Annotated in this window: 52 protein-coding genes and 4 tRNA genes (1 of these 56 only partly in view); 33 read left to right on the top strand and 23 right to left on the bottom strand. The window is 60.0% G+C overall.

Annotated features, from left to right (window positions below; all coding sequences use genetic code 11):
• The 4 genes from WBR25_RS00280 to WBR25_RS00265 form a co-directional block, all read left to right on the top strand.
• Positions 1–29, top strand: the 3' portion of a protein-coding gene (locus WBR25_RS00280; RefSeq protein ID WP_040069609.1) for a sodium-dependent bicarbonate transport family permease. Its footprint begins 898 nt before the window's first position; only the last 29 of its 927 coding nucleotides appear in the window; its start codon lies off the left edge, out of view; its stop codon occupies positions 27–29.
• A gap of 4 nt (positions 30–33) precedes the next feature.
• A complete protein-coding gene (locus tag WBR25_RS00275; protein ID WP_005321666.1) occupies positions 34–336 on the top strand; it encodes a P-II family nitrogen regulator in 303 nt (100 codons plus the stop codon).
• 63 nt (positions 337–399) lie between these two features.
• Entirely contained in the window at positions 400–909 is a 510-nt protein-coding gene (gene purE, locus WBR25_RS00270; protein WP_139394789.1) for a 5-(carboxyamino)imidazole ribonucleotide mutase, read from the top strand.
• Positions 906–2,030 (top strand): 5-(carboxyamino)imidazole ribonucleotide synthase, encoded by a 1,125-nt coding sequence (locus WBR25_RS00265; RefSeq protein ID WP_429133828.1) that lies wholly within the window; start codon positions 906–908, stop codon positions 2,028–2,030. The genes purE and WBR25_RS00265 overlap by 4 nt, the downstream gene beginning before the upstream one ends.
• A 73-nt stretch (positions 2,031–2,103) precedes the next feature.
• Here WBR25_RS00265 and WBR25_RS00260 read toward each other — a convergent pair whose 3' ends face one another.
• From WBR25_RS00260 to fabV, 6 genes are all read right to left on the bottom strand, one after another.
• A complete protein-coding gene (locus WBR25_RS00260) occupies positions 2,104–3,294 on the bottom strand; it encodes an L-lactate MFS transporter (protein ID WP_371167783.1) in 1,191 nt (396 codons plus the stop codon).
• A 109-nt stretch (positions 3,295–3,403) separates the two neighbouring features.
• The gene (locus WBR25_RS00255; protein WP_257691509.1) at positions 3,404–4,147 is read right to left on the bottom strand and encodes a LytR/AlgR family response regulator transcription factor; all 744 of its coding nucleotides are present in this window, start codon (positions 4,145–4,147) and stop codon (positions 3,404–3,406) included.
• A gap of 129 nt (positions 4,148–4,276) precedes the next feature.
• A complete protein-coding gene (locus tag WBR25_RS00250; RefSeq protein ID WP_257691510.1) occupies positions 4,277–5,950 on the bottom strand; it encodes a sensor histidine kinase in 1,674 nt (557 codons plus the stop codon).
• Between the two features lie 81 nt (positions 5,951–6,031).
• Positions 6,032–7,216, bottom strand: a complete 1,185-nt coding sequence (locus WBR25_RS00245) for a BaiN/RdsA family NAD(P)/FAD-dependent oxidoreductase (RefSeq protein WP_201909251.1) — start codon at positions 7,214–7,216, stop codon at positions 6,032–6,034.
• A gap of 150 nt (positions 7,217–7,366) precedes the next feature.
• Positions 7,367–7,891: a non-heme ferritin gene (gene ftnA / locus WBR25_RS00240; protein ID WP_005339225.1), complete on the bottom strand. Its 525-nt coding sequence runs from the start codon at positions 7,889–7,891 to the stop codon at positions 7,367–7,369.
• Positions 7,892–7,983: 92 nt separating this feature from the next.
• Positions 7,984–9,171 (bottom strand): enoyl-ACP reductase FabV, encoded by a 1,188-nt coding sequence (gene fabV / locus WBR25_RS00235; RefSeq protein WP_479749214.1) that lies wholly within the window; start codon positions 9,169–9,171, stop codon positions 7,984–7,986.
• 401 nt (positions 9,172–9,572) lie between these two features.
• Here fabV and WBR25_RS00230 point away from each other — a divergent pair, with 401 nt between their 5' ends.
• Together WBR25_RS00230 and trpS are read left to right on the top strand one after the other, a co-directional pair.
• Positions 9,573–10,010 (top strand): universal stress protein, encoded by a 438-nt coding sequence (locus WBR25_RS00230; RefSeq protein ID WP_005339229.1) that lies wholly within the window; start codon positions 9,573–9,575, stop codon positions 10,008–10,010.
• Positions 10,011–10,202: 192 nt separating this feature from the next.
• Complete coding sequence (trpS, locus tag WBR25_RS00225; protein WP_257691512.1) at positions 10,203–11,216, top strand: tryptophan--tRNA ligase; 1,014 nt, start codon at positions 10,203–10,205, stop codon at positions 11,214–11,216.
• Here the strand turns inward: trpS and WBR25_RS00220 are convergent.
• Entirely contained in the window at positions 11,195–12,154 is a 960-nt protein-coding gene (locus WBR25_RS00220; protein WP_479749211.1) for a LysR family transcriptional regulator, read from the bottom strand. The two genes, trpS and WBR25_RS00220, sit on opposite strands and share 22 nt — an antisense overlap.
• Before the next feature lie 91 nt (positions 12,155–12,245).
• Here WBR25_RS00220 and WBR25_RS00215 point away from each other — a divergent pair, with 91 nt between their 5' ends.
• The gene (locus WBR25_RS00215) at positions 12,246–13,145 is read left to right on the top strand and encodes a DMT family transporter (protein ID WP_219265247.1); all 900 of its coding nucleotides are present in this window, start codon (positions 12,246–12,248) and stop codon (positions 13,143–13,145) included.
• Positions 13,130–13,291, top strand: a complete 162-nt coding sequence (locus WBR25_RS00210) for a hypothetical protein (RefSeq protein WP_005339236.1) — start codon at positions 13,130–13,132, stop codon at positions 13,289–13,291. Before WBR25_RS00215 ends, WBR25_RS00210 begins: the two co-directional genes overlap by 16 nt.
• 124 nt (positions 13,292–13,415) lie before the next feature.
• Here WBR25_RS00210 and WBR25_RS00205 read toward each other — a convergent pair whose 3' ends face one another.
• Positions 13,416–13,877 carry a DUF6314 family protein gene (locus tag WBR25_RS00205; protein ID WP_082182184.1) on the bottom strand — a complete coding sequence of 154 codons (462 nt, stop codon included), beginning with the start codon at positions 13,875–13,877 and terminating at the stop codon, positions 13,416–13,418.
• Positions 13,878–13,916: 39 nt separating this feature from the next.
• Between WBR25_RS00205 and WBR25_RS00200 the strand changes: the two genes are divergently transcribed.
• Positions 13,917–14,771, top strand: coding sequence for a carboxylate/amino acid/amine transporter (locus WBR25_RS00200; RefSeq protein WP_257691514.1), 855 nt, complete (start codon positions 13,917–13,919; stop codon positions 14,769–14,771).
• A 6-nt stretch (positions 14,772–14,777) separates the two neighbouring features.
• Here the strand turns inward: WBR25_RS00200 and WBR25_RS00195 are convergent, their stop codons facing one another.
• Positions 14,778–15,641 carry a GGDEF domain-containing protein gene (locus tag WBR25_RS00195; protein WP_040069586.1) on the bottom strand — a complete coding sequence of 288 codons (864 nt, stop codon included), beginning with the start codon at positions 15,639–15,641 and terminating at the stop codon, positions 14,778–14,780.
• A gap of 70 nt (positions 15,642–15,711) precedes the next feature.
• Positions 15,712–16,425 carry a 3-deoxy-D-manno-octulosonic acid kinase gene (locus tag WBR25_RS00190; protein WP_201948108.1) on the bottom strand — a complete coding sequence of 238 codons (714 nt, stop codon included), beginning with the start codon at positions 16,423–16,425 and terminating at the stop codon, positions 15,712–15,714.
• A gap of 222 nt (positions 16,426–16,647) precedes the next feature.
• On the opposite strand from WBR25_RS00190, the gene WBR25_RS00185 reads away from it, so the two are divergent.
• The 8 genes from WBR25_RS00185 (at position 16,648) to WBR25_RS00150 (ending at position 24,614) form a co-directional block, all read left to right on the top strand.
• A complete protein-coding gene (locus tag WBR25_RS00185; protein WP_479749207.1) occupies positions 16,648–17,700 on the top strand; it encodes a glycosyltransferase family 9 protein in 1,053 nt (350 codons plus the stop codon).
• Between the two features lie 303 nt (positions 17,701–18,003).
• A complete protein-coding gene (gmk, locus tag WBR25_RS00180; RefSeq protein WP_005357125.1) occupies positions 18,004–18,630 on the top strand; it encodes a guanylate kinase in 627 nt (208 codons plus the stop codon).
• Between the two features lie 79 nt (positions 18,631–18,709).
• On the top strand, positions 18,710–18,985 hold the full coding sequence (rpoZ, locus tag WBR25_RS00175; RefSeq protein WP_005307060.1) for a DNA-directed RNA polymerase subunit omega: 276 nt from the start codon (positions 18,710–18,712) through the stop codon (positions 18,983–18,985).
• 131 nt (positions 18,986–19,116) lie between these two features.
• Positions 19,117–21,234, top strand: a complete 2,118-nt coding sequence (gene spoT / locus WBR25_RS00170; protein WP_005339255.1) for a bifunctional GTP diphosphokinase/guanosine-3',5'-bis pyrophosphate 3'-pyrophosphohydrolase — start codon at positions 19,117–19,119, stop codon at positions 21,232–21,234.
• A 44-nt stretch (positions 21,235–21,278) separates the two neighbouring features.
• The gene (gene trmH, locus WBR25_RS00165) at positions 21,279–22,010 is read left to right on the top strand and encodes a tRNA (guanosine(18)-2'-O)-methyltransferase TrmH (protein WP_047439846.1); all 732 of its coding nucleotides are present in this window, start codon (positions 21,279–21,281) and stop codon (positions 22,008–22,010) included.
• On the top strand, positions 22,010–22,669 hold the full coding sequence (locus WBR25_RS00160) for a CatB-related O-acetyltransferase (RefSeq protein ID WP_323918677.1): 660 nt from the start codon (positions 22,010–22,012) through the stop codon (positions 22,667–22,669). The genes trmH and WBR25_RS00160 overlap by 1 nt, the downstream gene beginning before the upstream one ends.
• The gene (locus WBR25_RS00155; protein WP_323918678.1) at positions 22,669–23,709 is read left to right on the top strand and encodes an alpha/beta fold hydrolase; all 1,041 of its coding nucleotides are present in this window, start codon (positions 22,669–22,671) and stop codon (positions 23,707–23,709) included. The genes WBR25_RS00160 and WBR25_RS00155 overlap by 1 nt, the downstream gene beginning before the upstream one ends.
• Before the next feature lie 89 nt (positions 23,710–23,798).
• Positions 23,799–24,614: a Cof-type HAD-IIB family hydrolase gene (locus tag WBR25_RS00150; RefSeq protein WP_323918709.1), complete on the top strand. Its 816-nt coding sequence runs from the start codon at positions 23,799–23,801 to the stop codon at positions 24,612–24,614.
• A 34-nt stretch (positions 24,615–24,648) separates the two neighbouring features.
• Here the strand turns inward: WBR25_RS00150 and WBR25_RS00145 are convergent, their stop codons facing one another.
• The 5 genes from WBR25_RS00145 to WBR25_RS00125 form a co-directional block, all read right to left on the bottom strand.
• Positions 24,649–25,164, bottom strand: a complete 516-nt coding sequence (locus tag WBR25_RS00145; RefSeq protein ID WP_115522699.1) for a ricin-type beta-trefoil lectin domain protein — start codon at positions 25,162–25,164, stop codon at positions 24,649–24,651.
• A 178-nt stretch (positions 25,165–25,342) separates the two neighbouring features.
• A tRNA-Pro gene (locus tag WBR25_RS00140) sits at positions 25,343–25,419 on the bottom strand.
• A gap of 76 nt (positions 25,420–25,495) precedes the next feature.
• A tRNA-Leu gene (locus WBR25_RS00135) sits at positions 25,496–25,581 on the bottom strand.
• Positions 25,582–25,601: 20 nt separating this feature from the next.
• A tRNA-His gene (locus WBR25_RS00130) sits at positions 25,602–25,677 on the bottom strand.
• Between the two features lie 51 nt (positions 25,678–25,728).
• Positions 25,729–25,805: transfer RNA gene (locus WBR25_RS00125), tRNA-Arg, on the bottom strand.
• 232 nt (positions 25,806–26,037) lie between these two features.
• Between WBR25_RS00125 and WBR25_RS00120 the strand changes: the two genes are divergently transcribed.
• The 10 genes from WBR25_RS00120 (at position 26,038) to WBR25_RS00075 (ending at position 42,702) form a co-directional block, all read left to right on the top strand.
• Positions 26,038–26,634 carry a TetR/AcrR family transcriptional regulator gene (locus WBR25_RS00120; protein WP_005339267.1) on the top strand — a complete coding sequence of 199 codons (597 nt, stop codon included), beginning with the start codon at positions 26,038–26,040 and terminating at the stop codon, positions 26,632–26,634.
• Positions 26,631–27,764, top strand: coding sequence for an efflux RND transporter periplasmic adaptor subunit (locus tag WBR25_RS00115; protein ID WP_005339268.1), 1,134 nt, complete (start codon positions 26,631–26,633; stop codon positions 27,762–27,764). Before WBR25_RS00120 ends, WBR25_RS00115 begins: the two co-directional genes overlap by 4 nt.
• Before the next feature lie 15 nt (positions 27,765–27,779).
• Complete coding sequence (locus tag WBR25_RS00110) at positions 27,780–30,860, top strand: multidrug efflux RND transporter permease subunit (RefSeq protein WP_005355755.1); 3,081 nt, start codon at positions 27,780–27,782, stop codon at positions 30,858–30,860.
• A gap of 118 nt (positions 30,861–30,978) precedes the next feature.
• The gene (locus WBR25_RS00105) at positions 30,979–32,946 is read left to right on the top strand and encodes an ATP-binding protein (protein ID WP_319889843.1); all 1,968 of its coding nucleotides are present in this window, start codon (positions 30,979–30,981) and stop codon (positions 32,944–32,946) included.
• Positions 32,947–33,022: 76 nt separating this feature from the next.
• On the top strand, positions 33,023–34,372 hold the full coding sequence (gorA, locus tag WBR25_RS00100; protein WP_307895900.1) for a glutathione-disulfide reductase: 1,350 nt from the start codon (positions 33,023–33,025) through the stop codon (positions 34,370–34,372).
• A gap of 463 nt (positions 34,373–34,835) precedes the next feature.
• Complete coding sequence (kdpA, locus tag WBR25_RS00095; protein ID WP_151286421.1) at positions 34,836–36,530, top strand: potassium-transporting ATPase subunit KdpA; 1,695 nt, start codon at positions 34,836–34,838, stop codon at positions 36,528–36,530.
• A 67-nt stretch (positions 36,531–36,597) separates the two neighbouring features.
• Entirely contained in the window at positions 36,598–38,655 is a 2,058-nt protein-coding gene (gene kdpB / locus WBR25_RS00090; protein WP_005355771.1) for a potassium-transporting ATPase subunit KdpB, read from the top strand.
• A gap of 62 nt (positions 38,656–38,717) precedes the next feature.
• Positions 38,718–39,245: a potassium-transporting ATPase subunit C gene (locus WBR25_RS00085; RefSeq protein ID WP_005355772.1), complete on the top strand. Its 528-nt coding sequence runs from the start codon at positions 38,718–38,720 to the stop codon at positions 39,243–39,245.
• Positions 39,246–39,371: 126 nt separating this feature from the next.
• Positions 39,372–41,960, top strand: a complete 2,589-nt coding sequence (locus tag WBR25_RS00080) for an ATP-binding protein (RefSeq protein ID WP_479749199.1) — start codon at positions 39,372–39,374, stop codon at positions 41,958–41,960.
• 58 nt (positions 41,961–42,018) lie between these two features.
• Positions 42,019–42,702, top strand: coding sequence for a response regulator (locus tag WBR25_RS00075; RefSeq protein WP_429214152.1), 684 nt, complete (start codon positions 42,019–42,021; stop codon positions 42,700–42,702).
• Positions 42,703–42,706: 4 nt separating this feature from the next.
• On the opposite strand, the gene WBR25_RS00070 is transcribed toward WBR25_RS00075, so the two are convergent.
• Positions 42,707–43,834: a multidrug effflux MFS transporter gene (locus WBR25_RS00070; RefSeq protein ID WP_479749197.1), complete on the bottom strand. Its 1,128-nt coding sequence runs from the start codon at positions 43,832–43,834 to the stop codon at positions 42,707–42,709.
• Between the two features lie 92 nt (positions 43,835–43,926).
• Here WBR25_RS00070 and WBR25_RS00065 point away from each other — a divergent pair, with 92 nt between their 5' ends.
• The gene (locus WBR25_RS00065) at positions 43,927–44,751 is read left to right on the top strand and encodes an AraC family transcriptional regulator (RefSeq protein ID WP_257696893.1); all 825 of its coding nucleotides are present in this window, start codon (positions 43,927–43,929) and stop codon (positions 44,749–44,751) included.
• Here the strand turns inward: WBR25_RS00065 and WBR25_RS00060 are convergent.
• Positions 44,681–44,914: a hypothetical protein gene (locus WBR25_RS00060; protein WP_100652158.1), complete on the bottom strand. Its 234-nt coding sequence runs from the start codon at positions 44,912–44,914 to the stop codon at positions 44,681–44,683. The genes WBR25_RS00065 and WBR25_RS00060 overlap by 71 nt on opposite strands.
• Before the next feature lie 293 nt (positions 44,915–45,207).
• On the opposite strand from WBR25_RS00060, the gene WBR25_RS00055 reads away from it, so the two are divergent.
• Positions 45,208–46,458 carry a valine--pyruvate transaminase gene (locus WBR25_RS00055; RefSeq protein WP_479749194.1) on the top strand — a complete coding sequence of 417 codons (1,251 nt, stop codon included), beginning with the start codon at positions 45,208–45,210 and terminating at the stop codon, positions 46,456–46,458.
• Between the two features lie 72 nt (positions 46,459–46,530).
• Here WBR25_RS00055 and WBR25_RS00050 read toward each other — a convergent pair whose 3' ends face one another.
• Positions 46,531–46,971 carry an Hsp20 family protein gene (locus WBR25_RS00050; protein WP_479749192.1) on the bottom strand — a complete coding sequence of 147 codons (441 nt, stop codon included), beginning with the start codon at positions 46,969–46,971 and terminating at the stop codon, positions 46,531–46,533.
• A gap of 92 nt (positions 46,972–47,063) precedes the next feature.
• Positions 47,064–47,477: an Hsp20 family protein gene (locus tag WBR25_RS00045; RefSeq protein WP_005339298.1), complete on the bottom strand. Its 414-nt coding sequence runs from the start codon at positions 47,475–47,477 to the stop codon at positions 47,064–47,066.
• Positions 47,478–47,757: 280 nt separating this feature from the next.
• On the opposite strand from WBR25_RS00045, the gene WBR25_RS00040 reads away from it, so the two are divergent.
• The 4 genes from WBR25_RS00040 to WBR25_RS00025 all read left to right on the top strand — a co-directional run bounded on the left by WBR25_RS00040 (position 47,758) and on the right by WBR25_RS00025 (position 50,793).
• Positions 47,758–48,528, top strand: coding sequence for an MBL fold metallo-hydrolase (locus tag WBR25_RS00040; protein ID WP_479749190.1), 771 nt, complete (start codon positions 47,758–47,760; stop codon positions 48,526–48,528).
• A 91-nt stretch (positions 48,529–48,619) separates the two neighbouring features.
• Complete coding sequence (locus WBR25_RS00035) at positions 48,620–49,579, top strand: helix-turn-helix domain-containing protein (RefSeq protein ID WP_479749188.1); 960 nt, start codon at positions 48,620–48,622, stop codon at positions 49,577–49,579.
• A 65-nt stretch (positions 49,580–49,644) separates the two neighbouring features.
• Positions 49,645–50,349, top strand: a complete 705-nt coding sequence (locus tag WBR25_RS00030; RefSeq protein WP_479749186.1) for a helix-turn-helix transcriptional regulator — start codon at positions 49,645–49,647, stop codon at positions 50,347–50,349.
• A gap of 66 nt (positions 50,350–50,415) precedes the next feature.
• A complete protein-coding gene (locus WBR25_RS00025) occupies positions 50,416–50,793 on the top strand; it encodes a VOC family protein (RefSeq protein ID WP_479749184.1) in 378 nt (125 codons plus the stop codon).
• A gap of 114 nt (positions 50,794–50,907) precedes the next feature.
• Here the strand turns inward: WBR25_RS00025 and gyrB are convergent, their stop codons facing one another.
• The 4 genes from gyrB to dnaA form a co-directional block, all read right to left on the bottom strand.
• Positions 50,908–53,319, bottom strand: coding sequence for a DNA topoisomerase (ATP-hydrolyzing) subunit B (gyrB, locus tag WBR25_RS00020; protein WP_005357188.1), 2,412 nt, complete (start codon positions 53,317–53,319; stop codon positions 50,908–50,910).
• Positions 53,316–54,419, bottom strand: a complete 1,104-nt coding sequence (recF, locus tag WBR25_RS00015) for a DNA replication/repair protein RecF (RefSeq protein WP_236399347.1) — start codon at positions 54,417–54,419, stop codon at positions 53,316–53,318. The genes gyrB and recF overlap by 4 nt, the downstream gene beginning before the upstream one ends.
• Positions 54,420–54,421: 2 nt before the next feature.
• Positions 54,422–55,525, bottom strand: coding sequence for a DNA polymerase III subunit beta (gene dnaN, locus WBR25_RS00010; protein ID WP_005339306.1), 1,104 nt, complete (start codon positions 55,523–55,525; stop codon positions 54,422–54,424).
• An 83-nt stretch (positions 55,526–55,608) separates the two neighbouring features.
• Positions 55,609–56,979 carry a chromosomal replication initiator protein DnaA gene (gene dnaA, locus WBR25_RS00005; protein ID WP_005339307.1) on the bottom strand — a complete coding sequence of 457 codons (1,371 nt, stop codon included), beginning with the start codon at positions 56,977–56,979 and terminating at the stop codon, positions 55,609–55,611.

The raw sequence follows: 56,979 nt of genomic DNA, 5'->3' as shown, positions 1-56,979 counted from the left end.
ACAGCTGGGCCCGCCACTTCACGGAGTAGCCACATGCAGACCGAGACCCGCACCCTACTGACCGTCATTACGGAAGCCAATCTGGAGCCGACCCTGCTGCGCACCCTCACCCGCGAGGGGCTGCGCGGCTACACCATCACAGATGCCCGCGGCCGAGGGGATCATGGCGAGCGCAACGCCAGCTGGAGCGAGAGCGGCAACATCCGGCTGGAGGCGATCTGCAGCCGGGAGCAGGCGGAGCGGCTGCTGGCCCACCTGCAGAGTCGTTACTACCCCGATTACGCCATGATCGCCTTTCTGCAACCGGTCGAAATCGTGCGACCCGAGAAATTCTGAGCCGGCTTGCCGGCTCTTTTTGTCCACCAAAAGCAAACGTTTAACATCAAGGATTCAGAGAAAATGAACACCCCTCCCCTGATCGGCCTGGTAATGGGCTCCGACTCCGACTGGCCCGTGCTGCAGGCCGCCGCCCGCATCCTCAAGGAGCACGGCGTGCCCTACGAGGCGCAGGTAGTCTCGGCCCATCGCACCCCGGATCTGCTGTTCGAGTATGCCGCCACTGCCCGCGAGCGCGGACTGCGGGCCATCATCGCCGGGGCCGGTGGCGCTGCCCATCTGCCGGGCATGGTCGCCGCCAAGACCACTCTTCCGGTGCTGGGGGTGCCCATCCCATCACGCCATCTCAAGGGAATGGACTCCCTGCTCTCCATCGTGCAGATGCCCAAAGGGGTGCCAGTCGCCACCTTCGCCATCGGTGAAGCGGGGGCCGCCAACGCCGCCCTGTTTGCCGTATCTCTACTCTCCGTTGCACAAGACGGCGACGCCCCCCGCTACCGGCAGCAGCTCGACGACTTCCGCACCCACGAGCGAGATCGGGTGCTGGCACTGCAACTGGAGGAGCCGACATGATCCTGCCTCCCGCCACCCTCGGTATGCTCGGTGGCGGTCAGCTTGGCCGCTACTTTGTGATGGCCGCCCACCGCCTTGGCTACAAGGTGGTGGTGCTGGATCCCGACCCGGCCAGCATCGCCGGTGCCGCCGCCGATCACCATATTGTCGCCCCCTATGACGACCAGACCGCCCTGCACCAACTGGCACTCCGCTGCGATGCCATTACCTGCGAGTTCGAGAACGTGCCCGCCGCCACCCTCGCCCTGCTCGAACAACAAAAGCCGGTACGCCCGGGCGCCAGCGCGGTGCGCATCTGTCAGGATCGCCGTGAAGAGAAAGCCTTTCTGCGCGGAGCTGACATCACGGTCGCCACCTATCTGGCGCTACTGCCGGAAGAGCCCATCCCCGCACAGGCCAGCGAACTCTTGCCCGCCATTCTCAAGACGGCCCGCGAAGGGTACGACGGCAAGGGACAGTGGCAGGTGAGTAATCTGGATGAGCTGGCGACGGCGCTGGCAGCCAGTGGCGTGCCCTGCGTGCTGGAAAAACGGCTGGCACTGGAGGGGGAGTTTGCCCTGACCCTGGCCCGCAGCCCGAGTGGCGCCATCAGCGCCCTGCCGCTGGTGCAGAACTGGCACAGCGGCGGCATCCTCGATCAGACTCGCTCCCCGGCCAATGTGCCGGTGCTGGAGAGCGAAGCCAAAGGAATCGCTGAGCGACTGATCGCGGCCCTCGATTACGTCGGGGTGCTGACGGTGGAATTCTTTCTGGTGGAAGGCCGATTGCTGGTCAACGAGCTGGCACCACGCCCCCACAACTCGGGCCATCCCAGCCTCGACAACGCCGCATGCAGCCAGTTCGAGTTGCAGGTACGGGCCCTGTGCGATCTGCCGCTGCCGGAGCAGATCACCGTGCGCCCCGCCCTGTTAATCAACCTGCTGGGGGATCTCTGGCAGAACGGCACGCCCGACTGGGCCGCCCTGCTGGCGTTGCCCGGCCTGCATCTGCACCTCTACGGCAAGGGCGAACCCCGCCCCGGCCGCAAGATGGGCCATATCACGGTAACCGGTGACGACTGGCCAACAGTGGAGGAGAGCTGCCGTCAGGCCCGCCAGCTGCTGGGACTGGCGCCGCGCTGATCGAGCATCGGAAATGCAAAGACCCGGGCATGGCCCGGGTCTATGTTTTTGCTTGCTGTGGCAGGGAACCTTATCAGGCCCGCTCCACCGCTACCGGTGCCGGCAGGCGAATGGTGAGGGAGAGCACCAGCGCCACCACTAGCAACACCAGGATCAGGTGGAAGGTCGCCATAAAGCCGCCAAACAGGGAGGCAACAATGGAACCGATGATGCTGCCCAGACCAAAGCCCAGATAGATGACGCCGTAGTTCTTGGTCAGGTTGTTGAGGCCGAAGAAGTCGCTCACCAGCGAGGGGTAGACGGTGATGGTGCCACCGAAGCTGAACGCCACACAGGCGACCGCTACGAAGAACAGATTGGCATTGAGCGGCACGAACAGCAGCAGCGCCATGCCCGCCAGGGTAATCAGCTGGGCAATGGTGATGACCCGGATGCGGGACATCTTGTCGGAGAGGATACCCAGCACCAGACGGCCACCCAGGTTGGCCATAGCGATGATGGCGACGGCATTGGCGGCGACCACGGCAGGCAGACCCACCATCTTCTCGCCGATATCCTTGGCCACGCCGATAACGTAGAGGCCGCTCATGCAGGCGGTGAGGAACATCAGCGCCAGCATCCAGTACTGCGGCTTGCGCATCGCCTCGGCCAGAGTGAAGTCACGGCTCTCGCTCTGCTGCACGGAAGCGGCCTGCTTGGGCGCATCCTTCATCAGCATGCCGCCCACCAGCACCATGGACATGGCGATCAGCCCCCACAGCTGGAAGGTGGTCTCAAGGCCGGAGCTGGAGAGCAGCAGCAGGTTGATGTATTTGAAACCGAGACTGCCGAGACCATAAGCCCCGATGGAGCAGGCGGAGATGAGCCCCTTGCGCTCCGGGAACCACTTCACGCAGTTGGAGAGGGTCATCAGGTAGCCGGTACCGTCGGCAAAACCGACCAGAATGCCCGCGCAGAGGTAGAGCATCGCCAGATTGCTGGCATGGGCAGTGAGGAAGAAACCGATGCCGAGCAGCACGCCAGCCCCCAGGGTCACGTTGCGCACCCCGAACCGCTCCTGCAGCTTGCCCGCCATGGAGGAGGCGACTGCCAGCGACAGGCTGAGCAGGCCGAAAGCGAAAGCGACCTGACTCACCGGCTCGTCCAGCTTGTCGGAGAGCTGGGCGTTGAACAGGCTCCAGGTGTAGACAGAACCCAGTGCGAACTGGGTGATGATGGTACCGATCAGTGTCAGGTACCGGGTGCGGTTCATCTCTGTGGTCATGATGCGTCTCGGTCGATGGCCTTAAGGAAATTGAGGCCACTATAGGCAAGACGCAGTTCGCGCCGATCGATTAAGGCATGAAATGCAGATCGGCGGGAATGAATGACAATCAGAGCCGCATCAGCTGACGGAACGCCTTGATGTTGCTGCGACTGACCGGCACCTCGAACGGCAGATCATGGAGCCGGATGAGGTAGGTGCTGTTAAACCAGGGGACTATTTCGCGGATCTTGTTGATATTGACGCAGTAGGAGCGGTGGCAGCGAAAGAACCCCTCGGCAGGCAGGCGGCTGACAAACTCGCTGATGGTCATGGTCATCACGTAACGATCGTCGCGGGTATAGACATAGGTGAGCTTCTCGTCCGCCTCGGCGTAGTAAATCTGCTCGCAGGGGGTGACGATGATGCGCTCCCCCTTCACCAGATTGACGGTGCGATTCTGCGGGCTGATCACTTCGCCGCTCGCCTCCACCGTGGTGGCTGGCTGCGACTTGCCCGCATGCTCGAGCTTTTGCAGCAGATTGATGATGCGCGGCTCGTTGTAGGGCTTGAGGATGTAGTCGAACGCCTCCAGCTCGAACGCCTCCACCGCAAACTCCTTGTAGGCGGTAACGAAGACAATGTGGGGCGGATGGCTCGACTTGTGCAGGTTCTTGGCCAGCAGCAGGCCATCGATGGAGGGGATCTGGATATCCAGAAACACCACATCCACCTCGTGATCCTGCAGGTATTTGAACGCCTCCAGCCCATCCTCAAAACTCGCCACTATCTCGATGGTGCTGTGCTGATTCACCAGATAGATCAGCTCCTCGCGAGCCAGATACTCGTCTTCCACAATGATCGCTTTCAACATGACATTGCCCCCTGAAGGAGCACAGGAGAGGCAAGCTCCTCACGAATCAAACATTCGTCTTCCACAATGATCGCTTTCAGCATGACAACACCTCTCGCGGCACACACTTATCCTCAACCATGATGGCTCTCAGCATGGCATCGACTCCTGATCCGGCAGATAGAAACTCACTTCGGTACCTGGCTCCAGCCGCTTGAGGTGCAGGCCGTCGCCATAGAGCAGCTTGACCCGCTGATGCACGTTCATCAGACCGATGCTACGGCTCTCCACCCGACCGGCAGCCACCCCGTCGATCACCGCCTGACTGATGCCGTAACCGGTGTCCCGCACCGCCACCCGGATGCCGCCCGCCAGCTGCTTCACCTCGATAGTGACCCGACCCGGCGCGCTGCGGGGCTGGATGCCGTGCAGGATGGCGTTTTCCACCAGCGGCTGCAACAGCAGGCTCGGTACCTCGATATGCACGTCATCCACATCGAACACCACCTCCAGCTTGTCGCCGAAGCGGGCCTGCTCGATGGCCACGTAGTCGCGCACCTGCTGCAGCTCCTCCTGAATGTCGATGAGCTCATCCCCCTTGTTGAGGTTGTAGCGCAGATAATCCGCCAGATTGGCAATGAGCTGGCGCGCCTGCTGGGGCCGGATGCGGATCAGCGACGAGATGGCGTTGAGGGCATTGAACAGGAAGTGCGGGTTGATCTTGCTCTGCAGCGCGGTGAACTCCGCCTTGCGGGTCATCTCTTTCAACTGCTCGATGCGCGACACCTCCATCTGGGTGGAGATGAGCTGGGAGAGGCCGACCGCCATCTCCCGCAGCGAACTGGTGATGCTGTGGGTGCGGCGGTAGTAGATCTTGAGGGTGCCGCTGACGGCGCCGTTCTCCCGCAGCGGAATAATGATGACCGAGTGGAAATCGGAGAGGTGATACTGGCGCAGATCGTTGTTGATGATGATCTGGTCGAGCAGCACCGCCTGCTGGGTCATGCCGCTGATGGCGTGGTGCTCGTCCAGCTCGTAGTAATCCTTGCCCACCCCGACATAGGCCAGCACGTCATGGGTATCTGTGATGGCCACCGCATCGGCGCTGATGTCGCGCCGGATCACATCGCACACCTGACTGAGGGAGTGGCGATCGATGTTCTGGAAGAAAGGCAGCGTCTTGTTGGCGATATCGAGCGCCAGCTTGGCCTGCTTGGCGGCAATCAGCTCCTTCTCGTCATCCAGATCCTGCACCAGCTTGATGATGAGGCCGATGCAGAGCGCCCCGGCGATCATCGGATAGGCGATATGGTTAACGATCTCCACCCCGACTTCGTGGGGCTCGGTCAGCAGCCAGATCAGCAGCATGGTCAGCCCTTCGCACAGCATCCCCGCCAGAATGCCGTAGAGCCAGAGTCGCGACTTGCGACAGCGCAGGTGCAGCCAGGTGGCGAGCAGACCGGCGATAATACTGGCGATAAGGCAAGGGATCGAGGTGTGACCATCCATATCGATGAGATAGCGGTGCAGACCGGAGATGACCCCGGCCGGAATGCCGACCCAGGGGCCAAACAAAATGCCGCCGGAGATGATGGCGATGATCCGCACGTTGATCAGCGCCCCCTCTACCGGAATGCCGGTGTAGGTACTGAACACCGCAAACAGGCCGAAGATGGAGGCCACCAGCACCAGCTCCGCCGGGGTGTGATCCCGCTTCTGGAACAGCCGCTGGAACGGCCGGGTGCGGGTCAGGAAGAAGAGGGTCATCAGCATCAGCGCTGCCCGCTCGAACACCGCCAACAACATCATCTGATTCTCAAGCATCTGCGCCCCCTTGCGGCAACCCGACCGATCACCCTAACCCTGACCAATAAATCGGGGCCGGATAAACCAGCCCCAACGACATCAACAGTACTGACCGGCCACCCAGCCGGAGGACCAGGCCCACTGGAAGTTGTAGCCACCGAGCCAGCCGGTCACGTCCACCACTTCGCCGATGAAGTAGAGGCCGGGCACCTTGCGTGCCTCCATGGTCTTGGAGGAGAGCTCATTGGTATCGACGCCGCCCAGGGTCACTTCGGCGGTGCGATACCCCTCGGTGCCGTTGGGCAGGATCTGCCAGTCACCCAGCAAATTGGCCACCGCTTCAAGCTCCCGCTCGTTGTATTGGCGTATTGGCTTGCTGACCAGCTGACCCAGCTCCACCAGCTTGTCGACGAAGCGCTTTGGCAGCTCGCGCCCCAGCACGGTTTTCAGCTCCTGCGCCGGGTGCGCCTGCGCCCATTCACGCAGGGCAGCCGGAATATCCAGCTCCGGCAGCAAGTTAATGTGGATCTTCTCGCCGGCGTGCCAGTAGGAGGAGATCTGCAGGATGACTGGGCCGGAGAGGCCGCGGTGGGTGAACAGCATCGCCTCCTTGAAGCGAGTGCCATCCTCGGCGGTCACCGCTACCGGCAGGCTGATGCCCGCCAGATCGGCAAACGCCTCTTTCTCCGCCTGATGGAGGGTGAAGGGCACCAGACCGGCGCGGGTCGGCAGCACCTTGAGGCCGAACTGCTCCGCCAGCTTGAAGCCATAAGGGGTAGCACCCAGCTTGGGCATGGAGAGACCGCCGGTCGCCACCACCAGCGAGTGGCAGCCGATCTCACCCTTGCTGGTGGTCAGCACAAAGCCTTCGTCCTGCTTGCTGACGGTGAGGATCTCGGTCTGGAACTGCAGGGTCACCCCGGCCCAGTCACACTCGGTGAGCAGCACATCGACGATATCCTTGGCGCTCTCGAGACAGAACAGCTGCCCCAAAGTGCGCTCGTGATAGTTGACCCCGTGGCGATCCACCAGATCGATAAAGTCCTGCTGGGTGTAGCGGGCCAGCGCCGACTTGCTGAAGTGGGGATTCTCCGACAGGTAGGCGTGAGCGCCTGCCTGATGGTTCGTGAAGTTGCAGCGGCCACCGCCACTGATGAGGATCTTGCGGCCCGGCTTCTTGGCATTGTCGAGCACCAGCACGGAGCGGCCCCGATAGCCCGCCTGCGCCGCACACATCAATCCGGCCGCACCGGCCCCGATCACCACCACATCGACCTGCTTCATCATCACTCACTTATCAAAATAGAAACGGCACCTGGCCTGAACCGTGATTGCCTCTGGCGGAACAGAACCATAGTGACTGCCCACCAGAATAAACAACGGCCCTTAAAAGGGCCGTTATTGTACTGGCTGAACACTAAGTGTCCACGACTATCAGGCGTTGCTGTCCATGATGCTGGCAGGGGCGCCCTTGGCCAGTTCGGCCAGCTCCTTGTCGATGAAGTAGAGGCCTTTGCCATCTTCACCCACCAGACCCAGACGGTCGACGATGCTCTTGAACAGCTTCTCCTCTTCATGCTGCTCGGCCACATACCACTGCAGGAAGTTGAAGGTGGAGTAGTCCTGGGTGGTGAAGGCTACGTGGGCCAAACCATTGATGCACTTGGTGATGTGGTACTCGTGCTCCAGGGTGGTACGGAACACGTCGCCCAGCGACTTGAACTCGTGGGGAGGGGCATCGATGGCGCCCAGCTTGGGCATGGCGCCAGTCTCGCTCACATAGGTGAACAGACGCTCCATGTGCTGGCGCTCCTCGACTGCGTGCTGGCGCAGGAAGGTCGCCGCCCCTTCAAAGCCCTTGTCTTCGCACCAGGCGCTCATCTGCAGATAGAGATTGGAGGAGTAGAACTCCAGGTTAATCTGCTCGTTCAACTTCTCGATCATGGCTTGGGCCAGCATCTTGTTTCTCCTCAGTGATTTGGTATCGATTGTCGCCACACTCCCGCCGCGAATCAACCCGCCAACGAGAGGGAGATCCCGTTTCTTTCAGCTCAGGGGGTCAGCTCCCTAAGGGAGGCGACATCCACCGGCGCAGCATAATCGACGCCCGGCAGCTCGAAGCCGTTGAGCTGCATGAAGTCCTGCCGCAGCCCTGCAAAGTCCCCCAGCCCGTGGAAATTGTTCGGCGTCACCTTGGGCCAGAGCGCCGAAACGGCGGCCTGAATGGCCGGGTCGAGCTCGTGGTCATCCATCCGGATCAGCCGGTTGCCATCAGCCACCACCCCATTGGGCCCGTACATCTTGGCGGTAAACAGTCGCTGCATCTGCTCGATGCAGCCTTCGTGCACACCGCGCTCCTTCATTACCCCCATCAGCAAGCCCAGATAGACCGGCAGCACCGGAATGTAGGCGCTCGCCTTGGTCACCAGCGCCTTGCAGACCGATACCCAGGCGTGGCCGCCAATTTCGGCCAGTTGCAGGTTGATGGTCTCGGCGGTGGCGTGCAGATGCTCCTTGGCATAACCGATGGTGCCATCCCGATAGAGGGGATAGGTGGATTCGGGGCCGATATAGGAGTAAGCGACGGTTTGCGCGCCGGGTGCGAGACAACCGGCCTGCTGCAACGCCTGCATCCAGAGCTGCCAATCCTCGCCCCCCATCACAGTGACGGTATCGCGGATCTCCTCCGGCGTGGCAGGTGCCAGCGACTGCTGCACCAGAGTATCGCGCTCCAGATCCAGCCCCCAACCGCTGAATGGCTGGCCGGTGGTCTTGAGCACCGAGCGCACCTGCGTGCCGTCGGGCAGCACTCGGATGCCGCTCGCCATCGAATAGATCACCAGATCCACCTGCCCAAGCTGCTGGCGGATGGTATCGATGGCCTGCTGGCGCATCCCGTCGGAGAAGGCATCGCCAATCAGGTTGATGGCGATACGCCCCTCCTGCTCCGCCTCCTTGCGAAACCAGATGTTGTTGTACCAACCGGCGCTGCCGAGCCCTTTGTCGGAAGGGCCGCGCTCGAAGGAGATACCGATGGTGTCGGCACCGGCACCAAAGGCGAGTGCAATGCGCGACGCCAGTCCAAACCCGGAGGAGGCACCCAGCACCAGCACCCGCTTGGGGCCGTTGAACGGGCCAGCGGCCTTGATACGTTCGATCTGCTGCTGCACGGCGGCGCGACAGCCGATGGGGTGACAGTTGCGGGCAACACAACCTTGAATCTGGGGATGAATGATCATGGGAAGGCCTCCAAAGAAATTGGCTACAGCATAACCAAATCGAAAGAGATTAACTTGATGCCGGATCGCTATCAGTCAGAAAAGCCGCGGGAATTGAGGCAGAAAAACAAAAGGGAGCACGTGGCTCCCCAAAGCGGTATTCAGATGCTTTTTGTTGTTTTGTGTTCATTGCGAAGCACGGGCCCATCCTATGCCTCTCCCCCCTGATCGGCAAGCCGAGGGGTGTGACCGGCGTCAAACTCTTGTTTGATTTATAGGCAAATAGTGGTTAATAACTGAGTGGCTGACCCTGTGTCACACGTCATTAAACTCATTTAAATCCCAAAACTGTGCCTGAGGCACCATTTTAGTTTCAGCAGAGATTGGTATAGTGGGCTGAAGGATCGGTAAGGAGAACCCCCATGAGTGGAACAACCTATTACAAGCATATTCTGGCCGCGATCGACCTCTCTGAAGACAACCGCAAGGTGATCGACAAGGCAGTGGACAGAGCCCGCTCCAACGGCGCCAAGCTGTCGGTTATCCATGTCGATGTGGACCTCAAGGATCTCTACACCGAGATGATCGATATCGATATCGACAACGTGCAGGATCAGGTGATCGCCGAAGCGAAAGAGAAGCTGGAGGCATTTCTCGCCTCGGTGGACTATCCCATCGAGAAGAAGCTGGTGATCTGCGGCGATCTGAGCGAGCGGGTCAATCAGGCGGTCAAGGAGTACGAGATCGACCTGCTGGTGTGCGGCCATCGCCAGAGCTTCTGGAGCCTGCTCACCTCCAGCGCCCGTCAGTTGATGAATACCGTGCCCTGCGATCTGCTGGTCGTCCCCTTGCAGAAGTAATGAAACCGGCGTAGTGTGATTTGCTATGAACATGACCGCATTCAATCACAACTACTGGTGGTGCTGCTCCTAAACAGGCGGCACCGCGTTTCTATTGTAAATTTCCCAAAGAAAACACCGTGACCGCCGAGAGGCGGTCAACTGTTTTTATCCCTTTGTCGCCTCCCGGCTCACCCAACTGGAGAGAGTGACATGCACAACCCCGTTATCCTGACTGGCGATCGTCCCACCGGCAAACTGCACATCGGCCACTATGTCGGTTCCCTGCGCCAGCGCGTCGAAGCCCAGCACCACTACCGTCAATTCGTGATGATCGCCGATCTGCAGGCGCTGACCGACAACGGCCACAATCCGGCCAAGGTGACCGACAACGTGCTGGAAGTGATGGCCGACTATCTGGCGGTCGGTCTCGACCCGGCCAAGACCACCTTCTGCCTGCAGAGCGCCCTGCCTGCCCTCGCCGAGCTCACCTGTTACTACCTCAATCTGGTCAGCGTTGCCCGGCTGGAGCGCAATCCCACCGTCAAGGCGGAGATCCAGCAAAAAGGGTTCGAACGCACGCTGCCAGCCGGTTTTCTGGTCTATCCGGTGAGTCAGGCCGCCGACATCACCGCCTTTCGCGCCAGCCATGTGCCGGTCGGGGAAGATCAGCTGCCGATGCTGGAGCAGACCAACGAGATCGTCCGCCGCTTCAACTCTCTGGTAGGCAAAGAGGTGCTGACCGAATGCCAACCGATCCTGAGCGACACTGGCCGCCTGCCCGGCATCGACGGCAAGGCCAAGATGTCCAAGTCTCTCGGCAACACCATAGAGCTCGGCATGCCGACGGAAGAGGTCAAACAGGCGGTGTTCGCCATGTATACCGACCCCAACCACCTCAAGGTGAGCGATCCGGGTCAGGTGGAGGGAAATACGGTGTTCGCCTATCTCGATGCTTTCCACCCCGACAAGGCGCTGGTCGCCGAGATGAAGGCCCACTACCGGCGCGGCGGACTGGGGGACATGCGCTGCAAGCAGGTGCTGAACGACTGCCTGCAGACCCTGCTCGCTCCGATGCGGGAGCGCCGGACCGCGGCCATCGCCGACAAGAAGATGCTGCTGGAACTGCTCTATCAGGGCACCGAGCAGGCTCGCATCATCACCGATGAGGTATTGGCGGAGGTGAAAAGCGCCATGGGGCTCGACTACTTCGCCAGCATCCGCTGAGCGGGAGTCCCGAGCGCATCGTCGCCGTAGAGGTCGAACACCAGCTGGTGCAGCATGCTCTTGAACCAGCCGATCGCCTCGTCGTGGGCGGTGAGTGGGTGCCCCGCCATCAGGTAGACGATGGGGATGGCGGGGTCGAGCTGGTGCATCCGCAGCGGGTAGTAGCGGCAGAAGTGGCGCCCGATCATCTCGGGCACCACCACCAGATAGCGACCGGTCGCCATCAGCGGCGGCACTGCCATAAAGCTCGGCAACCGCACGCCCAACTCCCGCTCCACCCCGAAGCGAGCCAGCCAAAGCTCCACCATCGCCTGACTGTGACCCCAGCTGGAGGTGTGGATGTGGGGACGGCTCACCAGCTCGACCGGTGTCAGCACATCGGGCAATTCGCTGCCAAGGGGCGACAGGCAGACCAGCGGGTTGTTGAACCACTCCTCCCGCCACAAACGGGGTGAGAGATGATTCGCCCCGGCGAAACCGATCACCAGATCCAGCTCACCTTTTTCCAACTCCCGCTCGTAGTCGCTGTCCGCCAGCTCGCACACCTCCAGCCGACAGTGAGGGGCCTGCCGATGGAGCCTCTCCACCAGCACCGGCACCAGTCCGTGCTCCACCGAGCCCGGGGTGGCGATGCGGAAAATTCGCCGTGCGGTAGCGGGATCAAACCCTTTGGCCTGCCGCAATCCCTGCTCCAGCATCGCCAGCGCCTGGCGCACCGGCCCGGCCAGCGCCTTGGCCCGCTCGGTCGGCATCATCTCGCGCCGACTCATCACGAACAGCGGGTCATCCAGCGCCACCCGCAGCCGCCCCAAGGCGTGACTAACGGTGGATTGGGAGAGATGCAGCCGTTCGGCGGCACGGGTGACATTGCGCTCCTGCATCAGCATGTCGAATACAGCGAGCAGGTTGAGGTCGAGACGGGCGAGCGAGCTATCCATCGATATTAGCCATAGTTAAATGCCAACAATTCATTTTTACCATAGTAACAGATTGCCTAGAATGCGCTGGCTTAATACATCGGAGATTCAAATGCGTAGCTATCTGTTATTGCTGGCCATTGGCCTGCTGTGGGGTTCCCAATTCATTTTCATGCACCAGGCCGTTGCCGAGTTGCCCCCCATTCTGGTGGCTGCCGGTCGTGCCCTGTGCGGCAGCCTGACCCTGGGTCTGCTCTGCCTGTTCATGCGGCTCAAGAGTGAGCACACCCCGTGGCGCACCTATATGCTGATCGCCCTGCTGGATGCCACCATCCCCTTCATCATGGTCGCCTGGGGCCAACAGTACGTGGATAGCGCCATCGCCGCCGTGGTCATGGGTTGTATCCCGTTTGTGACCATTCTGGCTGCACCGCTGTTTATTTCTGGTGAAAGAATCACCAAAGCCGGTCTGCTTTCCGTGATCATCGGCTTTGCCGGTGTGCTCACCCTGTTCTGGCCGAAACTCTCCCAGGGCATGAACGCCGGTCTGCTCGGTGCCATGGCCATCCTGCTGGGTGCCAGCTGCTTCGCCATCGGCCTGCTGATGATCAAGCGCTTCGCCAAGGACCATCCGGTCGTGGTCGCCCGCAATATCCTGATCTCCTCGGCAATCCAGTTGCTGCTGGTCGCCCCCTTCATGGTTGACCTCAGCAGCCTGGCCCTGCCGAGCACCCAGGCCCTGAGCGCGATTACCGTGCTGGGTACCCTCTGTACCGGTCTGGTCTACTTCCTCTACATGGCGCTGATCCAGAAGGCCGGCCCGACGTTCGCCTCCTTCAGCAACTATCTGGTGCCGCTGTTCGGCGTGATGCTGGGTGCCCTGTTCCTCGGCGAGCAGATCCACCCCACCACAGGTGTTGCTCTGGCCCTGATCCTCGGCTCGGTCGCCATGAACCAGTGGGCGCAACAGCGTCGTATGCAGCGCGAGGTCTCCCTATGTCAGGCATCCTGACCACACTGTGCGGTGGTCTGGTACTGATTGCCGGCTGGCAGTATCGCCAGCGGCTGGCCGGGATCCTGGGCCTGCTGATGGTACTGCTGCCCTGGTTCTTCGATAGCAAGCTGCAAGCCATGCTGAGCTATGCCCTGAATGCCTGAAGTCCATCTCTGAATGTGTGACGAGAGTCTATCTCTCCTGTTTTTGGGACTGTTTTAAAAAACCTCCGATTTGTCCCCCGCTACCGGCGCTCTGCGCCGGTTTTTTTATGCCTGCCAGCCGGCGTCAGATCAGATAGCGATAGCTGAGTCGCTCGTTCTTGCGCGGCCCGGTGATCTGCCAGCTCAGCAGAAAACCACCGTCGATCTCGGTCAACTCGGCGCTGTAGTGATCCGCCCCGCACAGATGGGGCTCGGCGGTCAGCCAGCGGCCATCCCCCTGCGGCAGCAGCTCGAACAGTTCAACCGGCGCTTCATAACGCAGGTGAGAAAGGCGGATCCCCCGCTCGCTGCGTTGCCACCAGAAGCGGTTGTGCATGGCGAGTTCCCTGCCATGAGGCGTGATGTAACGGCCCTGCTCGTTAAACAGCCAGCCACCCTGATGATCGGTCACCTGCACACGCCCCTCGCCCCGACCATTCCAGTCGGTCGCCGACCCCTCGCCATTGCTGGCGGTAAAGGAAAATGCTCCGACCTGTGGTAATCGCGCCCATAAACGCTGGATTGCCGCTTCCATCTCGGCCATCATAGCCCCCTTAAAATTGACAACTGACGATAAATCAAACACATGAACTACTTGATAGGGGTCACCCTGCTCTGGTCATTCTCCTTCAGCCTGATCGGGGTCTACCTCGCCGGTCAGGTGGATGCCTACTTCTCGGTGCTGACCCGCATCGCCCTCGCCAGTCTGGTGTTTCTGCCCTTCCTGCGCCGCCGCTGGCTGCGCCCCGATCTGGCGGCCAAGCTGATGGCGCTGGGCGCCATCCAGCTCGGCATCATGTATCTCTTCTACTACCACTCCTTTCTGCTGCTGACGGTGCCGGAAGTGCTGGTCTTTACCATCTTCACCCCCATCTACGTCACCCTGCTCCACGACCTGCTGGAAGGGCGCTTCAAGCCCACCTATCTGTGGGGCGCCCTGCTGGCGGTGATCGGGGCTGCCGTCATCCGTTTCGATGGCCTGACCGAAAGCTATGTGCTGGGATTTATGGTGGTGCAGGGGGCCAACCTCTGTTTCGCCCTGGGTCAGGTGGGCTACAAGGTACTGCTGGCACGGGAGGCGGAGCAACCGCCGCAACTGGCGGTGTTCGGCTGCTTCTATCTGGGAGCGCTGGTGATCGCATTGCCCGCCTGGTGGCTGCTGGGCAAGCCGCAATACCCAACATCAGGGTTGCAGTGGGGCATTCTGCTCTGGCTGGGGGTGGGTGCCTCCGGCCTTGGCTACTTCCTCTGGAACAAGGGGGCGACGCTGGTCACCAGCGGGGGGCTGGCCATCATGAACAATGCGCTCATTCCGGCCGGCTTGCTGGTCAATCTGCTGCTCTGGGGCAAGGATACCGACCTGACCCGGCTGACCATCGGCGGCCTGCTGATGCTGGCATCGCTCTGGATCTGCCAGCGTGACAAGCGCGGCCAACCCTGACCACACTCAGCCGACGACGGTGTTGTGCTCCCGTCTGGCCTGACTGTGACAGCTAGCCAGCCGGGCCAGCAGATGATCGAGCTGCTCGCCAGCCTGACTCTGCACCAGCCCGATGCTGACGGTGACCGGCCGCTGTGACAGCAGGCTGGCATCGGCAATCTCGAGGCGCAGCCGCTCGGCGATCTCCAGCGCACTCATCCGCTCGGTCTGGGAGAGCATCAGGATAAAACCGTCCTCATCCCAGCGGGCGAAGGGATCTTCCCGCCGCAGCTCGTGGCGCACGATACGCGCCAGCTTGGCCAGCATAGCGTCGCAAGCCGCTTCACCAAACAACTGCTGGATTTTGGCCATGTGATCGACCGAAAACTGCAGCAGACTGAAAGTGCCGCTCTCGGTCGCCAGCCGCTCTTCAAGCAGTTGCTCGAAACGGCCACGGCTCTCCAGACCGGTCAGCGGATCGGTGCCATGTCGCTCCTCCACCAGCACGGCAGCGGGATCGAGGTGACGGACGACCCCCAGCAGATAACCCCGCTCATCACGACGCATCCGCTCTTCCAGCCGGATGTAGTGACCGTGATGATGCAGAATGCGGTATTCGAGGCGCAGACCGCTGCTGCGGCCGCTCTGGCAGGCGAGCAGGGCATCTTCCAGCCGGGCAACATCGTCGGGATGCACCCGATCCAGCCAGCCGAGATCATCCGGCCAGCACTCTCCCAATCCCAACAGGCGCAGGCAGGAGGGATCACGCTGCAGTCCATGTTGGGCTGACCAGCTCCAGATCCCCGCCTCCAGCAGTGCCATGGCATCAGACAGCAGACCCGGATCAAGCCGGGCAGTCACATCGACCAAAGGTGTCTTGAGCATTTCCATGGGGCGCCTCGAAACAGGATCTGAATACCTGCTCAATAAGTAACATTGGCGTTCACGCCGAGCAACAGGGTCAGAGCGCTTTTCCCTGATACCCGTTCATCAAGGTCTGCCAGTTCTCCGGTACGAAGTGGAAACTGGTATGCAGTTGAGACTCTTTATTGAATGAACGGAGCAAGCGTTCCAGATTGGCCTTCTGCCATTCGCCGTGGGAGCGGATCGCACCCTTGTCAAAATCGATCACCCACACCTTGCCCTCTTTATCGAGCAGCAGGTTGTGGCTATTGAGATCGGCGTGATAGACCCCGGCATCGTGCAGCTGGCGCACCGTCTGGCCTATCTTGTGCCATACCTCGGTCGCCACCGGCCCCTGCTTGAGCAGCGCCACCATATCCTTGGCACCGCGAATTCGCTCAATCAGGATATCGGCACGATAGAATGGGCCCTGTTTGACCATGCGGGCACCAAACGGACGCGGCACCGGCAGCCCCTGCTCGCACAGCTTGGCCAGCAGGGTGTATTCGGCCATGGCACGGCTCGACTCGACCCCTTCGAACCAGAAGCGATCCCGCACCACCTTGCCCACCATGCCGCCACGATAGTAGTGGCGCAGCACCAGATGGCGGGACTCATCCTTGACGAACCAGGTCACCCCCCGCCCGATGGAGGTTCCCACCACCTGACGGTTGTTCTGCCACCAGGCAGGATCGAATAACTGGGGAGAGGGGTCGCGAAAGGCCCCTTCGGCATACCAGCAGATCTGGTTGTGTTCGGTCTGTACTCGCATCGTGGAGATCCCGCTCGGTGGGTCATGGATCGCAATTTTTCAATTGGCGATGAGGCTGCCGCTCTGGCATGCCCGCAATAGTTGCCTTTAATCAACGACGTGCAGAAACAGGTCATGGCGCAGGGCCCGGCCTATCCTGGCTGACGATTGTGCGCAATTTTACAATCCAGAGGGGAGTTTGCATAATGCCATCCACCCTTTTTGCCAGCCGTGCGCCACAACATGCCGCTATTTCAAACGCCCCCCTCCTCCATCTGCATCCTGCGGCTCTCCGCCATCGGGGATTGCTGCCACGCACTGGCGCTGGTGCGCGTCATCCAGCGGGAGTGGCCACAGACCCGCATCACCTGGATCACCGGAAAAATCGAGGCAACCCTGTTTGCCGATCTGCCCGGGGTCGAGGTGATCCCCTTCGACAAGAGCAAGGGGTGGCGCGGCTATCGCGATCTCTGGCAGACCCTCAAGGGGCGCAAATTCGATGTCCTGCTCCACTTGCAGGCGGCGATGCGGGCCAGCATCGCTACCCTCGGCATCAAGGCCAAGGTCAAACTCGGGTTTGATCGGGAGCGGGCCAACGACGGCCAGTGGCTGTTCACCAACCACAAGGTGCCCTCCCCCGCCTCCCCCCATGTGCTGGACGGTTTCCTCGCTTTCGCCAAAGAGCTCGGCATCAAGGATCTGACCCCGGACTGGCAACTGTCCATCAGCGCCGAACATCAGGCGTGGGCAAGGGAGAAGATTGGCGGCAAACCGACCTTGCTTATCTGCGCTGCCGCCAGCAAGGCCTTCAAGAACTGGACTGCCGCAGGCTATGCCGCGCTGGCGGATCACGCCGCCAACAAGGGCTTTCAGGTTTATCTCTGTGGCGGGCCGGCCAAGCTGGAGCGGGATCTGGCCGCCGAGATCCGGCAACTCAGCCAGAGCAAGCCGGTCGATCTGGTGGGGCAGACCAACCTCAAGCAGCTGCTGGCGCTGATTGGCGAGGCGAGTCTGGTATTGGCCCCCGATACCGGCCCCACCCATATGGCCACCATAGTGGGCACGCCGGTGCTCGGTCTCTATGCCCACCACAATCCGGCCCGCACCGGCCCATATCTGTGCCGCGACTACGTGGTCAGCGTCTATCAGGAGCTGGTCGAGCAGGAGACCGGCAAGCCGCTGGCCGAATTGAGCTGGCGCACCCGTCTCAAAGACCCGGAGGCCATGCGAAAAATCACCAGCGAGCAGGTGACCGCCGCGTTCGATCGGCTCTGTGCAGATCGTCAACTGCCGTAGTGACAGGGCACCTCGGGAATTCCGAGCCATCAGGCAGGGATAACCTGATAGCCTCTGCCCCCAGCCAAAGGCACAATGCAGGCTGATGTGGGTTACGCTCCCGCAGCAAGCTACGAATACTTTGATCGGCTGGAATATGATTCCGGCCGTTTTTTTATTCGCCGCATTCTGGTAAAATTCGCCGCCTTTACATCCTCCTGACTCAAGAATTTTCCGCGTTTTGCGTTTGGCTGTCTCCCTTTCGGGCACAAGACGGCGGTCTCTGCTACAACCAAAACAGCGGTTTCGATTAAAGGTAATAATATGGCGCAACAAGGCACTCTCTATATCATCTCCTCTCCGAGCGGCGCGGGTAAATCCAGTCTGCTCAATGCCTTGCTGACCCAACATAACGCTGCGGGCAAGATGCAGCTGTCGGTTTCCCACACCACTCGCGCCACCCGTCCTGGCGAAGAGCACGGCGTACACTACCACTTCGTTCAGGTGGAAGAGTTCAAGGCACTGATCGAACGCGGTGATTTTCTGGAGTGGGCCGAAGTGTTCGGCAACTACTACGGCACCTCACGCGCCGCCATCGAAGCCTGTCTGGCCAAGGGGATCGACGTATTCCTCGACATCGACTGGCAAGGTGCCCGCCAGATCCGCGAGCAGATGCCGACCAAATCCATTTTCATCCTGCCCCCCAGCCGCGAAGAGCTGGAGCGCCGCCTGATTGGGCGCGGTCAGGACAGCGCCGAAGTGATTGCCGGCCGGATGGCGAAAGCCATTGCCGAAATGGTGCACTACGACGAGTATGACTATGTCATTATCAATGAAGACTTCGAGCAGGCGCTGTTCCAGCTCAGGTCCATTATTGAGTGCCAACGGCTGGAGATGCGTCACCAGCAACAGGCTCAAAAAAACTTGCTGCAACAGCTACTGGCAGAGTAAGCCAAAAACAAGTAAACTTTTGCGTCATTTTTAAACACTGCTTTTCTAAATACAGAAAGCCCAAACACTGGAGTCCTGCATGGCACGCGTTACTGTAGAAGATGCTGTAAAACAGGTAGGTAACCGTTTTGACCTGGTGCTGGTCGCCGCGCGCCGCGCTCGTCAAATCGCGGTACAAGGCAAAGATCCCCTGGTCGACGAAGAGAACGACAAGCCGACTGTGATCGCCCTGCGTGAGATCGAGCTGGGTCTGGTGAACAATCAAGTGATGGACACCCAGGACCGCTACGAACAGCAAGAGCAGGAAGCCGCCGAGCTGGCTGCCGTTGCTGCCATCGCCGAAGGCCGCGGTTAAGTTATTCCTCCGGTTGGCACCCGCCCGGGTGCCGACTGTTCATCCCCATTTACAACCGCTCGAAAACCTCGCAAACTCAGGGCTATACCCTCAATTCCACGAATTGCCGTTTCACCGCTGCGGGGACTGTCTTGTATTTATTTGAAAACCTTAAAGAAATAGCCAGTTCCTACCTGCCGCCAGAGCAGGTTGAGAAGCTCAAGCAAGCCTATGTGGTGGCCCGTGATGCCCACCAGGGTCAGATGCGTTCTAGTGGCGAACCCTATATCACCCACCCTGTTGCCGTTGCCCGGATTCTGGGTGACATGCGCCTCGATCATGAAACCCTGATGGCCGCCGTGCTGCACGACGTCATTGAAGACACCTCGGTCACCAAGGCCGATCTGGCCGAACAGTTTGGCAATGCGGTTGCAGAACTGGTGGCCGGGGTCTCCAAGCTCGACAAGCTGAAATTTCGCGATCGCAAAGAGGCGCAGGCCGAGAACTTCCGCAAGATGGTGATGGCAATGACTCAGGATATCCGAGTCATTCTGATCAAGCTGGCCGACCGCACCCACAACATGCGCACCCTGGGCTCCCTGCGCCCTGACAAGCGCCGCCGCATCGCCCGGGAAACCCTCGAAATCTTCGCCCCCATCGCCAACCGCCTCGGTATTCACACCATGAAGAACGAGCTGGAAGAGCTGGGTTTCGAGGCGCTCTATCCCATGCGATCCCGCGTGTTGCGCGAATCGGTGCGCCGCGCCCGTGGCAATCGCCGCGAGATCATCGACTCTATCCAGAGCGAAATCAGCGGTCGCCTGAAGGAGGCGGGGATCGAACATCAGGTCAGTGGCCGCGAGAAGAATCTCTTCTCCATCTACAACAAGATGGAGAAAAAAGAGCTGCAATTTCATGAGGTAATGGATATCTACGCCTTTCGTGTCAAGGTGAAGGACATAGATACCTGTTACCGGGTGCTGGGGCAGATGCACAGCCTCTACAAGCCGCGCCCCGGCCGCTTCAAAGATTACATCGCCATCCCCAAGACCAACGGCTACCAGTCGCTGCACACCTCGCTGGTGGGGCCGCACGGTGTACCGGTGGAGGTGCAAATTCGCACCGAGTTCATGGATCAGATGGCCGACAAAGGGGTTGCCGCCCACTGGGCCTACAAGCAGGATGGCGACAGCTCGGGCACCACTGCCCAGATCCGCGCCCAGCGCTGGATGCAGAGCCTGCTGGAATTGCAGCAGAGCGCCGGCAGCTCGTTTGAATTCATCGAAGGGGTCAAAACCGACCTCTTCCCCGACGAGATCTACGTGTTCACGCCGGAAGGACGCATCATGGAGCTGCCCGCTGGCGCCACGCCGGTCGACTTCGCCTACACGGTGCACACCGACATCGGCCACGCCTGCGTCGGTTCGCGGGTCGACCGCCACCCCTACCCGCTCAGCAGCCCACTGCACTCGGGCCAGACGGTGGAGATCATCACGGCACCGGGGGCTCGCCCCAACGCGGCCTGGCTCAACTTCGTGGTGACCACCAAGGCACGATCCAAGATCCGCCAGTTCCTCAAGAACCTGCGCACTGAAGAGTCGGTGGTGCTGGGTCGCCGCCTGCTCAACCATGCGCTGGGCGCCAAGAATATCGAAGACATCCCCGAGCCACGCATCAAGCAGGTGCTGGCCGATACCAAGCATGAGAATCTGCAGGGGCTGCTGGCCGATGTCGGCCTCGGCAACGCCATGAGTGTCATGGTGGCGCGCCGCATGCTGGGGGATGAACTGCCGCCGGAAGAGCAGCCCAAAACCAGCAGCAAGAAGATGCCGATCAAGGGTGCCGACGGCATGCTGGTCACCTTCGCCAACTGCTGCCGCCCGATCCCGGGAGATGCCATTATCGCCCATATCAGTCCGGGCAAGGGTCTGGTTATCCACCAGGAAGCCTGCCGCAACATCAAGGGCTACAGCAAGGAGCCGGACAAGTACCTGCCGGTGCAGTGGGAAGTGGACAAGGAGCAGGAACAGGAGTTCCGCACCGGTATCAGCATCGAGATCGTCAACCATCAGGGTGCGCTGGCCGAGCTGGCCAACGTGATTGCCGCCACCGGCGCCAATATTCACGCCATCAGCACCGAAGAGAAGGATGGCCGGGTCTATCAGGTCAGCCTGCTCATCACCACCAAGAGCCGCATCCACCTGGCCAACATCATGCGCAAGATCCGCGTGATGCCCAACGTGCTCAAGGTGAGCCGACAGAAGAACTGAACACAGGCGGCGCAAGCCGCCTGCTGCTTTTATAGAGACAAGCCATGACCCCCGAACGCTTCAAGCGCATCACCGACATGCTGGCCCAACGTCAGCTCGATTTGACCGTCTGCATGGAAGAGGTCCACAAACCTCACAATCTGGCCGCCATCGTGCGTACCGCCGATGCCATCGGCATCCACCGGGTACACGCCGTCTGGCCCAAAACCTGGATCCACAAGCGCAAAGGCACCGCCCGCGGCAGCCAGAACTGGGTGGATGTAAAACTGCACCCGGATATCGGCACAGCCGTTGCAGAGCTGAAAGCCTCCGGCATGCAGATCCTGGCGACCCATCTATCTGACAGCTCGGTCGATTTTCGCGCCATCGACTACACCAAACCGACCGCCATTCTGGTGGGTCAGGAAAAGCACGGCATCGGTGAGGAGGCGCTGGCACTGGCCGATCACCATATCGTCATTCCCATGGTGGGCATGGTGCAGTCCCTCAACGTCTCGGTGGCTGCCGCCGCCATCCTCTACGAGGCGCAGCGCCAGCGCGAGCTGGCCGGTTGCTATCAACGCGGCTGCCCGCTCACGCTTGAAGAGCAGAACACTATCTTGTTCGAGGGGGGCTACCCCATCTATGCACAGCTCTGCAAAGAGAAAGAGATGCCCTACCCCCAGCTCGGCCCAGCCGGTGAAATTCTGGCGGACGAAGAGTGGTGGCAACGGATGCAGCTGACCCGCAAAGGGTGGGCGCAGCAGAGCGAACAGGACGATCCGCAGGAGGAGTGATGGATAACCCTTTTGGCAGCTGGCTGGAATCCCACATCATCCGGGATCACCTGACCAACCCGAACATAGAGGCCGGCGACTACAGCTACTACTCCGGCTACTACCACGGCAAGCCGTTCGAGGATCACTGCGTCCGCTACCTGCTCGGCGATGGCTCGACCCGCGACACCTGGGAGAGCGGCCTCTGGGGCGAGGTGGATCGGCTGATCATCGGCAAGTTCTGCTCCATCGGCTCGGGCGCCACCTTCATGCTGGCGGGCAATCAGGGACACCGGCTGGATTGGGTTTCCACCTTCCCGTTCAATCCCGACACCTTTGGCGAAGGGGCCCGCAGCGGCTTTCTGCGCAAGGGGGACACCCGGATTGGCAACGATGTCTGGATCGGCTCGGAAGCGATGATCATGCCCGGCATCACCATAGGTGATGGCGCCGTCATCGCCACCCGCGCCGTGGTGACCAAAGATGTGGCCCCTTACACCATAGTCGGCGGTAACCCGGCCCAACCGATCCGCCGTCGCTTCAGTGATGAGCAGATCCTCATGCTGCAAGAGATGCAGTGGTGGGACTGGCCCCTGCCCCGCTTGCAAGCCAGCATGGCGCTGCTCTGCTCGGGGGATATCGCCGCCCTTTATCACCATTGGCAACAGGAGTGTGCCTGATGAAACCCCTCTCTCTTTCCCTGTTGGCCCTGACCCTGTTTTCTGCCGGAGCCCTTGCCGTGACCAATACCTATCAGCTCACCAGCGAAGCCGATGTACCCAGCCTCTACCAGCAAACCCTGCCCGACTTCTGGCGCCAGCATGCGGTGGAAGGAGAGTTCAAGGGCAAGGATGGGGTGACCATCCGCTATGCTGCGCTGCGGCAAGCCAAGGTTGATCGCGCCATCCTGATCGTCAATGGCCGGGTCGAGAGCTACCTCAAGTATCAGGAGCTGGCGTGGGATCTCTGGCGTCAGGGCTACAGCCTCTACCTTATCGACCATCGCGGTCAGGGGATGTCCGACCGGATGCTGAATGACCCGCAGAAGGGATATGTCGACCATTTCGACGATTATGTGGTCGATCTCAAGCATTTTCACGACCAGATCATCATGGCGGACCAGCCTGCCAAGCTGTTCCTGCTGGCCCATTCCATGGGCGGCGCCATCTCGGCCCGCTATCTGGAACGCTGGCCCGATGATATCAAGGCGGCCGTGCTCTCCTCCCCCATGCTGGGCATCAATCTCGGCGGTCTGCCCAAGTGGCTGGCCAAGGGATTGGCTAGCACCATAGGCACGGTCGGCGGTTGGATTGGTGAGCCTCCCTACGGCCCCGGCCAGGGCGCATATCAAGATCACGGCTTTGCCGATAACGAACTGACTCACAGCCAGCCCCGCTATCAAGCCTTCCGCCAAATCTACGAGCAGCACCCGCAGATCAAGCTGGGTGGCGCGACCGCGCACTGGATTTATCAGGGGATCACCGGTGCCGATGCCGCCATTGCCGATGCGGGCGCCATCAAAACCCCGCTGCTGGTGCTGCAGGCTGGCAACGACAGTGTGGTGGACAATGCCGCGCAGGATCGCTTCTGTACCATTGCCAAGTGCGAAGGGGGCAAACCGCTGCGGATCGAGGGGGCCTGGCACGAGCTGTTTATCGAATCCGATGACAAGCGCCAGCCCGCCCTGACCGCGATGGTCGACTTTTTCGCCCGCTTCTGAGCTGGCTATTTTTTGTAACCCTAAATAAATGGGGTGACAGTGCGGGCTAAGGTAAACTGCCCCTGTTTTCAATCGATGCCGAGGTAATGATGTTCAAGGTAGTTGTATCCGATCTCGATGGCACTCTGCTCAACAAGCAGCACCAGATCTCTCCCCGTACCCGGGATACCCTGCACCGCCTGGTAGAACAAGGTGTGAAATTCGTGGTCGCCACCGGCCGTCATCACGTTGACGTACGCAGCTTCCGCGATGCGCTGGGGATGGACATCTACCTCATTACTTCCAATGGCGCCGTGGTCCATGACAAACAGGATCAGCTGATTTTCAACCAGCCGCTGCCGACCGAGATCGCCGCCGAACTGATTGCGCTGGAGCGCGACCCCTCTATCCACCTCAATGTCTATCAGGGTGATGACTGGGTGGTGGAAGAGGAGCTGCCCTGGCTGCTGCAGTTCCACGATGAGTCAGGGTTCACCTACCGTCTGGTCGATGACCTGAAACAGGAAGCGAAAGAGCAGATCAACAAGGTGTTCTACATCGGCGACCACGAGAAACTGCTGAAGATCGAGGCGCACCTCAACCAGCGCTACGGCGATCAACTCAACGTCACTTTCTCCCTGCCGGACTGCCTCGAAGTGATGCACGCCGGGGTGCACAAGGGCAATGCGGTGCGTGCCGTGCTGGAGCAGAACGGTTTCGACATGTCGGAGGCGATCGCCTTCGGCGATGGCATGAACGACTTCGAGATGTTGACCATGGTGGGGCGCGGTATCATCATGGGCAACGCCCACGACCGCCTGAAAATGGCGCTGCCGGAGTATGAGCAGACCCTCACCTCCGACGAAGATGGCGTCGCCGTCTATCTGGAGAAGCTGTTCGAGCTGGAGAGCGTCAGCGCAGCCTGATCCTCTTCAGCCCGCCATCCGATTCAGCAAAGCCTCACCATGTGAGGCTTTGTTTTTTCAGAGTCTCCAGCCAGGGATTGGGCCGCTGCCAGCTGAAGCTCTGGTTCGCCCCGCCGTAGCATTCAGCCAACCGCAGAGGCGTGCCGGGGGTATGGCGTCGCCCGGCCACATCGAGGCAGCGGGAGACCTTGCTGTTGAAAAGCCTGTCTTTCTGCCACTCCCACTGCGCCTGACCGTCACAGGGTGCCAGCATCACTTCGCTGTCGTTTTTGGCTTGCAAACAGAGATCCTGCAGGCGCAACTCACCCAGATCCCACTCGAACAGTTGATCGTCTTTTCCGCTGCAAGGTTGTGCCAACACCTTCTGTTGGGACACCGCAACGCAAAAATCACCGCTGGTCAGCAAGGGGGAGAGAGAACGCTCCTCCTGCGGTTGTGATGCAATGGAGCCCATCATCACATCGGTGGATGGCGGCTTGATGGTACAGCCACCCAGCAGCAAGGCAGCCAGCATGGCGGGAGAGCAAGCAAAGGAAATTTTGTTATTCATGGAAAATGCCTGAAATGGGCCGATGACATCCGGTTGTCAGTGACTCGAGGCTGAAGCATAACCGAAAGGCGGGGCGCGCTGCCCAAATAGAGTGTAAACAGACGTAACAGGGAGAGAGTACTGGCACGGCGGAGGCCAGAAAGCAAAAAACCCCGCCGAAGCGAGGTTTTTCTAAATGTGGTCGGTGATAAAGGATTCGAACCTTTGACCCTCTGGTCCCAAACCAGATGCGCTACCGGACTGCGCTAATCACCGAGGCTATTTCTTTCAAAATAGTTTACTTCAAAAAAACAAAGACGACCTGATGGTCATCCTCGTCATACAGCAAGTATGGTGCGAAGAGAGGGACTCGAACCCTCACACCCGGGGGGCACTAACACCTGAAGCTAGCGCGTCTACCAATTCCGCCACCTTCGCGTACCTGACAAGCTGTAAAATGGGGTGGCTGATGGGGCTCGAACCCACGACAACCGGAATCACAATCCGGGACTCTACCAACTGAGCTACAGCCACCACAGCTGTTTTCGTTCCACAACAACGCCCGTTTAACCGACGCACTTTTTATGGTGCGCCCGACAGGATTCGAACCTGTGACCTCTGCCTCCGGAGGGCAGCGCTCTATCCAGCTGAGCTACGGGCGCTACGCTGTCGAACGGGGCGCATTATTAATGATGGTTGCTGGTTTGTCTACACTTTTCTGTCACCGAAACACTGTTCGTTGTTTTTTCAAGCACATTGCGCACTTTTCTTCCACTATTCCCCTGCTGACAGCCGAAAAGGGGCTGATCGCAGTCGCAAATCGCCTTGCTGCCTTGACTTGATTTGATGCCCATCTAGAATGAATGAACGTTCATTCAATCGAAAGTCACACTGATGATTCTGGATAAAAAAGAGAGCATCTTCAACGCGGCCCATGAGGTACTGGGTGAACGGGGTTTTCATGGTCTGTCGATTGCGGAAGTCGCCAAGAAGGCCAATGTTGCCACCGGCACCATCTATCGCTACTTCGGCGACAAGGATGATCTGATCCGGCAACTGCACCAGCACACTATCTTGCAGTGTGTGCCCATGGTCATGGCCGATGTAGCAATCGATAAAGTTTCATTTCAACAATTTCGCCAATTATGGCTCAATATTCATGCCATTTTTGTTAACGAACCCAACGCTATCCGGTGCAAATTGCAGTACGAGAGCTCTCCGCTAGGGGCAGAATTGGAGACCAATCCTGTCATTCTGGCCGCCTGGGAGCCTCTGGACCGATTTTTTGAACAGGGCGTTGAACAAGGATTGTTTATTGATTTACCGATACGGGCACTCCAGGTGTTGAGTCTGGACAGTGTCATGCATCTAGCCCTGCAGTGCAGGGTTCACAACATCACGCTGACCGAATCGCAATTGGAAACCGCGATCCGGGCCAGCTGGAATGCCATTTTATCCCCCAATCTTTCCACCTCAGGAGCCTGTTCATGAAAAAGTGGATGGCCATTATGTTGCTGATAGCGATCGCCTTGTTTGGCAGCGTCATCGGCTTCAATTTGTTCAAACAGAAGATGATTGCCCAATACATGGCCAACCGGCCGGAACCCGAGTTCCCCGTCACCGCCATGGTGACCAAGGCACAGGATTGGGTACCGACCATCGAAGCGATCGGCTTCATCGAGCCGAATCAGGGGGTGACCCTCTCCACCGAACTGGCAGGCACTATTGATGCCATCACCTTCGAGTCGGGTAAACCGGTCAAGGCAGACCAGCTGCTGCTGAGCCTGGACTCCACCGTGGAGCGGGCCAATCTGCGGGCCTCCCAGGCCAAGCTGCCGGCGGCAAAAGCCAAGTTCGATCGTTTCCAGAACCTCTACAAGACCAGCTCAATCTCCAAAGAGCAGCTGGATGAGGCGGAAGCGGCCTATCGCTCACTGGAAGCGGATATCGAGAGTCTGAAGGCGACCATTGCCCGTCGTGAAGTGCGTGCGCCCTTTAGCGGCGTGGTCGGCCTGCGCAATGTGTTCCTCGGTCAGTATCTGCAACCGGGCACCGATATCGTGCGCCTGGAAGATACCAGCGTGATGCGCCTGCGCTTCACCGTGCCCCAGACCGATATCTCCAAAATCAAGCTGGGCCAAACCATCAAGATCAATGTGGATGCCTATCCGCAAACCCAGTTTGATGGTCATATCACCGCCATCGAGCCTGCGGTCAACTTTCAGAGCGGCCTGATCCAGGTACAGGCAGACATTCCGAACAACGACGGTCAGCTGCGTTCCGGTATGTTCGCCCGCGCCAGCATCATTCTGCCGACGGTGAAAGATCAGATCGTGATCCCGCAGAGCGCTATCTCCTTCACCCTTTACGGTCAGAACGTCTACGTGCTCAAAGAGGGCGAAGAGACCGACAAAGAGGGTAACAAGGTGAAAGTGCTGCGAGCCAAGCAGGTTGTGGTCAAGGCCGGTGAGCGCCGTGGCAACGATGTGCATGTGCTCTCCGGCATCCAGGCCGGTGACCAGATCGTACTGTCGGGTCAGGTTCGCCTGAGCAACGACACCAAGGTGCATGTGGTCGAGAACGATGCCCTGGCCGTTCCGGCACAAACCCCGATGCTGTAAGCGCGGAGATCTGCGATGCGATTTACTGACATATTTATAAAACGGCCTGTGCTGGCGATCTCGCTCAGCTTCCTGATCGCCTTGCTGGGCTTTCAGGCCATCTTCAAGATGCAGGTACGGGAATACCCCGAGGTGACCAACACGGTGATCACCGTCAGCACTGGCTACTATGGCGCCAGTTCTGATCTGATCCAGGGGTTCATCACCCAGCCGCTGGAACAGGCGGTCGCGCAAGCCGACAACATCGACTTCATGACCTCCTCCAGCCAGCTGGGCAGCTCCACCATCACTGCGTACATGAAGCTCAACACCGACCCCAACGCCGCGCTGTCCGACATCCTGGCGAAGGTGAACTCGGTGCGCTCCCAGTTGCCGAAAGAGGCGGAAGACCCGTCGGTCACCTCCTCCACCGGTTCAACCACGGCGGTGCTCTACCTCGGCTTTACCAGCCCGGAGCTCAACTCCAGCCAGATCACCGACTATCTGGAGCGGGTTATCAAGCCGCAGCTCTTTACTGTCGGCGGGGTCTCCAAGGTTGATCTCTACGGTGGTGTCGAGTTTGCCCTGCGGGTATGGCTGGATCCGGCCAAGATGGCGGCCTTCAACCTGACTGCCAGCGACGTGATGACGGTGCTCAACAGCAACAACTATCAGTCCGCGACAGGTCAGGCGACCGGTTACTTCACCCTGTTCAACGGCAACGCCGAGACCCAGGTCAAGGATGTCGACGAGCTGAAGCGTCTGGTCGTTGCTACCCGTGACGGCAAGGTGATCCGCCTTTCCGACATTGCCAAGGTGACCCTCGAGAAGAGCCACGACATCTATCGCGCCAGCGCCAACGGCCGCGAAGCCGTGGTCATGGCGGTCAACGCCGCGCCGACAGCCAACCCCATCAACATCGCCCACGATGTGCTGGCGTTGCTGCCTAGCCTTGAGCGCAACATGCCGAGCACCATGCGTCTCAACGTGATGTATGACTCCACCGTGGCGATCAACGAGTCCATCCACGAGGTTATCAAGACCATCCTGGAGGCAGCTGCCATCGTTCTGGTGGTCATCACCCTGTTCCTCGGTTCGTTCCGCGCGGTCATCATCCCGATCATCACCATTCCGCTCAGTCTTATCGGCGTGGTGATGATGATGGATATGTTCGGCTTCTCGATAAACCTGATGACCCTGCTGGCGATGGTGCTGGCGATCGGTCTGGTGGTGGATGACGCCATCGTGGTGCTGGAGAACGTCGACCGCCATATCAAGGAGGGGGAAGAACCGTTCCGGGCTGCCATTATCGGTACCCGTGAAATTGCGGTGCCGGTTATCGCCATGACGGTCACCCTGGCGGCGGTATACGCCCCTATCGCCCTGATGGGTGGTATCACCGGCTCCCTGTTTAAGGAGTTTGCCCTGACGCTGGCTGGCGCCGTGTTCGTCTCGGGCATCATCGCCCTGACTCTGTCCCCGATGATGTGTTCCAAGATGCTCAAGGCCAACGAGCAGCCGGGCAAGTTCGAGAGCACAGTCCACCACCTGCTGGAACGGATGACCGATCGCTACGACAGCATGCTGCACGCCGTGATGAAAAAGCGCCCCGTCATCGTGGTGTTCGCCGTCATCGTCTTCGCCAGCCTGCCGCTGCTGTTCAAGTTCATCCCGAGCGAACTGGCACCGTCAGAGGACAAGGGGGTAATGGCCGTGCTGGGTACCGCACCGTCCAACGCCAACCTGGACTACATCGAAAACACCATGGCGGATGTGAACAAGATCCTGGACGACCAGCCCGAGATCGCCTTCTCCCAGGTCTTCTCAGGGGTGTTCAACGCCAACCAGGCGTTCGGTATCGCCTCCATGGTGCCCTGGAGTCAGCGTGAAGCGAGCCAGAAAGAGGTGCTGGATCGGGTCGCCAATCTGGTGAAAGACATCCCGGGTATGGCCATCACCACCTTCCAGTTCCCGGAACTGCCGGGCGCATCGAGTGGTCTGCCGATCCAGTTCGTCATCACCACCCCGAACAGCTTCGAAAGCCTGTTCCTGGTGGCCGGTGAAATTCTGGCAGCGGCGCAGAGTAACGGTCAGTTCGTCTATTCGGATCTCGATCTGAACTACGACTCCGCCACCATGAAGATCCGCATCGACAAGGACAAGGCGGGTGCCTACGGCATCACCATGCAGGATATCGGAATCACCATGGGCACCATGATGGCGGACGGTTACGTCAACCGTATCGACCTGGATGGCCGCTCCTACGAGGTGATCCCGCAGGTCGAGCGCAAGTACCGACTCAATCCGGAGTCCATCAAGGGCTATTACGTGCGGGCCGCAGACGGCAAGTCGATCCCGCTCGGCAGCCTGATCAGCATTGAAGTGGTTGGCGAGCCCCGCGCCCTGCCCCACTTCAACCAGCTGAACTCCGCCACCATAGGCGCCGTTCCGGCTCCGGGCGTGGCCATGGGTGATGCGATCAACTGGTTCCAGACCACCGCCGACGAGAAGCTGCCGCAAGGCTACCGTTACGACTTCATGGGTGAAGCACGTCAGTTCGTCACCGAAGGCAATGCGCTCTATGCCACCTTCGCGCTGGCTCTGGCCATCATCTTCCTGGTGCTGGCAATCCAGTTCGAGTCGGTGCGTGACCCGCTGGTCATCATGGTCTCTGTACCGCTCGCCATTAGCGGGGCCTTGATTGCCCTGGCATGGGGGATGGCGACCATGAACATCTACTCCCAGGTGGGCCTCATCACCCTGGTGGGTCTGATTACCAAGCACGGTATCCTGATCTGTGAAGTAGCTAAGGAAGAGCAGCTGCTGCGCGGCATGAACCGGATGGAAGCCGTGATGCAGGCCGCCAAGGTGCGTCTGCGTCCGATCCTGATGACCACGGCGGCCATGATTGCCGGTCTGATCCCGCTGCTCTACGCCGCTGGCGCCGGTGCGGCACAGCGTTTCAGTATCGGTATCGTCATCGTGGCAGGTCTTGCCATCGGTACCCTGTTCACTCTGTTCGTGCTGCCGGTGATCTACACCTATCTGGCTTCCGAGCACAAACCCTTGCCGGTATTCGATGAAACCATTCCGCCCAAAGCAAACGGCGGACATTAATCATCAATCACATGCAAAGGCCCCGTATCGGGGCCTTTTTTATGCTTCGCAGGAAAGACGACATAAGTGCATGAAGCAGTTAAACTAAAAAACACCACATCCAGACCGCAAGGACGCCATGTCAGGACTCTTCACCAAGACCGCCAGGGCCGTAGGCCGCAACGGACTCTCATATCGCCTGCTCTCCTACATTCTGGTCTGCAGTACCGTATTGGCGATGATCATTACGGCGTTGCAACTCGCGTGGGATTACCGCAAGGATGTCGCCGTCATCGAAGACAGCATCGGCCAGATCGAGGCCTCGTTCCTGCAACCCATCGCCGCCAGCTTGTGGAACCTGGATGAAGAGCAGGTCAAAGTGCAAATTGAAGGGATCATGAACCTGCCAAACATGCAGTTCGTGATGGTCAAGGAGATGCTCGGCAACTCCGAAGTCCCGCTGCTGACCCAGGGGGTCGAACGGGAAAGCTATGATATCTCCCGCGAATTCAACCTCACCTATCAGGGTGAAATCGTCGGCAAGCTGTTCGTTGCCGCCTCTCTCGAGCAGATCTACCAGCGCCTCATCGAAAAATCGGTGCTGATCATGGTCAGCCAGACCATCAAGACCCTGGTAGTCTCATTTTGCATCCTGATCATCATTTACTATCTGGTGGTCAGGCACATCAACCGCATCGCCAACTACGCCCAGAAGTTCAACCTCGATCGGCTCGACATGGAGCTGGAGCTGGAAGGCCGCCCGCAGCCGCGCAAGAAACCCGATGAGCTGGATACCCTGGTCTCCACCCTCAACCAGATGCGTACCCGACTGCGTGACGAGCTGGTTGCCCGCCATCAGGCGGTGGAACAGCTGCAAAAGGAGCGGGACTTCTCCGCCACCCTGATCAACTCCGCCAACATGGTCATCTGCTGCATGGAACCGGATTTGACCATCGCCAGCATCAACCCGGCAGCCATCTTGCTGACCGGCTACCACCAGCAGGAGCTGTTACAACACAACTGGCTGGATCTCTTTGTCAGCCCGGCGCAACGGGAAGAGCTGAACGATATTCTGGCGGCGGAGGGTTCACTGTCAGACAAAGAGGTCATCATGCATGACCAGCAGGCTCATGAGCTGGTACTGCAGTGGACCTTCGTACCCTTCTACGATGGTCCCAACCTCAAGTACCAGATCGGCTTCGGCTACGACATCACCCAGCTGAAAAAGGTCGAGCGGGAGATAATCCAGCTCAACGAGCAGCTGGAAGGCAAGGTGGTGGAGCGTACCTGCAGCCTGAGCGAAGCCAACAACCAGCTGGGCAAGGCGTACGACGACCTGAAACAAGCCCAGCAGACCCTTGTGGAGTCGGAGAAGATGGCCTCCCTCGGCTCGCTGGTGGCCGGGGTGGCACATGAGATCAATACCCCCATCGGCATCAGTGTGACCGCCTCTTCCTACCTGCAGGAACGGGTCGCCGATTTCAAATCTCATATAGAGTCAAAACAGCTGTCTCGCTCCTATCTCAACGAGTTTACCGTCAACCTCGACGAGTCGATGCAGCTGCTGCAGAGCAACCTGCGGCGCGCCTCCGAGCTGATCGCCAGCTTCAAACAGGTGGCTGTCGACCAGTCATCGGAAGCACGCTACAACTTCAGCCTCGCCGACAACCTCCATCAGGTAGTGGTCTCGCTTGGCCACAAACTGAAGAAGAGCCAGTGCGAAGTGGATATCCAGTGCGATCCCAAGCTGTCTATCTTCTCCTTCCCGGGCAGTTTTACCCAGATCTACTCGAACCTGATCCTCAACTCCATCAACCACGGGTTCGACAACTGGGACAAACCGAAGAAGATCACCATCAAGGTGGAACAGCAGGGAGAGGAGCTGTTTATCGACTACTCGGACAACGGCCGCGGCATCCCGCCCGAAATCTTGCCGCGCATCTTCGATCCCTTCGTCACCTCCAAGCGGGGTCAGGGTGGCAGCGGTCTGGGCACCCACATCATCTACAACCTGGTGGTGCAACTGCTGAAAGGCCGTATCAGCTGTGCCAGCGAACCGGGCCAGGGCGCCCAGTTCCATATTCGCCTGCCGATACAACATAACTGAGCGCTGGCTCTTGTGAGCCAGCCGCTTTATCCCCATCATGCTGTGATTGCATTCTTAATGAGCGGAGAACCTCGCAATGGCACAGCATTTTGACTATATCGCCATCGGCGGCGGCAGCGGCGGCATCGCCTCTGCCAACCGGGCTGCCATGTACGGTAAGAAAGTTGCCCTGATTGAAGCCAAAGAGTTGGGTGGAACCTGCGTCAACGTAGGCTGCGTACCGAAGAAGGCCATGTGGTATGCAGGCCAGATCGCCGATGCCCTGAAATATGGCGCCGACTACGGCTTTGACACCACCCTCAACCACTTCAACTGGGCCAAGCTGGTCGAGTCCCGCCAGGCCTACATCGGCCGCATTCACCAGTCCTATCAGAACGTGCTGGGCAAGAACCAGATCACCGTCATCAAGGGCTTCGCCCGCTTCGTCAGCAGCAACACCATCGAGGTTAATGGCGAGCACTACACGGCCGATCATATCCTGATCGCTACCGGTGGCCGCCCGGAAATTCCGGCGATCCCGGGTGCCGAGCTGGGTATCGACTCCGACGGTTTCTTCGATCTGCAAAGCCAACCCAAGCGGGTTGCCGTGGTTGGAGCTGGCTACATCGCAGTCGAGATCGCCGGGGTGATGCAGGCGCTCGGCTCAGAGACCCATCTGGTGGTGCGCAAGCACGCGCCGCTGCGCAACTTCGACCCCATGATCCACGAGACACTGGTCGAAATCATGGCGCAGGAAGGGCCCCAGCTGCACACCCACGCCATTCCCAAAGCCGTGCTCAAGAACGCTGACAACAGCCTGACCCTGCAACTGGAAGATGGTCGCCACCTCACCGTCGACTGCCTGATCTGGGCCATCGGCCGGGTACCGGCTACCGACAACCTCAATCTTGCCGCCGCAGGCATCACGCTGGACGAGAAGGGCTTTATCCCGACCGACAAGTTCCAGAACACTTCCGTCGCCAACATCTATGCAGTGGGTGACAACACGGGTCGCATCCAGCTCACCCCGGTGGCCGTCGCTGCGGGCCGTCGCCTCTCCGAGCGGCTGTTCAACAACAAGCCGAACGAACACCTCAACTACGATCTGGTGCCGACCGTGGTGTTCAGCCACCCGCCCATCGGCACCATCGGCCTGACCGAACCGGAAGCCATCGCCCAATACGGCGAGGACCAGGTGAAGGTCTACCGCAGCCAGTTCACCGCCATGTACTCTGCGCTGACCCAGCATCGCCAGCCCACCCGGATGAAGCTGGTCTGCGTCGGCCCGGAAGAGAAGGTGGTCGGTTTGCACGGTATCGGCTTTGCGATGGACGAGATCCTGCAAGGTTTCGGCGTCGCCATGAAGATGGGCGCCACCAAAGCTGATTTCGACAACTGCGTGGCTATCCATCCGACCAGTGCTGAAGAGTTCGTCACTATGCGCTAAGGGCTGATGAAGTTGGCCTGTCACGAGCAGCCGGCGTCTACAGCCATGTAACCCCGCCCCTCAAACCCGGCTCAGGCCGGGTTTTTTGATCACTCCTCGCTATTTCTCTCGCAAATCCGTCGTTCTTTACGCCGATTTTACGCCTGCCACATGGCGCTTTATGGCGCCTTTACGCCTGTTTTACATACCCTTTTCAGCGTCAATGACACCAACAGAGTCGATATGGTCTTACATCGGCTCTCGCAGCTAATTATCTCAATGGAGTCGATATGAATTGGCTATATCTGCTGCTCGTCCTCGCCTTGATGGCCTATCTGATGCGCGCACTCACGCGCAGTCACGAGTGAGGGACTACCTATATGCAGCAAGAAATTATCTATCCGGTGGCCAGCAAACTGCCGAGCCTCGTGAGCAATCCAATACGAGCCCTGACGCACCGTGACCACGAGTGAGGAACTAGAACATGTGGCAAGAAATAATCTATCCGGTTGCCTTCGTGCTGCTGGTTCTGCTGCCGGCACCGCTGCTGGGCAACTACATCTACCGGGTATTTGAAGGCAAAATCCACTGGTTGGCACCGGTCGAGCGCGCCACGCTGGCTTGCTGTGGCACCGATGGACGGGAGCAGGACTGGAAGTCCTACGCCCTCAGCCTGCTGGCCTTCAACGGCGCCGGTTTCGGTCTGCTGTTCCTGATCCTGATGGCGCAGGGGTTGCTGCCCCTCAACCCGCAACAACTGCCGGGTCTGAGCTGGCAACTGGCATTCAACACCGCGGTCAGCTTTATGACCAACACCAACTGGCAAGCCTATTCCGGCGAGGCCAGCCTCTCCTACTTCAGCCAGATGGTTGGGCTGACCACCCAGAACTTCGTCTCCGCAGGGACGGGCGCCGCCGTCGCCATTGCCCTGTTCCGCGGCATCGCCCGCCAGCAGACCATCAACCTTGGCAACTTCTGGCAGGATCTGGTGCGTTTCTGCCTCTATATGCTGCTGCCCATCGCGCTGATCATGGCGCTGGTGCTGGTATGGCAAGGGGTGCCGCAAAGCCTCTCCGCCTATCTGCCGTTCCACGGTGTGGAAGGTCAGGAGCAGCTGCTGCCCCTCGGCCCGGCGGCCTCGCAGATCGCCATCAAGCAGCTGGGCTCCAACGGCGGCGGCTTCTTCGGCATCAACTCGGCACATCCGTTCGAGAACCCGACAGCCCTCTCCAACTGGCTGGAGATGGTCGCCCTGCTCACCATCGCTGCCGCCATGGTCTTTACTCTGGGCCGCTATGTGAAAGACATGGCCCACAGCCGCGCCATTCTCGGCGCCATGACCCTCATGCTGGTGCTGGGGCTCTTCATCTCCCTCTCCCAGGAGCTGAAACCGGATCACGCCCTCGCCCAGCTCACCACTGACGCCAGCAACATGACTGGCAACTGGGAAGGGAAGGAGAGCCGCTTCGGCCCTGTGCTCTCCAGCATCTGGGAAGTGGCGACCACTGCCGCCTCCAACGGTGCCGTCAACGCCATGCACGACAGCTTTACTCCACTCGGCGGCATGGTGGGTATGATCAACATGCTGCTGGGTGAGGTCATCTTCGGCGGGGTCGGCTCCGGTATCTACGGCATGATGCTGTTCGTGCTGCTGACCGTGTTCCTGTGCGGCCTGATGGTGGGACGCACCCCGACCTATCTGGGCAAACGCCTCGGCATCACCGAAATGAAGTGGGTGGTCGCCAGCATGCTGGTCATGCCGGTGGGGGTTTTGGTGATCGGTGGTGTCACCCTGCTGATGCCGGATGCCAACACCATCATCGGCCATGATGGCCCGCACGGTCTGTCACGCCTCATCTACGCGTACGCCTCGGCTGCCGGCAACAACGGCTCCGCCTTTGCCGGTTTTGCCGCCGGTGACAACTGGCAGTGCATCGCCATCGGTCTGGCCATGCTGCTCGGTCGCTTCGGCTACATCATTCCGGTACTGGCCATAGCCGGTCAGCTGGCCCGTGCGCCCCGTCAGGAGACGAGCGAAGGGGACTTCCCCATCAGCGGCCCGCTGTTCGTTACCCTGCTGATCATCACCGTCCTGCTGATAGGTGGCCTCTCCTTCCTGCCGGTGCTGGCACTGGGTCCGGTGGCCGAACATCTGAGCCTGATCGGAGGGGCGTTCTGATGAACCTGACCCTGTCGATCACCATCCGGATGCCAATGGCCAACTATCTGATGCTGGGAGCTTTCCAATGAGCAAGTCCACTGCAATGAGCACCGACACCATGTTGGTGAAGGGCAAAAAACAGAAATCACAGATCATCCAGGCAATGGTTGAGGCCCTTTATCGCTTCAATCCCAAGGCGCTGTTTGGCAGCCCCATCCTGTTCACCCTCTGGCTGGCCGCAGTCATGGCGACCGTGGAGTCCCTGCTGGGGCAGCCTTTCTCCGGCGTCGCCCCCTCGCTGGCCTGGCAGCTGACCGCCTGGCTCTGGCTGACCCTCTGGTTTGCCAACTTCGCGGAAACCCTGGCCGAGGGGCGCGGCAAGGCCCGCGCCGACAGCCTGAAAGCGGGCATGAGCCAGCTCAAGGCCCGCCGGGTGGCTAACGCAAAAGATGGTCAGGGCGAATGGGTACCCGCCACCAGCCTGATGAAGGGGGACCTGGTGCTGGTACGCAGCGGCGAGATGATCCCGGCCGACGGTGAAGTGATCGCCGGTATCGCCTCGGTCAACGAGGCCGCCATCACCGGCGAATCCGCCCCCGTCATCCGCGAATCGGGTACCGATCGCAGCGGTGTAACCGGCAATACCACCGTCGTTTCAGACGAGATCTGGGTACGCGTCAGCAACAATCCGGGCGAAAGCACGCTGGATCGGATGATTGCACTGGTGGAAGGGGCCAAGCGCCAGAAAACCCCCAACGAGATGGCGCTGGATGCCCTGCTGGTCGGGCTGACCCTGATCTTCCTGCTGGTGGTCGCCACCCTGCCCTGGTTCCTCGACTACAACGGCACCCAGGTACCGCGTCTCTACCTGATCGCTCTCTTTATCACCCTGATCCCGACCACCATTGGCGGCCTGCTCTCCGCCATCGGCATTGCCGGTATGGATCGACTGGTGAAGCTGAACGTCATCGCCAAATCTGGCCGTGCCGTCGAAGCGGCCGGTGACGTACGTACCCTGCTGCTGGACAAGACCGGCACCATCACCTTCGGTAACCGGATGGCCGACGAGTTGATCCCGGCACCGGGTGTCGACCCTGCCCTGCTGGCACAAGCGGCCATGCTGGCCTCGCTGGGTGACAACACCCCGGAGGGCAAATCCATCCTGACTCTGGCCAGCAAGAGCATGGCCAAGCCGAGCCAGCTGGAGAGCGACAAGGTGATCCCCTTCAGCGCCGAGACTCGCCTGAGCGGACTGGATCGCAACGGTCATCAATATCGCAAGGGGGCGGTGGATGCCGTGTTGAACTACCTCAGCCTCGACCGCAAGGCGGTGCCTGAGCTGGTGCTCAAGTCGGTCGACAGTATCGCCCGTCAGGGGGGTACTCCGCTGCTGGTCTGCACGCAGGAGAAACTGCTGGGGGTGGTCTACCTCAAGGACATCATCAAGCCCGGTATCAAGGCTCGCTTCCAGATCCTGCGCCACATGGGTATCCGCACCGTGATGATCACCGGCGACAACCCGAAAACCGCCGCCGCCATCGCCGCCGAAGCCGGGGTGGATGACTTCATCGCCGAAGCGACGCCGGAGAAGAAGCTCGCCTATATCCGTCAGGAGCAGGCCGATGGTCGTCTGGTCGCCATGTGCGGTGACGGCGCCAACGACGCGCCCGCGCTGGCACAGGCTGACGTGGGGCTGGCCATGAACGAGGGCACCCAGGCCGCCAAGGAGGCGGGCAACCTGGTGGATCTCGACTCCAACCCCACCAAGCTGCTGGACGTGGTGCTGGTCGGCAAACAGCTGCTGGTGACCCGTGGCGCCCTGACCACCTTCTCCATCGCCAACGACGTGGCCAAGTACTTCGCCATCCTGCCAGCCCTGTTCATCGCCGCCTACCCGCAACTGGGGGCACTGAACCTGATGCAGCTGGGCAGCCCGCAGAGCGCCATCCTGTCGGCCATCATCTTCAACGCCCTGATCATTGTGGCGCTGGTGCCGCTGGCACTGCGTGGTGTCGACCTGAAAGGCTCGGCCGCCAGCCTGCTGCGCCGCAACCTGCTGATCTACGGTGTCGGTGGCCTGCTGGTGCCTTTTATCGGCATCAAGCTGATCGATCTGGTCATTACCGGCCTGGGTCTGGTGTAACGACATAATCGGGATGCGGGTCAGACCCGCATCCCCAACCATCCTTTTGGAGCAAGAGAATCATGATAGCAATCAGAACCCTGTTGACCCTGACCCTGCTGCTGGGAGTGGGTTATCCGCTGGCGGTCACCGGGCTGGCCCAACTGCTGTTCCCCTGGCAGGCCAACGGCAGCCAGCTCACCGACAGCAAGCAGCAACTGATCGGTAGCGCCCTGCTGGGGCAGAAATTCGAGCGGGCTGACTATTTCCATCCCCGTCCCTCCGCCAGCGATTTCAACACCATAGGCGGCAGCGCCAGCAATCTGGGGATGAGCTCACCGCTGCGGGCAGAGTTTGCCGAACAGGCAGCCAAGGCTCAGCCTGGAACCAGCTCCCCCGCCATGCTGACCCGCTCCGCCTCCGGCCTCGATCCCCACCTGCCGCTGGATGCGGTGCTGGCTCAGGTCGACCGCGTCGCCAAAGAACGTGGACTGGATCCCGCCCAACTGACGGAGCAGGTCAAGTCGGCCACACAAGCTGGTATCCTTGGCCCGCAGGTGGTCAACATTCTCCAGCTGAATCTGCAGCTGGATCATAAAAAGGGCGCCTGATGGCGCCCATTCCGGTTTGGTGATGACCTCGATTTTCGAAACGGGCGGTTGGCTCGATAGGGATAACAATGGCTGATGTAGCAAGCGCTGATGCCCTGCTGACAAGTCTGATGCAGGAGCATGGGGATGCGTGATGAGGTAAGGGCCGACGCCCTGCTGGCGAGCCTGGAACAGGAGCACAAGGGCAAGCTGAAGGTGTTTCTCGGGGCCGCTCCCGGCGTGGGCAAGACCTACGCCATGCTGCAGGCGGTGCGGGAACAGGCCAAGGAGGGGGTCGACATCCTGATCGGCGTGGTGGAGACCCACGGCCGGCAGGAGACCCTGGCTCTGCTCGACAAGCTCGCCATCATGCCGCGCAAGATCCACATGCACCGCCAGCAGCGACTGGAGGAGATGGATCTCGACGGCCTGCTCGCCCGCAAACCGGCCATCGCCGTGGTGGACGAGCTGGCCCACAGCAACGCCCCCGGCAGCCGCCACGAGAAGCGCTGGCAGGATGTGGAGGAGCTGCTCAACGCCGGGATCGACGTCTACAGCACCCTCAACGTGCAGCATCTGGAGAGCCTCAACGATCTGGTGTGGCAGCTCACCGGGGTCAGGGTGAAAGAGACTCTGCCCGATCAGGTGCTGCTGGAGGCCGACAGTCTGGTGCTGATCGACCTGCCCCCCAAGGAGCTGCTCGGCCGCCTCAAGGAGGGCAAGGTCTATGTGCCCCATCAGGCCAAGGCGGCGCTGCAATCCTTCTTCTCCCTCAACAACCTCACCGCATTGCGGGAGCTGGCGATGCAGACCGCCGCCAGCCATGTGGAGGGCGATCTGCAACTGCAGTGGCAGGCAGCAGGCAAGAGCACCTTGCCGCTGCGGGGCAAGCTGATGGTTTGCCTCGGTGACCTGCACGGCTCGGCGCTGGTGCGCTACGGCCACCGCTTTGCCCAGCGCCGTCAGCTTCCGTGGCTGGTGGTGCATGTCGACAGCAATGGCCGCCGTTCTGCCGATGTGGAGCAGGCGCTGGCGCTCGCCTCCCACCTCGGTGCCAAGGTGCTGACCCTCTCCAGTCCGGCGGTCGCCAACACCCTGCTGGAGACCGCCGAACAACAGCAGGTCTCCCAGCTGCTGCTCGGCAAACCTCACAAGGCGCCGTGGCGCCGCTCGCTGGTGCAGCACCTGCTCAAGCAGGCGCAAGGGCTCGAAATCACGCTGGTCGATACCGAGAAGCAGAAGCCCGAAGTGGGGATGCGCGTCCCGACCCCGAAGGATATTCACCACAGCCTGCTGGCGGTGACCATCATGGGGATCACCTCGGCCGCCGCCTGGGGGCTCTCCTACTGGCTGCCGCCCGCAGCGTTGCCACTCATCTTTGTACTGGGGGTTCTGGCGACTGCCCTCACCACCAGTCTGGTACCCGCCACGCTGGCGGCGGTGCTGGGCTTTATCGCCCACAATCTGCTCTTCACCGCCCCCTACTTCTCCCTGAGCGTCGCCAACCACAGCGACCTGCTCACTCTGTTTGTACTGCTTATCGTCGGCATGACGGCGGGACGGCTCGCCTCCCGCCAGCGGCAACAGCTGATCGGTCTGCGCGAGACCCAGCAGCTGGGCAATGCCCTGCTCTCCCTCAGTCAGGGGCTGGCGACCGCCAGCAGCCCGGAGGAGGTGCTCAGACAAGGTGCCCAGGCCATTTCACTGGCGCTAGGCCAGCCAACCGTGGTGATCGACAAGGAGTTCAACGATCGGCTCGGCAACGAGAAGCACAGGCCCGGGCAGACCGACAAGGCGGCCATCGACTGGTGTCTGGCCCAAAAGCAGAGCGCCGGGGCCCACACCGCCACCCTCAATGCCGCCGAGGCCCAGTATCACCACCTCAGCGATGATCTGGTGATCGGCATAACGCTGGCCAATCCGCTCTCCTCCTCTGCCGAGCATCAGCTGCAGGCGCTGCTCACCGATATTCGCGCCGCGCTGGCGCGGATCGACCTCAACGAGCGGCTGGCCGACAGTCAGTTGCAAGCGGAGACCGACCGGATGCGCGCCGCCCTGCTCTCCTCGGTCTCCCACGACTTGAAGACCCCGCTGGCCACCATCATGGGGGCAGGCAGCACTCTGCTGGAATATGGTGACCGGATCCCCGCCGAAGACCGTGACGAACTGCTCCACTCGGTGCAGGAGGAGGCGCGCCGCCTGCACAGCTATGTGCAGAATCTGCTGGATATGACCCGCATCGGCTCCCCCGACTTCCAGCTGAAACGGGACTGGGTCGATCTGGCGGATCTGGTGGAGAGCGCCCGCAAGCGACTCGACTCCTCCTGGCGCCAGCACAAGCTGCTGGTCCATTTCGATCAGCATGTGCCCCAGCTTTATGTCCATGGCGCCCTGATCGAGCAGGTGCTGGTCAACATCCTCGACAACGCCTCCCGCTACTCGCCGGCAGGCACCCCCATCGAGTTCAAGGTGATGATGGCTGAGCCCGACCTCATCATCGACATCATCGATATCGGGGTCGGTATCGCCGAGTCGGATCGGGAGAAGATCTTCAACCTCTTCTACACCCAGCCGGTGGGTGATTGCGGCAGCCGTGGCACCGGGCTTGGCCTCGCCATTTCCCGCGCTATGATAGAGGCCCACGGCGGCAAGATTTGGGCCTTCTCCGGCCCCAATGGCAACGGAACCTGCATGCGCATCTCCCTGCCGCTTGCTCTCAATTCACCGGAGGTCTGATAGTTGACCGCCAGATCGGGTCAATCAGCCCCTCCCACCATTCACCTCTGGAGGTTCGATGGCGCACATTCTGGTCATAGATGATGAAGCGGCGATCCGTCGCTTTCTGCGGATCAGCCTGATTGCCGAGGGCCATCAGGTGAGTGAGGCGGTGGGGGTCAATGAAGGGCTGGAGCAGTATCGCCACCTCAACCCCGATCTGGTGATCCTCGATCTCGGTCTGCCTGACGGCGATGGCATTCAGGTGTTGCAGACCATTCGCGAACACCACCCCAATCCGGTGCTGGTGTTGTCGGCCCGCGATTCGGAGCAGGAGAAGGTGCGGCTGCTCGATGCCGGCGCCAACGACTACATGAGCAAGCCGTTCGGCATCGGCGAGATGATGGCCCGCATCCGTGTGCTCTTGCGCCAGCGGGCTGGCGTCAGCAGCGGCGAGCGGCGCCACTTCCCCCAATGCGGCCTGACGCTCGATATCAGCAGCCACAAGGTGACCATGAAAGACGAGGAGATCCCTCTCTCCCGCAAGGAGTTCGCCCTGTTGCAGGCGCTGGTGTGCCACCCCGGCAAGCTGGTGATGCAGACCCAGCTGCTCAACGACATCTGGGGGCCGAGCCACAAGGAGGACACCCACTACCTGCGCATCGTCATCGCCAGTCTGCGCAAAAAGCTGGGGGATAACCCCCAGCAACCGACGCTTATCGAGACCGAATCAGGTATCGGCTACCGCTTTATCGGCAACTGACGTTTCACGTGGAACGACGCCCACTGCAAATCAGCGCCAATAGACCGCAGCCACTCAGCAACAGGCCGAGATCCTGCAATCCGGCCGCTACCGCCAACCCCAGACTGAGCAGCAGGTAGTAGCCAAGCCCGAACAGGGCGCCAGCGCTGCCTGCCACCTCGCGATAGGCCAGCAGCGCCTGACTCAGCACGTTGGGGATAGCCAGCCCGAAGGCCACCACGATTCCCATCATGGGCAGCAGGAACCAGAGGCTGGCCTGAGTCGCCCAGACCAGCAGCCCGGCGACCAGCGCCAGAGCGCAAGCCAATCTGACCAGAGATGACGGCAGCCACCCCCTCCCCAGCAGATGCTTGTTGAGCAGGCTGCCGAGCAGAGTCGCCAGCGCCAGCAAGATCCCCGAGTAACCAAACTCGCCAGTGCTCAATCCCAATCCGGCAAACAGGAATGGGGCCAGACTGTAGTAGCCAAACAGCATAGTGTTGAACAAGGCGACCAGCATGGCACTGCGCCAGAGCCCGCCATCTTTCATCATCCGACATGCCAGCGGCCAGAGTGCGACTCGCTGGCTGGTGGCCGGACGGGTTTCCGGCAGTTGCCAGCAGGTCACCAGCAGCAAGCCTACCGCCAGTATCAGCAAACCGCTGAACACCCCGAGATAGCCGAACCCGCTCGCCAGCTGGCCGCCACTGAGCAGCCCCAGCACCGGGCTCAAGGAGAGCGCTATGCCCATCACCGAGAAGACCCGTGCCAGATCGCTGCCCTGATAGCTATCGCGCAGCATGGTCTGGGTCACCACGGAGCCCACGGCGGCGCCAAAGGCCGAGATAACCCGGGCCAGCAGCAGGGTTTCAAACTGGTTGGCCAGCAGCGCCAGCAGGGTGCCGACGCCATAGGTAAGCAGACCTGCCAGCATGGCGGGACGCCGCCCGATGAGATCGCAGAGCCGTCCCCAACAGACCACGCCTACCGCAAACGCCAGAAAATAGACCGACAGGGTCTGGGATGCCTGCCCTTCGCTCACCCGAAACTGGCTGGCGATGTGGGTCAGGACCGGGCTGTAGATGGTTTCCACAATTTGGGGAAACATCATCAATCCCACCACCAGCCAAAGCGGTGGCAACTTGTTGTTCATGACAAACCTCCTTCACAAGAGGTCGCCATTCTAGAGAGATGCCGACTGTCTGATTACAATAAGTAGGACTATAAACATCAAAAATAAGACACATGGCTTTTATTCTTCCCGATCACCCTTTTGACCCCGACCAGCTGACGGGCAGCGTGATCGGCATTGCCTCCGCCCTCGGCTGGCACGACTCGGGCCTGCATCAACATCAACGCCATCAGCTACTGTTCGCCCAATCCGGCTGCATGACCATGGAGCTGGAAGGTCGGGTCTGCCTGCTGCCGCCCACCCGCGCCGCCTGGCTGCCAGCGGGCACTGCCCACCGGGTACTGATGCGCGGTGTCGTCGCCTACAGATCCCTCTACTTCCAGCCGCACCCCGAGTTGCCCGGCACGGTCGAAGTGCTGGCGGTCAATCCGCTGCTGCACGAACTGATCGAGCGGATGGCGCTCTGGCCGTGGGACAAACCGCAAGAGCAGCAGCAACGAACGGTGGCACTGTTTATGGAGGAGTTGGGGCAGGCGCCACGGGAGTCGTGGCAGTTGCCGCTGCCGACCGATCCCAGACTGGGCGACTGGCTACAGCAGTTGAAACGGGGGAATGCCCTGCCCGATCGGCTCAACCGGCTGGCCGAACGGGTGGGTGCCAGTGACAAGACCATTGGCCGCATCTTCGTGCGGGAGACCGGCATGAGCTATCAGGCGTGGCGTCAGCAGTGGCGGCTGTTGCGCGCCATGGAGCTGCTGGCCGAAAGCGAGTCCATCAGCCGGATTGCCGCTGCGCTGGAGTTCTCCAGCGACAGCGCCTTCATCAGCTTCTTCAAACAACATACAGGACAGACCCCCCTGCGCTACCTCAACTCTCGGGGTGAGTCGCCACAGCCTGACTCGCTTCCACCACCAGGGTATCCAGCGCCAGCGGCTTGAGGTTATGCAACGCATCCTTCACCACGGCATGGGATGCCTGTTGCAACTCGCTCTGCACATCCTGCTCCAGCTGGGCACTCTCCAGCTCGGGCCGCGGATTTTCGTTGGCCATCACGTTCAGGCTCAGGGCACTCACAATCAGGGTAGCGATCAGGCTTTTCATCTGGTTTGCTCCGGTATGGTTGAGATGACCAGACAGCTATTCCAATAGTTGTGCCAATCCTCACGAAATTCATAACATGATGATTTTGTTTAAATTAACTATATCTCGATACCAAATTGAGTCGCAAAATGCATCCCGCTCGGTCATTTTTAAACCAACAGTTGGTGCTTTTAACCACGCTTGATTTTTGCACCATGTTCCACGTGGAACGTCCCATCTTTTTGATCGACACCCGCTTTTAAACTGAGCTATGGTGCTACATCCCCGTAACTCAAATCTGGATCTGTCACTGAATGGAATTTTCCTTGTTCGGCGAGAAGTTCACTCGCCACGCCGGTATTACCCAACTCATGGATGACCTCAATCAGGGGCTGACCAATCCGGACGCCATCATGCTGGGTGGCGGCAATCCGGCCCCCATCCCCGCCATGCTGGAACGCTTTCAGGCCGAGGCCAAGAGCCTGCTCGACAACGGCGAGCTGGTCAAAGCGATGGCCAACTACGATGGCCCGCAAGGCAAAGACAGGTTCACCAAAGCGCTGGCCGCCCTGCTCAGCAAGGAGCTGGGATGGGATATCTCGGCTCGCAATATCGCCCTGACCAACGGCAGCCAGAATGCCTTCTTCTACCTGTTCAACCTGCTGGCCGGCGAATTTGCCGATGGCCGCAAGAAGAAGGTGCTGTTCCCGCTCGCCCCCGAATACATCGGCTATGCCGACTCGGCGCTGACCGACGACTACTTCCTGGCCTACAAACCCACCATCGAGAAGCTGCCCGATGGCCAGTTCAAATACCACGTGGATTTCGAGAGTCTTCAGGTAGGTGACGATATCGGGGTGATCTGCGTCTCCCGTCCCACCAATCCCACTGGCAACGTGCTGACCGACGAAGAGATCGAACACCTCGATCAGATCGCCCGCGACAAGGGAATCCCGCTGCTGATCGACAACGCCTACGGCGTCCCCTTCCCGGGCATCATCTTCAGTGAGGCAAAGCCGTTCTGGAACGCCAATACCATCCTCTGCATGAGCCTCTCCAAGCTCGGCTTGCCGGGCACCCGCTGCGGCATCGTCATCGCCGACGAGAAGATCATTCAGGCCATCACCAACCTGAGCGGCATCATCAATCTGGCGCCGGGCAGTCTGGGGCCCGCCATCACCATCCCGATGATCGAGAGCGGCGATATCATCACCCTCAGCGAACAGGTGGTGAAACCCTTCTATCAGCAAAAGGCAGAGCTGGCGGTGCAGCTGCTGCGCGAAGCGATCCCCGACCCGCGTTTCCACATTCATAAACCGGAAGGGGCCCTCTTCCTCTGGCTCTGGTTTGAAGGCTTGCCGATCCACTGTCAGGAGCTGTACGAGCGACTGAAGGCGAAAAACCTGCTGATCGTGCCGGGTCACTACTTCTTCCCCGGCATCGATGACCCCGAGTGGCGTCACAGCCAAGAGTGCATTCGCCTCAACTACTCCCAGAGCGAGGAGCTGGTGCGTCGCGGCATCGCCATTCTGGCCGACGAGATCAACGCCCTCTACGCCGGCTAAGTCAGTCCGGCCAGCCAAAAACAGAAAGGCCTGCAGATGCAGGCCTTTGTCGTTTATCGCGATCCGGTTTGCTTAGCCGGGCAGCGCCAACTGCTCGGGTTTGCCGATGGGGATGGCTCTGGGCTTGAGCGCCTCCGGCAGCTCGCGCGCCAAATCGATGGTCAGCAGACCATGCTCCAACTTGGCGCCCTGCACTTCCACGTGCTGGCTCAGCTTGAAGGCGAGCTCGAAGTCACGATCGGCAATCCCCTGATGGAGGAACTGACGTTCACCGGCCGCGGCCCCTTTACAACCCTTCACCTTGAGGGTACCGTTTTCGGTCTCCAGCTCCAGCTCTTCGCGCTCGAAGCCAGCCACGGCGACCGTGATGCGATAGCCATCCTGATCGCGCTTTTCAATGTTGTACGGAGGGTAAGCGGCGGTCTTCTGCTCGAACAGACCTTCCAGCTCACGGGCCATCCGCTCGAAGCCGACGGCGTTGGAATAGAGATGAGAAAAATCGAGGTTACGCATAATCCTATCCTTCTAATAAGCAACAGGTTCAACTCTCCACAGGCCCGTCATCGGCACCCGGGAAATTTTAAGATTTCAGTGAATTCAGGCTATCAGCCGTTGATCTCTATCTTGCGCGGCTTCATCGCCTCGGGCACTTCACGCACCAGTTCGATGTGCAGCAAGCCGTTTTTCAGGTCGGCCCCTTTCACCCGCACATAGTCGGCCAACTGGAAGCGACGCTCGAAACCACGTTCGGCAATCCCCTGATAGAGATAGTTGCGCCCGGTGTCGGCCTGCTTGTTGCCCTTCACAGTCAGCAGATTTTCCTGAAAGCTCAGCTCCAGCTCTTCCTGGGTAAAGCCCGCCACCGCCATGCTGATGCGGTAGTCGTTGTCACCCAACTGCTCGATGTTGTAGGGGGGATAACCGGCATTGCCATTGCTGGCCGCAGATTCGATGAGATTGGCCAGACGATCGAAACCGATGGCAGAACGATAGAGCGGAGAAAAGTCGATAGAACGCATAGTATTACCCTCTTATGAGCGATAACGGATTGTTTGCCCTCCTTATGGACGGGCGCCTGGTCGAAACCTCTGTCGAGCGTTCCGGCCTTGTTACCTATATAGGGGCTCACTTTTTCCTTTCAAGGGGATTTTTTCAAATTTTTTAAATGGCCGCACCGACCTGTAGAACATCAACCTGTTGGCCCGATAGTGATGATAATCGACCCGTGGGCCACTGATGGCAATGCGCTCCGCACTCCATAATTGGTTGCATATCCACCAGCCAACATGGAGCCACCCCATGAAGATTACCCAGGTTCGTAACGCCACCTTGCTGCTCGACTATACCGGCACCCGCTTTCTGATCGACCCCATGCTCTCGGCCAAGGGAGCCTTCCCCGGCTTTGAGGGCACCGCCAACAGCCATCTGCGCAATCCGCTGGTCGAGCTGCCGCTACCGATCGATGAGCTGGTCGATGTGGATGCCGTTATCGTCACCCACGACCATCCCGACCACTGGGATGACGCCGCCAGAGCCCTGATCCCCAAACATCTGCCGCTCTTGGTACAACATAAAAAAGATGCCGATGCCATTCGTGCCAGTGGCTTTGAGGATGTGCGGCTGCTGAGCGACCAGCCCGAGTTTGCCGGCATTCGTCTGCAGCAGACCGGTGGCCAACACGGCAGCGACCCGTTGATGGCGGTACTGGGCGAGCGCATGGGAGAGGTATGCGGCGTGGTTTTCTCCCACCCCAATGAACAGAGCCTCTATCTGGCCGGTGATACCATCTGGCATCCCTCGGTCGAACAAGCCCTGCAACTGCATCAACCCGAGGTCATCATCCTCAACTGCGGCGATGCACAGGTGCCCGGACTCGGTTCCATCATCATGGGCAAGGAGGATGTCGCCGCCGTATATCAGGCGGCACCGCAAGCCACGCTGATCGCCAGTCATATGGAGGCGGTCAACCACGCCGTGCTGTCACGCCAGGAGCTACGCGACTATCTGGTGGACCGGGGCATGATGGATCGGGTACGGGTACCGCAAGATGGCGAGGCGATATCGCTATGATCCACAAGAGAGCCATGTCAGACATGGCCCTTCGGCTTTCACAGCCAAACGCTTATGATGAGTGGTCTGCGCGCAGAGAGGAGCCAACACCATGACCACCCCGATCGTTGCCGTGGTGACCTTCGATCACTTCAGCCCTTTTCACTGCGCCGTCCCCTGTCTCATCTTCGGCGACATCCTGCCGGGTCAGCCGCTGTTCGAGCTCATGATCTGCTGCGGTGATGGCAACCCTCATTCACGCTCGGCGCAAGGCTTCACCATTCAGGCTCCCTATGGGCTGGAGGTGCTGGCCGAGGCGGAGATCATCGTCATCCCCTTCTGGCACGACCCGTCAGCACGGCCACCTGCAGCGCTGCTCGATGCCCTGATTGCCGCCAGGGCCAGAGGTGCCCGACTGGTCGGGCTCTGTCTTGGCACCTATGTGCTCGCCTACGCCGGGCTGCTCAATGGTCGCAAGGCATCGACCCACTGGGAGTACGAACAGGATTTCTGCCACCGCTTTCCCTGCGTGCAGCTAGATACCAATGCCCTCTATGTGGATGACGATGGGCTGGTCACCTCGGCAGGTACTGCCGCCGGGCTGGACTGCTGCCTCTATCTGGTGCGCCAGTACCACGGCTCGGCCATCGCCAACAAGGTGGCGCGGCGGCTGGTGATCCCGCCCCACCGGGAAGGGGGCCAGGCCCAGTTTATCGAGCAGCCGGTGCCCGCCTCCACTCGCGATGTCAGGATGAACCAGTTGCTCGATCACCTGCGTGCCCATCTGGCCGAACCCCACACCCTGGACTCTCTAGCGGCCCATACCCTGATGAGCCGACGCACCTTTACCCGCCGCTTTCATCAGGCAACTGGCCTCTCGGTGGGTGAATGGCTGCTGGCGGAGCGGCTCAGGCGCAGTCAGGAGCTGCTGGAGGTAAGCGGCCATTCCATCGATCGCATTGCCGATCTGGTCGGCTTCAAGAGTGCCACCTCCCTGCGCAATCACTTCCGCGCCCGCTTTACCATCTCCCCCAGCGAGTGGCGACGCTCTTTTCGTGGCAACAATGTCTGATGACATCATCTATACCCGCTCACTCCGCTATGGCAGGCTAACCAGAAATCCCGAGGAGTCATCCCATGTCCCGTTCCGAACGCCTGCTGGCCCTGCTCCAGCTGCTGCGCGGCCACCGTTACGCCATCACAGGTGCGGAACTGGCCAGCCAGCTTGGCATCAGCCTGCGCACCCTCTATCGGGATATCGCCACCCTGCAGGCACAAGGCGCCCATATCGAGGGCGAATCGGGGATCGGCTATGTGTTGCGTCCTGGCTTCATGCTGCCGCCATTGATGTTCAGTGAAGAGGAGCTGGATGCGCTGGTGCTCGGGTCGCGTTGGGTCGTCGCTCACGGTGACGGAGCCTTGAGTACATCGGCCAGCAGTGCGCTGGCCAAGATAGAAGCCGTGCTGCCCGCCGACTATCGCCAGCAGCTCCACAGCAATGCCCTGCTGATCGGTACCTCACGCAGCGACAGCCTCACCGATGAAGCCCCGCTGCGCAGCGCCATCCGCCAGCAACGCAAGGTGACCTTGGGCTATCGCGATTTCAAGGATGAGGCCTCTGAGCGCACCGTCTGGCCCTTTGCCCTCGGCTACTTCGAACAGGTACGGGTACTGGTGGCCTGGTGCGAACTGCGTCAGGGCTTTCGCCACTTTCGGGTCGATCGCATTACCCGGATGCAGCCGCAAGATTGCCGCTATCCAAAAAGCAGAGAGAGTCTGCTGAAGGAGTGGCGCGCCACCCAGCAGATCCCGCAGCCGAAATTCATTGCTGACAGAAACTGACAGCAGGTAGCGCCATGCTGACGGGGTCGGCGCCGATGCGCCATCTCATCAGCAAGGAGCATCACCATGTTAGTCCCCCAGTTCGCCATCCTCTACGTTACCAATCCGACCCGCAGCGCGCTCTTCTACCGCGAGTTGTTCGGGCGTGAACCGGTGGAGGAGTCACCTACCTTTGCCATGTTCGTATTCGAGTCAGGCGCCAGACTGGCGCTCTGGTCCAGCGCCACTGTTGAACCTGCCGTGACCCAAACGGCCGGAGCGATGGAGCTGGCCTTCGCCCTCCCCGATGATGATGCCGTCGATCGCCTGTCTGCCGAATGGCTGGCACGCGGGCTCACCCTGATCCAGGCGCCGACCAATATGGAGTTTGGCTACACCTGCATGGCCCTCGATCCGGATGGCCATCGCCTGCGACTCTACTGCCTGGCACCAGAACTGAGCTGAGTTATAACCATCAACACCAAGCAGTTTCATGTTTCACGTGGAACGTGCCCCCCCTGAAAATAAAAAAAGCCGCTCACAGGGAGCGGCTTTTTTATATCGAGCTGACAGTGTCGATTAGACGTCGAGGTTGGCTACGCGCAGGGCGTTGGTCTCGATAAAGTCACGACGCGGCTCAACGGCATCACCCATCAGGGTGGAGAAGAGCTGGTCAGCACCGACGGCGTCGTCGATGGTGACGCGCAGCATGCGGCGGGCTTCCGGATCCATGGTGGTTTCCCACAGCTGGTCCGGGTTCATCTCACCCAGCCCTTTATAGCGCTGGATGTAGATGCCGCGCTTGCCTTCGCCCATCAGCCACTCGACGGCTTCCACGAAGTTGGCAACCGGTTTGACCTTCTCGCCACGCTTGATGAAACCACCTTCCTCAATCAGGTTGGCGATCTCCTTGCCCAGCGAGACCAGTTGACGGTACTCACCGGATTGCAGGAAGTCGTAGCTGAGCGGATATTCGCGATCGACACCGTGCTGACGTACCACGGCGTGCGGAACGTACAGGCTGCGCTCTTCATCACGACGAACCTGGATCTGGTACTGGATACCGTGGTTGCTCTCGTTGAGCACGGCTTCCATCCCCTGACACCAGGCCAGCAGATCGCTCTCGCTGTTCAGCAGCGCTTCGTTCAACTCCGGCTGATAGATCAGCTGGGTCAGCACGGCTTCCGGCGCACGACGAGACATGCGGGTGATCAGGTGAGTCACCGAGCGGTGCTGGTTGACCAGGCGCTCCAGTGCCTCGCCACCGATAGCCGGGGCAGACTCGTTGACGTGCAGGGTAGCACCGTCCAGCGCCATGGCGGTCTGGTACTGCAGCAGCGCGTCTTCGTCTTTCAGGTACTGCTCCTGCTTGCCCTTCTTAACCTTGTAGAGCGGCGGCTGGGCGATGTAGACGTAGCCACGTTCGATGATTTCCGGCATCTGACGATAGAAGAAGGTCAGCAGCAGGGTTCGGATGTGCGCACCATCGACGTCCGCATCGGTCATGATGATGATGTTGTGATAACGCAGCTTGTCCGGGTTGTACTCGTCGCGACCGATACCGCAACCCAGTGCGGTGATCAGGGTGCCCACCTCTTGCGAGGAGATCATCTTGTCGAAACGGGCCTTCTCCACGTTCAGGATCTTGCCCTTGAGCGGCAGGATGGCTTGGTTCTTACGGTTGCGACCCTGCTTGGCGGAACCGCCAGCAGAGTCCCCTTCCACTATGTAGAGTTCGGAAAGAGCCGGGTCTTTTTCCTGACAGTCAGCCAGCTTGCCGGGCAGACCGGCGATATCCAGCGCGCCTTTGCGGCGGGTCAGTTCGCGAGCTTTGCGGGCCGCTTCACGGGCACGGGCCGCATCGATGATCTTGTTGACCACGATCTTGGCATCGCCCGGGTTTTCCAGCAGGAAGTCGGCAAGCTTCTCACCCATCGCCTGTTCAACGGCGGTCTTCACTTCGGAAGAGACCAGCTTGTCCTTGGTCTGGGAGGAGAACTTGGGATCCGGCACCTTCACGGAGATAACGGCAATCAGACCTTCACGTACGTCGTCGCCACTGGCGGCAGACTTGGCCTTCTTGCTGTAGTCCTCTTTGTCCATATAGGAGTTCAGAGTACGGGTCAGCGCGGTACGGAAACCAACGAGGTGAGTACCACCATCCCGCTGCGGGATGTTGTTGGTGAAGCAGTAGACCCCTTCCTGATAGGCGTCGTTCCACTGCATCGCCACTTCAACGCCAATGCCATCCTGCTCGGTGGTGAAATGGAACACCTTCGGGTGGATCGGGGTCTTGTTCTGGTTCAGGTACTCAACGAATGCCTTGATGCCACCCTCGTAGCAGAAATGCGCCTCGCGGCCATCACGCTCGTCTTGCAGACGGATGGAGACACCTGAGTTGAGGAAGGAGAGCTCGCGCAGGCGCTTGGCCAGGATCTCGTAGTGGAACAGGGTATCGCTGAAAATGGCTGGGCTCGGCCAGAAGCGAACTTCGGTACCGGTGCCGGTGCTGTCGCCAATCTGCTTGAGCGGCGCCTGTGGCTCACCCAGATGATAGGTCTGCTCGTAGACGTGACCGTTACGACGAATGGTCAGCAACAGCTTGTCAGAGAGGGCGTTAACTACCGAGACACCCACGCCGTGCAGGCCGCCGGATACCTTGTAGGAGTTGTCATCAAACTTACCGCCTGCGTGCAGCACGGTCATGATGACCTCTGCGGCGGAGCGGCCCTCCTCCTCGTGCATGTCTACCGGGATACCCCGGCCATTGTCACGCACAGAGACAGAACCGTCGGAATGGATCTTGACCAGAATATCGGAGCAGTAGCCAGCGAGCGCCTCGTCAATGGAGTTATCGACGACCTCGAACACCATGTGGTGCAGACCCGAGCCATCATCCGTATCGCCGATATACATCCCCGGGCGCTTGCGGACCGCATCCAGGCCCTTCAGCACCTTGATATTCGAGGAGTCGTAAGTATTTTCACTCATAGCTTACTCTCTGCCTTCTCTAACGTTTCGGAGATTTTACCCTGTTCCACGTGGAACAACTTGCAGTCATTCGCATCCATCATGTCTGCGAGCTGACCGGTGTCGATGGCGGTGATAAACACCTGGGACGCACACTGCTTCAGCCTTGCGGCCAGCAAGCGGCGCTTGTCGACATCCAGTTCAGAGGCAAAATCGTCAATTAAAAAAATACAGCCACGGCTGCTATGTTGATTCAAATAGAGCCCTTGGGCCAGTCGCATGGCGCAGACCAGCAACTTCAGCTGACCCCGGGACAAAATATCCTGAGCGGGTACCCCGTTCGCCTTGAGGCGCACATCGGCTTTCTGTGGACCGACACCGGTATAGCCCAGCGCCCGATCTCGCTCAAACCCCGCCTCCAGCAGATCGCCGAGGGGAGTGTCTTTCTCCCAGCCCCGGTAAAAGCCGAGACTGATATCGAATTCCGGCAGAAAATCCGCCGTCATCTCCTTGATCAGGGGCGTAATGGCCTGACAATAACTGGCGCGAAACTCGGACAGCTCACCACCCAGCCGCACCAGCTCCTGATCCCAGAACGCCAGCTGGCGGTACTGGGTGCTCTGGCGCAGTAGCGCATTGCGCTGTTTCAGCAACCGCCGCACTCGTCCCCAGAGGGCAAAGAAGGTCGGCTCCTGATGGAAAACACCCCAATCGAGCCAGGCGCGGCGAGCCTGAGGCCCGCCCGTCAGCAGGTTGAAGCCATCGGGATGGATCAACTGCACCGGCAACAGCTCCGCCAAATCGGCCAGCCGCTGGGCCTGAGCCCCGGCAATCTTGAGCTGGGTCTCGCCACTCTTGTCTTTGGCAAGACCGATCGGTACCTGACGCCCCTCCAGCTCGCACTGGGCAAACAGGGTAAACGCCCTCTCCCCCTGGCGGATGACCCGCCCGGTCAAATGAGTGCGAAAGGAGCGCCCCAGACCAAGGTAGTGAATGGCTTCCAGCACGCTGGTCTTGCCGCTGCCATTGCACCCGACCAGAATGTTGAGGCCGGGCGACAGCTTGAGACTGGCTTGCTGGATATTGCGAAAGTCGCTGAGCTGGAGTTTGACCAGGGACACGACTAGATCCGCATCGGCATCACCACGTACTGAGCATCCTGATGTTCAAAATCCTCAATAATGGCACTGCTGATGGAATCGCTCAGGCTAATCCGAATTTGGTCACATTTTAACGTATTCAGCACGTCCAGCACATAAGAGACGTTAAAGCCGATCTCCATCTCGCCAGCGGCATATTGTACGTCAAGCAGCTCTTCGGCTTCTTCCTGTTCCGGGTTGTTGGCGGTGATGCGCAGCAGGTTTTCCTGCAGATTGAGACGCACCCCACGGAATTTCTCGTTGGAGAGGATGGCGGCACGGGCAAACGCCTGACGCAGATCCTCACGGCCGGCGATCAAGGCCTTGTCGCTGTTGCGCGGAATGACGCGGCGCCAGTCCGGGAAGCGGCCATCCACCAGCTTGGAGGTGAAGATGAAGCCGTCGAGGGCAGCACGCAGGTTGCTGCGGCCGATCTGCAGCCGCACCGGCTTGTCTTCCGCTTCCAGCAGACGCACCAGCTCCAGTACCCCTTTGCGCGGCAGGATAACCTGATGATCGGGCAGCGATTCCCCGACCACCTCGCGGCGGCAGGTAGCCAGACGGTGACCGTCGGTCGCCACGGTGCGCAGACCGTGACCTTCGCTCTCGAACAGCATGCCGTTCAGGTAGTAACGCACGTCCTGGCTGGCCATGGAGAACTGGGTCGCATCGATCAGCTTCTTCAGCTCCAGCTGGCTGATATCGAACTCGAGCACGGATTCCCAATCCTCGATGTTCGGATACTCGGTCGCCGGCAGGGTCGAGAGGTTGAAGCGGGAACGACCGGAGCGGATGATCAGGCGCTCGCCTTCGGTATTGAGACGGATCTCGGCGCCTTCCGGCAGACCACGGCAGATATCCAGCAGCTTGCGCGCCGGTACTGTGGTGCGGCCATCTTCGCTGGCCCCGTTCAGATAGACCTGACCGATCATCTCTACTTCGAGATCGGTACCGGTCAGTGACAGCAGACCGTTGCTGACATCAAGCAGCACGTTGCCGAGGATCGGCAGGGTCGGTCGGCCGCCGAGGGCGCCGGACACCAGTTGCAGAGGACGTAACAGGGCCTCACGGCTAATTTCGAGCTGCATCTGTGCTCTCCGTTGTGATTAGGAGGAAAAGATTCTGATCAGGTTGGAATATTCGCGCTGCATCTGTCCACTCCATTCCGTTATCAGGAAGAAAGGGTACGGATCAGGTTGGAATAGTCCTCCTTGATGTCGTGACTCTCCTCCTTCAGCTGCTCGATTTTTCGGCAAGCATGAAGAACGGTAGTGTGGTCACGGCCACCAAAGGCATCACCTATCTCCGGCAAACTGTGGTTGGTCAGCTCCTTGGCCAAAGCCATCGCCAGCTGGCGCGGACGGGCAACGGAGCGGGAACGACGCTTGGAGAGCAGATCCGCCAGCTTGATCTTGTAGTACTCCGCCACCGTCTTCTGGATATTGTCGATGGTGACCAGCTTCTCCTGCAGTGCCAACAGGTCGCGCAGCGCTTCGCGCACGAAATCGATGTTGATGGCACGGCCGGTAAAGTTGGCGTTGGCGATCACCCGGTTGAGGGCGCCTTCCAGTTCACGGACGTTGGATCGCAGACGTTTGGCAATGAAGAAGGCCACTTCGTCCGGCAGATGGATCTGGTTCTCGTCAGCCTTGCGCATCAGGATCGCGACGCGGGTCTCCAGCTCCGGCGGTTCGATCGCCACGGTCAGGCCCCAGCCGAAGCGGGACTTGAGGCGATCCTCGACACCGTTGATCTCCTTCGGATAGCGATCCGAGGTCAGGATGATCTGCTGGTTACCTTCCAGCAAGGCATTGAAGGTATGGAAGAACTCCTCCTGGGAGCGCTCCTTGTTGGCGAAAAACTGGATGTCATCGATGAGCAGGGCATCGACGCTGCGGTAGTAACGCTTGAACTCTTCAATGGCGTTGTTTTGCAGCGCTTTCACCATGTCCTGAACAAACCGCTCGGAGTGCATATAGATGACTTTGGCATCTTTTTTACTCTCCTTGATGGCATTGCCAACGGCGTGCAACAGGTGGGTTTTACCCAGGCCGGTGCCGCCATAGAGGAACAGCGGGTTGTAAGCACCACCCGGATTGTCCGCTACCTGACGGGCAGCCGCACGCGCCAACTGGTTGGACTTACCCTCGACGAAATTCTCGAAGGTATAGTTCACGTTGGTGTTGCTCTTGTGGTTCGGCTCGGGCTTGGCTTCAGCCTTGCTTTCCCAGCTCTTCTGCAAGTTATTCACAGGCGCGGCACCCTGTACCGGCGCTCTGGCGACAGCAACAGGATGGGGACGATTACCTATATCAAAACGCAGGGCGGGGCCGTCGACCCCGCAGAGTTCGTTGATGATGCCGTTAACCCGGATGAGATACTTGTCTCGTACCCAGTCCAGAACAAAGCGATTCGGTGCATACAGGGTCAGAGTATTGTCACTCAACTCCGCTTGAAGCGGCCGGATCCACATGCTGAATTCTGCCGAGGGCAACTCATCTTGCAGCCGGTTAAGGCACTGCTGCCATAGCGAAGCAGTCAC

The sequence above is a fragment of the Aeromonas sp. MTB genome (assembly GCF_056632455.1).
Note: the sequence above shows the minus strand (reverse complement) of the source record. Positions and strands in the feature narration are given on the sequence as shown.

Bases quoted from the DNA above. Each gene is read 5' to 3' on its own strand.
- WBR25_RS00275 (WP_005321666.1), top strand. From the start codon at position 34: ATGCAGACCGAGACCCGCACCCTACTGACCGTCATTACGGAAGCCAAT.
- purE (WP_139394789.1), top strand. From the start codon at position 400: ATGAACACCCCTCCCCTGATCGGCCTGGTAATGGGCTCCGACTCCGAC.
- WBR25_RS00265 (WP_429133828.1), top strand. From the start codon at position 906: ATGATCCTGCCTCCCGCCACCCTCGGTATGCTCGGTGGCGGTCAGCTT.
- WBR25_RS00260 (WP_371167783.1), bottom strand. From the start codon at position 3,294: ATGACCACAGAGATGAACCGCACCCGGTACCTGACACTGATCGGTACC.
- WBR25_RS00255 (WP_257691509.1), bottom strand. From the start codon at position 4,147: ATGTTGAAAGCGATCATTGTGGAAGACGAGTATCTGGCTCGCGAGGAG.
- WBR25_RS00250 (WP_257691510.1), bottom strand. From the start codon at position 5,950: ATGCTTGAGAATCAGATGATGTTGTTGGCGGTGTTCGAGCGGGCAGCG.
- WBR25_RS00245 (WP_201909251.1), bottom strand. From the start codon at position 7,216: ATGAAGCAGGTCGATGTGGTGGTGATCGGGGCCGGTGCGGCCGGATTG.
- ftnA (WP_005339225.1), bottom strand. From the start codon at position 7,891: ATGCTGGCCCAAGCCATGATCGAGAAGTTGAACGAGCAGATTAACCTG.
- fabV (WP_479749214.1), bottom strand. From the start codon at position 9,171: ATGATCATTCATCCCCAGATTCAAGGTTGTGTTGCCCGCAACTGTCAC.
- WBR25_RS00230 (WP_005339229.1), top strand. From the start codon at position 9,573: ATGAGTGGAACAACCTATTACAAGCATATTCTGGCCGCGATCGACCTC.
- trpS (WP_257691512.1), top strand. From the start codon at position 10,203: ATGCACAACCCCGTTATCCTGACTGGCGATCGTCCCACCGGCAAACTG.
- WBR25_RS00220 (WP_479749211.1), bottom strand. From the start codon at position 12,154: ATGGATAGCTCGCTCGCCCGTCTCGACCTCAACCTGCTCGCTGTATTC.
- WBR25_RS00215 (WP_219265247.1), top strand. From the start codon at position 12,246: ATGCGTAGCTATCTGTTATTGCTGGCCATTGGCCTGCTGTGGGGTTCC.
- WBR25_RS00210 (WP_005339236.1), top strand. From the start codon at position 13,130: ATGTCAGGCATCCTGACCACACTGTGCGGTGGTCTGGTACTGATTGCC.
- WBR25_RS00205 (WP_082182184.1), bottom strand. From the start codon at position 13,877: ATGATGGCCGAGATGGAAGCGGCAATCCAGCGTTTATGGGCGCGATTA.
- WBR25_RS00200 (WP_257691514.1), top strand. From the start codon at position 13,917: ATGAACTACTTGATAGGGGTCACCCTGCTCTGGTCATTCTCCTTCAGC.
- WBR25_RS00195 (WP_040069586.1), bottom strand. From the start codon at position 15,641: ATGGAAATGCTCAAGACACCTTTGGTCGATGTGACTGCCCGGCTTGAT.
- WBR25_RS00190 (WP_201948108.1), bottom strand. From the start codon at position 16,425: ATGCGAGTACAGACCGAACACAACCAGATCTGCTGGTATGCCGAAGGG.
- WBR25_RS00185 (WP_479749207.1), top strand. From the start codon at position 16,648: ATGCCGCTATTTCAAACGCCCCCCTCCTCCATCTGCATCCTGCGGCTC.
- gmk (WP_005357125.1), top strand. From the start codon at position 18,004: ATGGCGCAACAAGGCACTCTCTATATCATCTCCTCTCCGAGCGGCGCG.
- rpoZ (WP_005307060.1), top strand. From the start codon at position 18,710: ATGGCACGCGTTACTGTAGAAGATGCTGTAAAACAGGTAGGTAACCGT.
- trmH (WP_047439846.1), top strand. From the start codon at position 21,279: ATGACCCCCGAACGCTTCAAGCGCATCACCGACATGCTGGCCCAACGT.
- WBR25_RS00160 (WP_323918677.1), top strand. From the start codon at position 22,010: ATGGATAACCCTTTTGGCAGCTGGCTGGAATCCCACATCATCCGGGAT.
- WBR25_RS00155 (WP_323918678.1), top strand. From the start codon at position 22,669: ATGAAACCCCTCTCTCTTTCCCTGTTGGCCCTGACCCTGTTTTCTGCC.
- WBR25_RS00150 (WP_323918709.1), top strand. From the start codon at position 23,799: ATGTTCAAGGTAGTTGTATCCGATCTCGATGGCACTCTGCTCAACAAG.
- WBR25_RS00145 (WP_115522699.1), bottom strand. From the start codon at position 25,164: ATGAATAACAAAATTTCCTTTGCTTGCTCTCCCGCCATGCTGGCTGCC.
- WBR25_RS00120 (WP_005339267.1), top strand. From the start codon at position 26,038: ATGATTCTGGATAAAAAAGAGAGCATCTTCAACGCGGCCCATGAGGTA.
- WBR25_RS00115 (WP_005339268.1), top strand. From the start codon at position 26,631: ATGAAAAAGTGGATGGCCATTATGTTGCTGATAGCGATCGCCTTGTTT.
- WBR25_RS00110 (WP_005355755.1), top strand. From the start codon at position 27,780: ATGCGATTTACTGACATATTTATAAAACGGCCTGTGCTGGCGATCTCG.
- WBR25_RS00105 (WP_319889843.1), top strand. From the start codon at position 30,979: ATGTCAGGACTCTTCACCAAGACCGCCAGGGCCGTAGGCCGCAACGGA.
- gorA (WP_307895900.1), top strand. From the start codon at position 33,023: ATGGCACAGCATTTTGACTATATCGCCATCGGCGGCGGCAGCGGCGGC.
- kdpA (WP_151286421.1), top strand. From the start codon at position 34,836: ATGTGGCAAGAAATAATCTATCCGGTTGCCTTCGTGCTGCTGGTTCTG.
- kdpB (WP_005355771.1), top strand. From the start codon at position 36,598: ATGAGCAAGTCCACTGCAATGAGCACCGACACCATGTTGGTGAAGGGC.
- WBR25_RS00085 (WP_005355772.1), top strand. From the start codon at position 38,718: ATGATAGCAATCAGAACCCTGTTGACCCTGACCCTGCTGCTGGGAGTG.
- WBR25_RS00080 (WP_479749199.1), top strand. From the start codon at position 39,372: ATGCGTGATGAGGTAAGGGCCGACGCCCTGCTGGCGAGCCTGGAACAG.
- WBR25_RS00075 (WP_429214152.1), top strand. From the start codon at position 42,019: ATGGCGCACATTCTGGTCATAGATGATGAAGCGGCGATCCGTCGCTTT.
- WBR25_RS00070 (WP_479749197.1), bottom strand. From the start codon at position 43,834: ATGAACAACAAGTTGCCACCGCTTTGGCTGGTGGTGGGATTGATGATG.
- WBR25_RS00065 (WP_257696893.1), top strand. From the start codon at position 43,927: ATGGCTTTTATTCTTCCCGATCACCCTTTTGACCCCGACCAGCTGACG.
- WBR25_RS00060 (WP_100652158.1), bottom strand. From the start codon at position 44,914: ATGAAAAGCCTGATCGCTACCCTGATTGTGAGTGCCCTGAGCCTGAAC.
- WBR25_RS00055 (WP_479749194.1), top strand. From the start codon at position 45,208: ATGGAATTTTCCTTGTTCGGCGAGAAGTTCACTCGCCACGCCGGTATT.
- WBR25_RS00050 (WP_479749192.1), bottom strand. From the start codon at position 46,971: ATGCGTAACCTCGATTTTTCTCATCTCTATTCCAACGCCGTCGGCTTC.
- WBR25_RS00045 (WP_005339298.1), bottom strand. From the start codon at position 47,477: ATGCGTTCTATCGACTTTTCTCCGCTCTATCGTTCTGCCATCGGTTTC.
- WBR25_RS00040 (WP_479749190.1), top strand. From the start codon at position 47,758: ATGAAGATTACCCAGGTTCGTAACGCCACCTTGCTGCTCGACTATACC.
- WBR25_RS00035 (WP_479749188.1), top strand. From the start codon at position 48,620: ATGACCACCCCGATCGTTGCCGTGGTGACCTTCGATCACTTCAGCCCT.
- WBR25_RS00030 (WP_479749186.1), top strand. From the start codon at position 49,645: ATGTCCCGTTCCGAACGCCTGCTGGCCCTGCTCCAGCTGCTGCGCGGC.
- WBR25_RS00025 (WP_479749184.1), top strand. From the start codon at position 50,416: ATGTTAGTCCCCCAGTTCGCCATCCTCTACGTTACCAATCCGACCCGC.
- gyrB (WP_005357188.1), bottom strand. From the start codon at position 53,319: ATGAGTGAAAATACTTACGACTCCTCGAATATCAAGGTGCTGAAGGGC.
- dnaN (WP_005339306.1), bottom strand. From the start codon at position 55,525: ATGCAGCTCGAAATTAGCCGTGAGGCCCTGTTACGTCCTCTGCAACTG.